The 56,973-nt window shown below is 57.2% G+C and carries 57 protein-coding genes, 1 tRNA gene and 1 pseudogene (1 of these 59 cut by a window edge); 20 read left to right on the top strand and 39 right to left on the bottom strand.

From position 1 onward, the window contains the following. Positions 1-157 precede the first annotated feature (157 nt). From ACM6IK_RS09325 to ACM6IK_RS09335, 3 genes are read left to right on the top strand one after another with little or no spacing between them, the layout of a single operon-like run. On the top strand, positions 158-1,648 hold the full coding sequence (locus ACM6IK_RS09325; RefSeq protein WP_414874310.1) for a leucyl aminopeptidase: 1,491 nt from the start codon (positions 158-160) through the stop codon (positions 1,646-1,648). A 60-nt stretch (positions 1,649-1,708) separates the two neighbouring features. After that, entirely contained in the window at positions 1,709-2,137 is a 429-nt protein-coding gene (locus ACM6IK_RS09330) for a DNA polymerase III subunit chi (protein WP_095945770.1), read from the top strand. Positions 2,138-2,145: 8 nt separating this feature from the next. After that, positions 2,146-2,553: a DNA polymerase III subunit chi gene (locus ACM6IK_RS09335; RefSeq protein WP_414874073.1), complete on the top strand. Its 408-nt coding sequence runs from the start codon at positions 2,146-2,148 to the stop codon at positions 2,551-2,553. Between the two features lie 131 nt (positions 2,554-2,684). Here ACM6IK_RS09335 and ACM6IK_RS09340 read toward each other — a convergent pair whose 3' ends face one another. Next, entirely contained in the window at positions 2,685-3,452 is a 768-nt protein-coding gene (locus tag ACM6IK_RS09340; RefSeq protein ID WP_414874074.1) for a sulfite exporter TauE/SafE family protein, read from the bottom strand. Positions 3,453-3,650: 198 nt separating this feature from the next. Between ACM6IK_RS09340 and xseA the strand changes: the two genes are divergently transcribed. From xseA to leuA, 3 genes are all read left to right on the top strand, one after another. Beyond that, on the top strand, positions 3,651-5,030 hold the full coding sequence (gene xseA, locus ACM6IK_RS09345) for an exodeoxyribonuclease VII large subunit (RefSeq protein ID WP_414874075.1): 1,380 nt from the start codon (positions 3,651-3,653) through the stop codon (positions 5,028-5,030). 3 nt (positions 5,031-5,033) lie between these two features. Further along, complete coding sequence (locus tag ACM6IK_RS09350; protein ID WP_414874076.1) at positions 5,034-5,855, top strand: peptidoglycan DD-metalloendopeptidase family protein; 822 nt, start codon at positions 5,034-5,036, stop codon at positions 5,853-5,855. Positions 5,856-6,305: 450 nt separating this feature from the next. After that, a complete protein-coding gene (gene leuA, locus ACM6IK_RS09355) occupies positions 6,306-7,985 on the top strand; it encodes a 2-isopropylmalate synthase (RefSeq protein WP_414874077.1) in 1,680 nt (559 codons plus the stop codon). 286 nt (positions 7,986-8,271) lie between these two features. Here the strand turns inward: leuA and ACM6IK_RS09360 are convergent, their stop codons facing one another. From ACM6IK_RS09360 to trmJ, 21 genes are all read right to left on the bottom strand, one after another. After that, positions 8,272-9,063, bottom strand: coding sequence for an amidohydrolase (locus ACM6IK_RS09360; RefSeq protein ID WP_414874078.1), 792 nt, complete (start codon positions 9,061-9,063; stop codon positions 8,272-8,274). Further along, on the bottom strand, positions 9,051-10,199 hold the full coding sequence (locus ACM6IK_RS09365) for a pyridoxal phosphate-dependent aminotransferase (protein WP_414874079.1): 1,149 nt from the start codon (positions 10,197-10,199) through the stop codon (positions 9,051-9,053). The genes ACM6IK_RS09360 and ACM6IK_RS09365 overlap by 13 nt, the downstream gene beginning before the upstream one ends. A gap of 293 nt (positions 10,200-10,492) precedes the next feature. After that, a complete protein-coding gene (gene der / locus ACM6IK_RS09370) occupies positions 10,493-11,962 on the bottom strand; it encodes a ribosome biogenesis GTPase Der (RefSeq protein WP_218429453.1) in 1,470 nt (489 codons plus the stop codon). Positions 11,963-12,212: 250 nt separating this feature from the next. Further along, entirely contained in the window at positions 12,213-13,364 is a 1,152-nt protein-coding gene (bamB, locus tag ACM6IK_RS09375) for an outer membrane protein assembly factor BamB (protein ID WP_108216524.1), read from the bottom strand. Then, positions 13,357-13,998 (bottom strand): tetratricopeptide repeat protein, encoded by a 642-nt coding sequence (locus ACM6IK_RS09380; RefSeq protein ID WP_414874080.1) that lies wholly within the window; start codon positions 13,996-13,998, stop codon positions 13,357-13,359. Before ACM6IK_RS09380 ends, bamB begins: the two co-directional genes overlap by 8 nt. Before the next feature lie 41 nt (positions 13,999-14,039). Beyond that, positions 14,040-15,329: a histidine--tRNA ligase gene (gene hisS, locus ACM6IK_RS09385; RefSeq protein ID WP_414874081.1), complete on the bottom strand. Its 1,290-nt coding sequence runs from the start codon at positions 15,327-15,329 to the stop codon at positions 14,040-14,042. 38 nt (positions 15,330-15,367) lie between these two features. Next, on the bottom strand, positions 15,368-16,477 hold the full coding sequence (ispG, locus tag ACM6IK_RS09390) for a flavodoxin-dependent (E)-4-hydroxy-3-methylbut-2-enyl-diphosphate synthase (protein WP_003185136.1): 1,110 nt from the start codon (positions 16,475-16,477) through the stop codon (positions 15,368-15,370). Between the two features lie 3 nt (positions 16,478-16,480). After that, positions 16,481-17,515 (bottom strand): RodZ domain-containing protein, encoded by a 1,035-nt coding sequence (locus ACM6IK_RS09395; RefSeq protein WP_414874082.1) that lies wholly within the window; start codon positions 17,513-17,515, stop codon positions 16,481-16,483. Further along, positions 17,515-18,273, bottom strand: a complete 759-nt coding sequence (gene pilW / locus ACM6IK_RS09400; RefSeq protein ID WP_414874083.1) for a type IV pilus biogenesis/stability protein PilW — start codon at positions 18,271-18,273, stop codon at positions 17,515-17,517. The genes ACM6IK_RS09395 and pilW overlap by 1 nt, the downstream gene beginning before the upstream one ends. 12 nt (positions 18,274-18,285) lie before the next feature. After that, positions 18,286-19,434: a 23S rRNA (adenine(2503)-C(2))-methyltransferase RlmN gene (rlmN, locus tag ACM6IK_RS09405; protein ID WP_414874084.1), complete on the bottom strand. Its 1,149-nt coding sequence runs from the start codon at positions 19,432-19,434 to the stop codon at positions 18,286-18,288. 28 nt (positions 19,435-19,462) lie between these two features. After that, complete coding sequence (ndk, locus tag ACM6IK_RS09410) at positions 19,463-19,888, bottom strand: nucleoside-diphosphate kinase (protein ID WP_007982755.1); 426 nt, start codon at positions 19,886-19,888, stop codon at positions 19,463-19,465. Between the two features lie 88 nt (positions 19,889-19,976). Further along, entirely contained in the window at positions 19,977-20,177 is a 201-nt protein-coding gene (gene iscX / locus ACM6IK_RS09415; protein ID WP_007973999.1) for a Fe-S cluster assembly protein IscX, read from the bottom strand. 14 nt (positions 20,178-20,191) lie between these two features. Beyond that, the gene (gene fdx, locus ACM6IK_RS09420; RefSeq protein WP_414874085.1) at positions 20,192-20,533 is read right to left on the bottom strand and encodes an ISC system 2Fe-2S type ferredoxin; all 342 of its coding nucleotides are present in this window, start codon (positions 20,531-20,533) and stop codon (positions 20,192-20,194) included. A gap of 2 nt (positions 20,534-20,535) precedes the next feature. Further along, positions 20,536-22,398 carry a Fe-S protein assembly chaperone HscA gene (gene hscA / locus ACM6IK_RS09425; RefSeq protein WP_414874086.1) on the bottom strand — a complete coding sequence of 621 codons (1,863 nt, stop codon included), beginning with the start codon at positions 22,396-22,398 and terminating at the stop codon, positions 20,536-20,538. A gap of 51 nt (positions 22,399-22,449) precedes the next feature. Continuing rightward, a complete protein-coding gene (hscB, locus tag ACM6IK_RS09430; protein WP_414874087.1) occupies positions 22,450-22,971 on the bottom strand; it encodes a co-chaperone HscB in 522 nt (173 codons plus the stop codon). 8 nt (positions 22,972-22,979) lie between these two features. Further along, positions 22,980-23,303, bottom strand: a complete 324-nt coding sequence (iscA, locus tag ACM6IK_RS09435) for an iron-sulfur cluster assembly protein IscA (RefSeq protein ID WP_003227904.1) — start codon at positions 23,301-23,303, stop codon at positions 22,980-22,982. A gap of 34 nt (positions 23,304-23,337) precedes the next feature. Next, the gene (iscU, locus tag ACM6IK_RS09440; protein WP_056721266.1) at positions 23,338-23,724 is read right to left on the bottom strand and encodes a Fe-S cluster assembly scaffold IscU; all 387 of its coding nucleotides are present in this window, start codon (positions 23,722-23,724) and stop codon (positions 23,338-23,340) included. An 83-nt stretch (positions 23,725-23,807) separates the two neighbouring features. Further along, positions 23,808-25,022 carry an IscS subfamily cysteine desulfurase gene (locus ACM6IK_RS09445; protein WP_414874088.1) on the bottom strand — a complete coding sequence of 405 codons (1,215 nt, stop codon included), beginning with the start codon at positions 25,020-25,022 and terminating at the stop codon, positions 23,808-23,810. 50 nt (positions 25,023-25,072) lie between these two features. Continuing rightward, positions 25,073-25,564 (bottom strand): Fe-S cluster assembly transcriptional regulator IscR, encoded by a 492-nt coding sequence (gene iscR, locus ACM6IK_RS09450; RefSeq protein ID WP_007982741.1) that lies wholly within the window; start codon positions 25,562-25,564, stop codon positions 25,073-25,075. Between the two features lie 286 nt (positions 25,565-25,850). Beyond that, entirely contained in the window at positions 25,851-26,627 is a 777-nt protein-coding gene (gene cysE / locus ACM6IK_RS09455) for a serine O-acetyltransferase (RefSeq protein ID WP_108216512.1), read from the bottom strand. Positions 26,628-26,629: 2 nt separating this feature from the next. Next, on the bottom strand, positions 26,630-27,400 hold the full coding sequence (trmJ, locus tag ACM6IK_RS09460) for a tRNA (cytosine(32)/uridine(32)-2'-O)-methyltransferase TrmJ (protein WP_414874089.1): 771 nt from the start codon (positions 27,398-27,400) through the stop codon (positions 26,630-26,632). Between the two features lie 146 nt (positions 27,401-27,546). On the opposite strand from trmJ, the gene suhB reads away from it, so the two are divergent. Next, entirely contained in the window at positions 27,547-28,365 is an 819-nt protein-coding gene (gene suhB / locus ACM6IK_RS09465; protein WP_008053258.1) for an inositol-phosphate phosphatase, read from the top strand. Positions 28,366-28,625: 260 nt separating this feature from the next. On the opposite strand, the gene ACM6IK_RS09470 is transcribed toward suhB, so the two are convergent. The 6 genes from ACM6IK_RS09470 to queA form a co-directional block, all read right to left on the bottom strand. Next, positions 28,626-29,174, bottom strand: a complete 549-nt coding sequence (locus tag ACM6IK_RS09470; protein ID WP_108216510.1) for a glycine zipper 2TM domain-containing protein — start codon at positions 29,172-29,174, stop codon at positions 28,626-28,628. A gap of 121 nt (positions 29,175-29,295) precedes the next feature. After that, the gene (secF, locus tag ACM6IK_RS09475; protein WP_108216509.1) at positions 29,296-30,210 is read right to left on the bottom strand and encodes a protein translocase subunit SecF; all 915 of its coding nucleotides are present in this window, start codon (positions 30,208-30,210) and stop codon (positions 29,296-29,298) included. A 9-nt stretch (positions 30,211-30,219) separates the two neighbouring features. Further along, positions 30,220-32,088 carry a protein translocase subunit SecD gene (secD, locus tag ACM6IK_RS09480; protein ID WP_414874090.1) on the bottom strand — a complete coding sequence of 623 codons (1,869 nt, stop codon included), beginning with the start codon at positions 32,086-32,088 and terminating at the stop codon, positions 30,220-30,222. 64 nt (positions 32,089-32,152) lie between these two features. After that, a complete protein-coding gene (gene yajC / locus ACM6IK_RS09485; RefSeq protein WP_007982729.1) occupies positions 32,153-32,488 on the bottom strand; it encodes a preprotein translocase subunit YajC in 336 nt (111 codons plus the stop codon). A 43-nt stretch (positions 32,489-32,531) separates the two neighbouring features. Then, positions 32,532-33,647 (bottom strand): tRNA guanosine(34) transglycosylase Tgt, encoded by a 1,116-nt coding sequence (gene tgt / locus ACM6IK_RS09490; RefSeq protein ID WP_414874311.1) that lies wholly within the window; start codon positions 33,645-33,647, stop codon positions 32,532-32,534. Between the two features lie 14 nt (positions 33,648-33,661). Then, on the bottom strand, positions 33,662-34,711 hold the full coding sequence (gene queA / locus ACM6IK_RS09495) for a tRNA preQ1(34) S-adenosylmethionine ribosyltransferase-isomerase QueA (protein ID WP_414874091.1): 1,050 nt from the start codon (positions 34,709-34,711) through the stop codon (positions 33,662-33,664). Between the two features lie 108 nt (positions 34,712-34,819). Here queA and ACM6IK_RS09500 point away from each other — a divergent pair. Further along, a tRNA-Leu gene (locus ACM6IK_RS09500) sits at positions 34,820-34,904 on the top strand. 173 nt (positions 34,905-35,077) lie between these two features. Then, a complete protein-coding gene (locus ACM6IK_RS09505; RefSeq protein WP_414874092.1) occupies positions 35,078-35,407 on the top strand; it encodes a hypothetical protein in 330 nt (109 codons plus the stop codon). A 299-nt stretch (positions 35,408-35,706) separates the two neighbouring features. Here the strand turns inward: ACM6IK_RS09505 and drt3b are convergent, their stop codons facing one another. Both drt3b and drt3a read right to left on the bottom strand, forming a co-directional pair. Beyond that, positions 35,707-37,695, bottom strand: a complete 1,989-nt coding sequence (drt3b, locus tag ACM6IK_RS09510) for an antiviral reverse transcriptase Drt3b (protein WP_414874093.1) — start codon at positions 37,693-37,695, stop codon at positions 35,707-35,709. 2 nt (positions 37,696-37,697) lie between these two features. Further along, the gene (gene drt3a, locus ACM6IK_RS09515) at positions 37,698-38,963 is read right to left on the bottom strand and encodes an antiviral reverse transcriptase Drt3a (RefSeq protein WP_414874094.1); all 1,266 of its coding nucleotides are present in this window, start codon (positions 38,961-38,963) and stop codon (positions 37,698-37,700) included. Positions 38,964-39,000: 37 nt separating this feature from the next. Between drt3a and ACM6IK_RS09520 the strand changes: the two genes are divergently transcribed. From ACM6IK_RS09520 to ACM6IK_RS09535, 4 genes are all read left to right on the top strand, one after another. Further along, the gene (locus ACM6IK_RS09520) at positions 39,001-39,576 is read left to right on the top strand and encodes an SLATT domain-containing protein (RefSeq protein ID WP_414874095.1); all 576 of its coding nucleotides are present in this window, start codon (positions 39,001-39,003) and stop codon (positions 39,574-39,576) included. Between the two features lie 500 nt (positions 39,577-40,076). Continuing rightward, entirely contained in the window at positions 40,077-40,388 is a 312-nt protein-coding gene (locus ACM6IK_RS09525; RefSeq protein WP_414874096.1) for a DUF3077 domain-containing protein, read from the top strand. Positions 40,389-40,690: 302 nt separating this feature from the next. Further along, positions 40,691-40,999, top strand: a complete 309-nt coding sequence (locus ACM6IK_RS09530) for a DUF3077 domain-containing protein (RefSeq protein ID WP_414874097.1) — start codon at positions 40,691-40,693, stop codon at positions 40,997-40,999. 625 nt (positions 41,000-41,624) lie between these two features. After that, entirely contained in the window at positions 41,625-42,362 is a 738-nt protein-coding gene (locus ACM6IK_RS09535) for a hypothetical protein (RefSeq protein WP_414874098.1), read from the top strand. On the opposite strand, the gene ACM6IK_RS09540 is transcribed toward ACM6IK_RS09535, so the two are convergent. Further along, positions 42,319-42,795, bottom strand: a complete 477-nt coding sequence (locus ACM6IK_RS09540) for a DUF488 family protein (protein WP_414874099.1) — start codon at positions 42,793-42,795, stop codon at positions 42,319-42,321. The two genes, ACM6IK_RS09535 and ACM6IK_RS09540, sit on opposite strands and share 44 nt — an antisense overlap. Before the next feature lie 263 nt (positions 42,796-43,058). On the opposite strand from ACM6IK_RS09540, the pseudogene ACM6IK_RS09545 reads away from it, so the two are divergent. From ACM6IK_RS09545 to ACM6IK_RS09570, 6 genes and pseudogenes are all read left to right on the top strand, one after another. Beyond that, positions 43,059-43,248, top strand: a pseudogene (locus ACM6IK_RS09545) (DUF3077 domain-containing protein); the annotation flags it as partial. A gap of 262 nt (positions 43,249-43,510) precedes the next feature. Then, entirely contained in the window at positions 43,511-43,951 is a 441-nt protein-coding gene (locus tag ACM6IK_RS09550) for a hypothetical protein (RefSeq protein WP_414874100.1), read from the top strand. 682 nt (positions 43,952-44,633) lie between these two features. Continuing rightward, on the top strand, positions 44,634-45,110 hold the full coding sequence (locus ACM6IK_RS09555) for a formate dehydrogenase subunit gamma (protein ID WP_414874101.1): 477 nt from the start codon (positions 44,634-44,636) through the stop codon (positions 45,108-45,110). Continuing rightward, positions 45,110-46,669 (top strand): formate dehydrogenase beta subunit, encoded by a 1,560-nt coding sequence (locus ACM6IK_RS09560; RefSeq protein ID WP_414874102.1) that lies wholly within the window; start codon positions 45,110-45,112, stop codon positions 46,667-46,669. The genes ACM6IK_RS09555 and ACM6IK_RS09560 overlap by 1 nt, the downstream gene beginning before the upstream one ends. Then, positions 46,666-49,548, top strand: a complete 2,883-nt coding sequence (gene fdhF, locus ACM6IK_RS09565) for a formate dehydrogenase subunit alpha (protein WP_414874103.1) — start codon at positions 46,666-46,668, stop codon at positions 49,546-49,548. The genes ACM6IK_RS09560 and fdhF overlap by 4 nt, the downstream gene beginning before the upstream one ends. Then, entirely contained in the window at positions 49,545-49,766 is a 222-nt protein-coding gene (locus ACM6IK_RS09570; protein WP_108218317.1) for a formate dehydrogenase subunit delta, read from the top strand. The genes fdhF and ACM6IK_RS09570 overlap by 4 nt, the downstream gene beginning before the upstream one ends. 155 nt (positions 49,767-49,921) lie before the next feature. Here the strand turns inward: ACM6IK_RS09570 and ACM6IK_RS09575 are convergent, their stop codons facing one another. Next, a complete protein-coding gene (locus tag ACM6IK_RS09575) occupies positions 49,922-50,266 on the bottom strand; it encodes a potassium channel family protein (RefSeq protein WP_414874312.1) in 345 nt (114 codons plus the stop codon). Between the two features lie 640 nt (positions 50,267-50,906). On the opposite strand from ACM6IK_RS09575, the gene ACM6IK_RS09580 reads away from it, so the two are divergent. Further along, positions 50,907-51,626, top strand: a complete 720-nt coding sequence (locus ACM6IK_RS09580) for a helix-turn-helix transcriptional regulator (RefSeq protein ID WP_414874104.1) — start codon at positions 50,907-50,909, stop codon at positions 51,624-51,626. Between the two features lie 72 nt (positions 51,627-51,698). Here the strand turns inward: ACM6IK_RS09580 and ACM6IK_RS09585 are convergent, their stop codons facing one another. The 7 genes from ACM6IK_RS09585 to ACM6IK_RS09615 all read right to left on the bottom strand — a co-directional run. Next, positions 51,699-52,616: a metal-dependent hydrolase gene (locus tag ACM6IK_RS09585; protein ID WP_414874105.1), complete on the bottom strand. Its 918-nt coding sequence runs from the start codon at positions 52,614-52,616 to the stop codon at positions 51,699-51,701. A 63-nt stretch (positions 52,617-52,679) separates the two neighbouring features. Next, entirely contained in the window at positions 52,680-53,594 is a 915-nt protein-coding gene (locus ACM6IK_RS09590) for a hypothetical protein (protein ID WP_414874106.1), read from the bottom strand. A 72-nt stretch (positions 53,595-53,666) separates the two neighbouring features. Next, on the bottom strand, positions 53,667-54,401 hold the full coding sequence (locus tag ACM6IK_RS09595) for an SDR family NAD(P)-dependent oxidoreductase (protein ID WP_414874107.1): 735 nt from the start codon (positions 54,399-54,401) through the stop codon (positions 53,667-53,669). Then, positions 54,398-55,192 carry a MaoC/PaaZ C-terminal domain-containing protein gene (locus ACM6IK_RS09600; protein WP_414874108.1) on the bottom strand — a complete coding sequence of 265 codons (795 nt, stop codon included), beginning with the start codon at positions 55,190-55,192 and terminating at the stop codon, positions 54,398-54,400. The genes ACM6IK_RS09595 and ACM6IK_RS09600 overlap by 4 nt, the downstream gene beginning before the upstream one ends. Before the next feature lies 1 nt (position 55,193). Beyond that, on the bottom strand, positions 55,194-56,450 hold the full coding sequence (locus ACM6IK_RS09605) for a beta-ketoacyl-[acyl-carrier-protein] synthase family protein (RefSeq protein ID WP_414874109.1): 1,257 nt from the start codon (positions 56,448-56,450) through the stop codon (positions 55,194-55,196). A 31-nt stretch (positions 56,451-56,481) separates the two neighbouring features. Next, the gene (locus ACM6IK_RS09610) at positions 56,482-56,736 is read right to left on the bottom strand and encodes a hypothetical protein (RefSeq protein WP_414874110.1); all 255 of its coding nucleotides are present in this window, start codon (positions 56,734-56,736) and stop codon (positions 56,482-56,484) included. Then, positions 56,736-56,973, bottom strand: partial view of a flavin reductase family protein gene (locus tag ACM6IK_RS09615; protein ID WP_414874111.1) — the 3' end only. 452 nt of this gene lie beyond the right edge of the window; 238 of the gene's 690 nt are visible here — the last part of the coding sequence; its start codon lies off the right edge, out of view; it ends in the stop codon at positions 56,736-56,738. Before ACM6IK_RS09615 ends, ACM6IK_RS09610 begins: the two co-directional genes overlap by 1 nt.

Genomic DNA, 56,973 nt, shown 5'->3' on the forward strand with positions numbered 1-56,973 from the left:
CCGAGGGTTGTCAGCCGCCGGTAGCGAGGTTCAAACTGCGGCCTTTGTGGCCGGTCGATACTGGCGCCTTTCTTTTGCTTTCTATTTAAATGCAGGCAATCGACGCACATAAGGTGTCGGGCGCATGCGTGATAACCATCAATTCAGGGACCCGGACATGGAACTGGTTGTAAAAAGCGTCAACCCCGAAACGTTGAAGACCGCCACTCTCGTGGTCTCCGTCGGCGAAGGCCGCAAGCTGGGCGCGGTTGCCAAACAACTCGACGAACTGAGCGGCGGCGCGATCAGCGCAGTGCTCAAGCGCGGCGATCTGGCCGGCAAGGTTGGCCAGAGCCTGTTGCTGCACAGCCTGCCGAACCTCAAGGCCGAGCGCGTGCTGCTGGTGGGCGTTGGCAAGGACGACGAACTGGGCGACCGCCCGTTCCGCAAAATCATCGCCGGCATTCTCAACACCCTCAAGGGCCTGGGCGGCAGTGATGCGGTGCTGGCCCTGGACGAGGTCGTGGTCAAGGGTCGCGACAGCTACGGCAAGACCCGTCTGCTGGCGGAAACCCTGATCGATGGCGAATACCAGTTCGACCAGTTCAAGAGCCAGAAAGCCGAACCCCGCGCCCTGAAGAAAATCACCTTGCTGACCATCAAGGCGGCTCAAGCTGAAGTGCAGCGCGCCGTGGCCCACGCCACTGCCATCGCCAACGGCATGGCCTTCACCCGCAATCTGGGCAACTTGCCGCCAAACATCTGCCACCCGACCTTCCTCGGTGAACAGGCCAAAGACCTGGGCAAAGAGTTCAAGGACCTGAAAGTCGAAGTCCTCGACGAGAAGAAGATCAAGGCCCTGGGCATGGGCTCGTTCTACGCCGTGGGCCAGGGCAGCGCCCAGCCACCGCGCCTGATCGTCATGCAATACAACGGCGGCAAGAAATCCGAGAAGCCGTACGCGCTGGTCGGCAAAGGCATCACCTTCGACACAGGCGGCATCAGCCTCAAGCCGGGTGCCGGCATGGATGAAATGAAGTACGACATGGGTGGCGCCGCCAGCGTGTTCGGCACCCTGCGTGCCGTGCTCGAACTGAAGCTGCCGATCAACCTGGTGTGCATCCTGGCCTGCGCCGAGAACATGCCGAGCGGCAACGCTTCGCGCCCGGGCGACATCGTCACCACCATGAGCGGCCAGACCGTGGAAATCCTCAACACCGACGCCGAAGGCCGCCTGGTGCTGTGCGACGCCCTGACCTACTCCGAGCGCTTCAAGCCGCAAGCGGTGATCGACATCGCCACCCTGACCGGTGCCTGCGTAGTCGCCCTGGGCTCCCACACGTCGGGCCTGCTGGGCAACAACGACGAACTGATCGGCCAACTGCTGAGCGCCGGCAAGGCTGCCGATGACCGCGCCTGGCAACTGCCGCTGTTCGATGAGTACCAGGAACAGCTGGACAGCCCGTTCGCCGACATCGCCAACATCGGTGGTCCGAAAGCCGGCACCATCACTGCCGCCTGCTTCCTGTCGCGCTTCACCAAGAACCTGAACTGGGCGCACCTGGACATCGCCGGCACGGCCTGGACCAGCGGCGGCAAGGACAAGGGCGCCACTGGCCGTCCGGTTCCCCTGCTGACCCAGTACCTGCTGGACCGCGCCAAAGCCTGAAACCGCTGAAAGGCGGCGGCGTCACTTCCCGGTGACGCCGCTTGCCGCTCTGGAACCGCAATGACCAAAGTCGACTTCTATATCCTGCCCAGCGCCGATCCTTCGGCACGCCTGGACTTTGCCTGCAAGCTCACCGAGAAAGCCTGGCGCATGGGCCACCGCATCTACCTGCATTGCAGCGACGCGGCCCAGCGTGACGATCTCGATGCGCGGCTGTGGGCGTTCAAGGGCGAAAGCTTCGTGCCCCACGGCCCTGCCGACAGCGAGCCTGAGGGTTTGATTGTCCTGGGGTTGGGCGATGACTGCGGTCAGCATCAGGATTTGCTGGTCAATCTCGACCTGAAAGTCCCGGCCTTCGCCAACAGGTTCGCCCGGGTGGCGGAAGTGGTGGTGGAGGATCCGACGATCAGAGCGGCCGCGCGGGAGAGTTTCCGTTTCTACCGCGAACAGGGCTATCCTCTGCAAGATCACCGATTACAGCGACTCTGAGCCTTTCAATGGACACTCCAAAACCGCTGCAACAGTCCGCGCACCTGCTGGACGACCTCGAGTCGATCCGCCAACTGCTCGGCGATGACAACCTGCAACCGCCCCTGCTGACCGACACGGTCGAGGACGGTGACCAGGAACAGATTCCGATGTTGTTCGACGCCGTGGGCGAGCCTTCGCCACCCGTTGTTTCGACAGCCCCGCCCCCCATCGTTGAACCTGTCACCGCGACGACATCGGCGCCTGCCGCCAGCAAGAACCCGGATGACTTGCTGCACCTGGACAACGAATTGCGCGCCGCTGCGCAACTGATCATGCAAGACGTGATCGACGATTTCGCCCCGCACATCGAGACCGAAATCAAACGCCGCCTCAGTGCACGACTGGAGCGTTTGTTGAGCCAGTACAACGACTGAACAACCTGCATGGGGCTTTTCTGTGGGAGCGAGCCTGCTCGCGATGGAGTGTCAGTCGACACCAATGTAGCTGACACATCATCGCGAGCAGGTTCGCTCCCACAAAAAGCTCCCCGCCACAGGTTGAATCTTCAGGCGCTGAGATAACGCCCGATCAACGCAATCCCACTGGCCAGCACCAACCACGTCACCAGGCGCACGAATGCCTCGCGGGACAACCGCATGGTCAGCCGTCGTCCGAACCACAGCCCCAGCGCCATGGCTGGCAACAGACAAACCGCCAGCGCCAGCAAGGGCAGGTCGGCATACACACCGGCGATGGCAAACAGGCTCAAACGCACCACCGTACTGCAACTGATCAGCGCACTCTGGGTGGCCCGGGCCGCCTCCTTGGGCAACCGGCTGTTCAGATAAATCGCATAGAGAAAGCCGCCGCTGCCAAACAACGCGCCAAACATTCCACCCACCGTCCCCATCGGCACCGCCCAAGCGGCGGACAACTGTGCCGGACGAGCTTTTATCCACAGGCTGTAAATCGCATAGGCGCTGATAAACAACCCCATCAACAGCAACAACAGATCGGACTTGAGGTTCAGCAGGAAAATCACCCCCAGCGTGCAACCCACCGCCATGCACGGCAGTAACCGCAACAGCTCCGGCCTCGCCACATCACGCCGCGAAGGCAACAGGTTGCCGAACGCCGCAACAAAATCCAGCAGCACAAGCAACGGCACGATCTTCGACAGCGGCATGAACAGAATCAGGATCGGCCCCGCCACCAGCGCGGTACCGAAACCGGCAACGCCGAACACGATGTAGGCCAGGGCGATGCCCAAGCCGATTACCAGCCAGTCCAGCGGGCCGAAGGGCCATTGGCTCAACAGTTCGAACACACTCACTCTCCCATCTTCCTTGAATACCGCTGACGACTTTACCTCCTGCGGGAGCGAGCCTGCTCGCGAAAGCGGTGTATCACTTACATTAATGTCGCCTGACACGCCCCTTCGCGAGCAGGCTCGCTCCCACAAAAAACATTGCGCCATGGATTTTCACCGGATCATGGAGATTGACCACCGAATGCCTTTAAACTGCGCCCCATGATTAAAGATCCCTTTTCAAGACTCGGCCTGGACCGTGAGGTCCTGACCGTCAGCCAGCTCAATGGCCGCGCGCGGGTGTTGCTCGAAGACGTGTTCAGCAACATCTGGGTCGAAGGCGAAATCTCCAACCTCGCCCGTCCGGCGTCGGGCCATGTGTACTTCACCCTCAAGGACAGCGGCGCCCAGGTCCGTTGCGCACTGTTCCGGCAGAACGCGGCACGGGTTCGCCAGGCACTGAAGGACGGGCTCGCGGTCAAGGTGCGCGGAAAAGTCTCGCTGTTCGAAGGGCGCGGTGATTATCAGCTGATCCTCGACACCGTGGAGCCGGCCGGCGATGGCGCCTTGCGCCTGGCCTTCGATGCACTCAAGGAAAAGCTCAGCGCCGAAGGCCTGTTCAGTGCCGAGCGCAAGGTCCCGCTGCCGGCGCACCCGCAACGCATCGGCATCATCAGTTCGCCCACCGGGGCGGTGATCCGCGACATCATCAGCGTGTTCCGCCGTCGCGCACCACAGGTGCAGTTGACCCTGATCCCCACCGCCGTACAGGGTCGCGAAGCCACCGCACAGATTGTCCGCGCCCTGAAACTGGCAGATGCCCGGGGTTTTGACGCCCTGATCCTGGCCCGTGGCGGTGGTTCGCTGGAGGACCTCTGGTGCTTCAACGAAGAAGCCGTGGCCCGCGCCGTAGACGCTTGCGTGACGCCAATTGTCAGCGCCGTCGGCCATGAAACCGACGTATCGATCAGCGACTTCGTGGCCGACGTTCGCGCGCCCACCCCTTCCGCTGCCGCTGAATTGCTGGCTCCGGACTCCGGCGATCTGGTGCGCCGGGTTGAAAGCCTGTACCGACGGCTGGTGATGCGCATGCGTGACCGCTTGATGCGCGACCGCCTTCGCCTGGAAGGCATTTCCCGGCGCCTGCGTCATCCCGGCGAGCGCCTGCGCCAGCAAGCGCAACGCCTGGATGACCTGGACATGCGCATGCGCCGCGCGTTCGAGCGCAGCCTCAACACCCGTCGCGAACGCTTGAACCGCCTGGAAACCCGTCTGGCCGCACAACATCCGGGCCGGCAACTGGCGATGCTTCGCCAGCGCCTCGACAGCCTCGCCGAACGTCTGCCCCGGGCTATGCGTGAGGGGCTTAAGTCCCGTCGCCTGCAACTGCAAAGTCAGATGCAGACGCTGCACGTGGTCAGCCCCCTGGCGACCCTCGCGCGTGGTTACAGCATTCTGCTGGACGAGCGCGGTAACGCGATTCGCAGCGCCGCGCAAACCCATACCGGCCAGCGTCTGAAGGCCAAGTTGGGCGAAGGCGAACTGCAAGTGCGGGTCGAAGACAATCACCTGACGCCTGTCACCCTTTCTTTATTGGATTAATCTATGCCGCGTTTTCTCAGCGTCCTGCTTCTGCTATGCCTGACGTTCAATGCCCACGCCGACAGTTACATCACCCGCCTGCTGAACAAACCAGTGCCCGGTGGAGTTGCGGTGGTCAATCTGGGCCCGTCAGCACAAGCACCAAAAGCCAGTTACCAGGGCAAAGCCGTGCTGGTGGTCAAGGAGCAGAACGACTGGCTGGCGATTGTCGGCGTCCCCCTGACCGTCAAACCCGGCAGTCAGCAGATCAGCAGCGGCGATCGCAACCTGACATTCAACGTCGGTAGCAAGAAGTACCCCGAACAGCACATTACGTTGAAGAACAAGCGCCAGGTCAATCCAAACCCGGACGACCAGAAACGCATCGATGAAGAAATCCCCTTGCAACTGGGTGCCTACCGAAGTTTCAGTCCCAATACCCCCAGCAACCTGTTGTTGGACAAACCCGTTAACGGACCACTATCGAGCAAGTTCGGCGTACGCCGGTTCTTCAACGGCGAAGAACGCAATCCCCATGCAGGACTGGATTTCGCCGTGCCAACCGGTACCCCGATCAAGACCCCCGCCGGCGGCAAAGTGATCCTGACAGGCGACTACTTCTTCAACGGCAACACCGTATTCGTTGACCACGGCCAGGGTTTTATCAGCATGTTCTGCCACATGTCGAAGATTGACGTAAAAGTTGGCCAGCAACTGGCCCGAGGGGAAGTGGTGGGGAAAGTCGGTTCGACCGGCCGCGCGACCGGGCCGCACTTGCACTGGAATATCAGCCTCAATGAGACCCGGGTGGACCCGGCTATTTTCATCGGCGCGTTTCAACCCTGATCCCTGAATAATGCCTCTGGCCTCATCGCGAGCAGGCTCGCTCCCACAGGATTGCGCTGTACCTGTGGGAGCGAGCTTGCTCGCGATGGCAATTTCATGGGCACCGAAAGTCGTCCAGTCGCGCCCCTCATCAATTGCGCACCACTCAAACCTCGCGCAAACAACAAAACAATCCCCGCCAATCACAGCAATAAAATCTCGATAAACACTCGTACACGAGTATTCCTCTCAATTTTTTTCGACTGCTTGCCAACCTTCCCCCCCGCGGTTAGGGTTGAAGGCATGAAAACCTCTCACACCCTCATTCAGCTCCGCCAGCACCGCAGCCTGTGCCTTGTCAGCGCACGACTGCCGGGCTGAATCGTGGTGCCTCGTCCCAAGCGTTACTCCAAGAACTTTTGATCCACCGGCAGGCCGCCTTTTTTCGGCCAACACAATAAGGATTTCCCGATGAGCATGCTCAAAGACCCGTCTTCGAAATACCGCGCGTTCCCGACCATCGACATCCCGGACCGCACCTGGCCATCGAAGACCATCACCGCCGCGCCGATCTGGTGCAGTTCCGACCTGCGCGACGGCAACCAGTCGCTGATCGAACCGATGGACGCGGTCAAGAAGCTGCGCTTCTGGAAAACCCTGGTGCAAGTCGGTGTAAAAGAAATCGAAGCCTCGTTCCCGGCCGCGTCGCAAACCGACTTCGACTTCGTGCGCACCCTGATCGAAGGCAACCACATCCCGGACGACACCACCATCCAGGTGCTGACCCAGGGTCGTGAAGACCTGATCGAACGCACCTTCGAATCCCTGCGCGGCGCGAAGAAAGCCATCGTTCACCTGTACAACGCGACCTCCCCTTCCTTCCGCCGCATTGTCTTCAACCAGGACAAGGACGGGGTCAAGGCCATTGCCGTGAACGCCGCCAAGCTGTTCGTCAAATACGCAGCCATGCAGCCGGACACCGAGTGGACCTTCGAGTACTCGCCAGAAACCTTCAGCGCCACCGAACTGGAGTTCGCCAAGGAAGTCTGCGACGCGGTGATCGAAGTCTGGAACCCGACACCCGAGCACAAGATGATCCTCAACCTGCCGGCCACGGTGGAATGCGCGACCCCGAACATCTATGCCGACCAGATCGAATGGTTCGGCCGTCACATCAACCGTCGTGACAGCGTGATCATCAGCCTGCACACCCACAACGACCGTGGCACTGGCGTGGCTGCCACCGAACTGGGCCTGATGGCTGGCGCCGACCGCGTCGAAGGCTGCCTGTTCGGCAACGGCGAGCGTACCGGTAACGTCGACCTGGTGACCGTGGCCCTGAACCTCTACACCCAGGGCATCAACCCTGAGCTGGACTTCTCCGACATCGACGGCGTGCGCAAAGTCGTCGAAGAGTGCAACCAGATCCAGGTGCACCCGCGCCACCCGTACGTCGGCGACCTGGTTCACACCGCATTCTCCGGCTCGCACCAGGATGCGATTCGCAAGGGCTTTGCCCAACAGAAACCGGACGAATTGTGGGAAGTACCGTACTTGCCGATCGACCCGGCCGACATCGGCCGCAGCTACGAGGCGGTCATCCGCGTCAACAGCCAGTCGGGCAAGGGTGGCATCGCCTACCTCCTGGAACAGGAATACGGCATCAGCCTGCCGCGTCGCATGCAGATCGAGTTCAGCCAGGTGGTGCAGCGTGAAACCGACCGCCTCGGCCTGGAAATGACCGCCCAGCAAATCCACGCGCTGCTGCACAGCGAGTACTTGCAGGCCAACACTCCGTATGCGCTGGTCAGCCATCGCCTGCAGGAGGAAAACGGTCACAGCGCCGTTGAAGTGGAAGTGGCCAGCAAAGGCCAGGGCGAGACCAACCTGCACTGGCGCGGCAAGGGCAACGGCGCCCTGGAAGCGCTGGTGGCCGGCCTGCCGGTACCGGTGGAAATCATGGACTATAACGAGCACGCCATCGGCGCGGGCACCAATGCCAGGGCCGCGGCCTACATTGAACTGCGAGTGAACGGCGAACGCGCGGTGCATGGCGTCGGCATCGACGAAAACATCACTACTGCCAGCTTCAAGGCGCTGTTCAGTGCACTGAACCGTTCGCTGAGCCAGCCGGAAGCGAAAGCGGCGTAAGCCATCGCCGAAATGCAAAAGGCCCCGGGGTGAGAACCCTGGGGCCTTTTTGTTTGCCTGTCCGTTTTGTGTTGCCTGTCGCGGCCCCATCGCGAGCAAGCTCGCTCCCACAGTGTCCGCGTTCACACCGAACCACTGTGGGAGCGAGCTTGCTCGCGATGAGGCCCGGTCAGACAGTAAAGATTTCAGGTGAACTCGAAGGTGTCTCCCACAGCGTCCGCGTTCACACCGAACCACTGTGGGAGCGAGCTTGCTCGCGATGAGGCCCGGTCAGACAGTAAAGATTTCAGGTGAACTCGAAGGTATCGGCATCCAGATTCGCCGGAAACCGCTGCCGATATGCCGCCAGCTCTGCCGCATCCAGCACCACCTTGAACACCCCGTCAGCCTCCCCGGCACTGAGCAACGTCTCACCCTGGAAATCCAGCACCTGGCTGTCACCGGTGTACGCGAAGCCCTTGCCATCAGTCCCAATGCGGTTCACTGCTGCCACATAGCACAGGTTCTCGATCGCCCGCGCCGGCAACAGGCGGTTCCAGTGCTGGCGCCGTGCACCCGGCCAGTTGGCGGTATACAGCAGCAGGTCGGTGTCCTGGGCGTCGCGGCTCCACACCGGAAAGCGCAGGTCGTAGCAAATCAGCGGTCGCACGCGCCAGCCCTTGAGCTCGAACTGCACTTGGCGCTCGCCGGGGGTGTAGTGATTGTGCTCGCCGGCCATGCGAAACAGATGACGCTTGTCGTAATGCAGCACCTCACCGTCCGGGCGTGCCCACAGCAGGCGATTGCGATGGCTGCCATCGGCCGCCTGAACGATCACGCTGCCGGTAATCACTGCATCAAGTTGCGCCGCCTGAGCACGCAGCCATTTGCTGGTCGGACCATTTTCCGCTTCAGCGAGGGTCTCGGACTCCATGGAAAAACCGGTAGTGAACATCTCCGGCAGGATGATCAGGTCAGCGCCACGAGCCTGCTCCAGCAATGGCTCGAAATGCTCCAGATTGGCCTGACGGTCGTGCCAGGCCAGGGACGTCTGGATCAGCGCCACGTTCAGATTGGGCAAAGCACTCAGATCACGCATAGTTTTTCCGCGGCTTCCCGCAGGGTCTCCTCACGCTTGGCAAAGCACAGTCGCACCAGGCGCTGGCCTTCTGGTGGCGTCTGGTAGAACACGGAAATCGGGATACTCGCCACGCCATGCTCACGCGTCATCCACAGGGCCATTTCGACGTCATTGAGGTCCGGGCGGATCTGCGAGTAATCGACCAACTGGAAATAGGTACCGGTCACCCGGGTGAAACTGAAACGCGACGGCGCCAGCAGATCGCAGAACAAATCACGCTTGGCCTGATAGAAGTCCGGCAGCTCTTCAACGTGTTCAGGATGCTCGGCCATGAAATCGGCCAAGGCATACTGCAGCGGTGTCACGCCGCAGAAACTGACGTACTGGTGCACCTTGCGCAATTCCGCCGTCAGGGCCGGCGGCGCGACAACGTAGCCGGTTTTCCAGCCGGTGACGTGGTAGGTCTTGCCGAAGGAGCTGACCACGAATGCACGCTGATACAGCTCTTCATGGGCCAGCACGCTAACGTGGGGTACGCCGTCATACACCAGGTGCTCGTAGACTTCGTCGCTGATCACATAGATATCGCGATCGCGGATCAACGCTGCCAACTGGTCGAGTTCGGCACGGCTGATCAACGCACCACTAGGGTTATGCGGGGTGTTGAGAATGATCATCCGCGTGCGCGGGCTCAAGGCATCGGCGAGCTTCTGGAAATCGATGCTGAAATCGTCGAGGCCCAGTTGCACGTGCACGCAACGACCGCCGGCCAGTTCTACCGAGGGCTCGTAGCTGTCGTAGGCCGGGTCAAACACGATGACTTCGTCACCGCTGTGGATAACTGCCTGGATGGCGCAAAAGATCGCCTGGGTCGCACCGGGGGTGACCGTCACTTCGATATCGGCATCGACCTTGACACCATAGCTGCGGGCGATCTTCGCCGCGATCTGCTGACGCAACACCGGTAGCCCGGTCATTGGCGAATATTGGTTATGGCCGCTGGCGATATGCCGGCCGACCGCATCGCACAGGGCCTGCGGGGCCGCGAAATCGGGAAAGCCCTGAGACAGATTGAGCGCGCCGGTCTGTGCCGCGAGCTGAGACATCTGAGTGAAGATAGTGATGCCGACATTCGGCAGCTTGCTGGTGATCATCGGTGGTTCCCTGCTCTACACCCGGCTCTACGGCGGCGCGGGGGAGTCCGAGGATAGCCCAAACGGCGCCCATAAAAAAAGGGCGCCAACCGGCGCCCTTCTTCTAATACATTCACCGCAATACCTGTGGCGAGCGGGCTTGCCCGCGTTGGGTCGCGAAGCGGCCCCCAAACCTGTAATCGAGGTGCTTCTGATGAAACACATTGATCGATTTGCGACTGCTTCGCAGCCGAACGGGGGCAAGCCCCCTCGCCACAAATGCGCCCACACCAGCAGCGTGGGCGAGCCGTGAATCAGCGCTTGTCGCGGCGCTTCTTGTCGGCTTTCTTGTGGTGCGACATCAAGCGACGCTTCTTGTTGACCTGACGGTCGGTGAGCGTGTTCTTGTTGCCTTCGTACGGGTTCTCGCCGCCCTTGAACTCGATGCGGATCGGCGTACCGACCAACTTCAGAACACGACGGTAAGTGTTTTCCAGGTAACGAACGTAAGACTTCGGCACCTTCTCGATCTGGTTACCGTGAATCACGATGATCGGCGGGTTCGCACCACCCAAGTGGGCGTAACGCAGCTTGATCCGGCGGTTGTTGACCATCGGAGGGGCGTGCTCACCGACCGCATCTTCCAGGATCTGGGTCAGGCGGTTGGTCGGCCAGCGGGTTACTGCGGATTTGAACGAGTTCTGTACCGAGGCGTAGAGGTTGCCCACGCCGGTGCCGTGCAGTGCCGAGATAAAGTGAATATCGGCAAACTCGACGAAGAACAGGCGACGCTGCAACTCGATCTTGACGAAGTCGCGCTCGCTCGGCGTCATGCCGTCCCACTTGTTGATCGCGATGACCAATGCACGACCGGCCTCGAGGGCAAAGCCCAGCAGGTTGAGGTCGTGGTCCACCACGCCTTCGCGGGCGTCCATCACGAAGATCACCACGTTGGCGTCTTTGATCGCTTGCAGGGTTTTGACCACGGAGAACTTTTCGACTTCTTCGTGGATCTTGCCGCGCTTGCGCACACCGGCGGTGTCGATCAGCGTGTACTTCTCGTCGTTACGCTCGAACGGGATGTAGATACTGTCGCGGGTGGTGCCGGGCTGGTCGTAGACGATGACCCGGTCTTCGCCGAGCATGCGGTTGACCAGGGTCGACTTGCCGACGTTCGGACGGCCGATGATCGCGATCTTGATCCCGTCTTTTTCGCTTGGGCCAGGAATGCGCTTGGCTTCCTCGCCTTCGGCGACGTCTTCTTCCTCGCCTTCTTCCGGCTCTTCTTCGTCTTTCGGGAATTCGCTCAGGGCGATTTCCAGCATCTGAGTAATGCCACGACCATGAGCGCCAGCGATCGGGATCGCGTGTCCCATGCCCAACGGAGCGAATTCGGCGCGGGCCATTTCAGGGTCGATGTTGTCGACCTTGTTGGCAACCACATAGGAACGCTTGTTACGTTTGCGCAAATGCTCGGCGATCATCTGGTCGGCGGCGGTAAAACCGGCCTTGGCATCTACCAGGAACAGCACTACATCCGCTTCTTCAATGGCCAGCAGCGATTGCTCGGCCATTTTTTCGTCCATACCGTGCTCGTCACCGGAGATACCACCGGTGTCGACCAGAATGTAGGAACGCCCTTGCCACTTGGCCTCACCGTACTGGCGATCACGGGTCAGACCGGACAAGTCGCCGACGATGGCATCACGAGTCCTGGTCAGGCGGTTGAACAAGGTGGACTTGCCGACGTTTGGTCGGCCCACCAGGGCGATTACGGGAACCATGCGGCTCTCCACTTCGTTATTTCAGAAAATACAAAAGCCGCTGCGTGGCAGCGGCTGGTGCTCGGGGCAACACTGCGCGCTTGTCTGTGGGAGCGAGCCGGCTCCGGGCGGCGTTCCGACGAAAAACGCCAGGACACCGCGTTTATTCAGGACGCAAACGTAATCGTTGACGTCCATCGCGAGCAAGCTCGCTCCCACATTCATAGCCACAAGTGAAGCAGCCTGGAGTGGTTAACCCCAAGCATAGTTGTTACTTGATGGTCAGGGCTTCCAGTTTGCCGCTGTTGCCATATACATAAATCGTGTCACCCATCACCAGCGGACGGGCACGCAGGCCGTCGCTGTCGATGCGCTCGCGGCCGACGAAACGACCGTCCACCTGACTCAGCAGGTGCAGGTAACCTTCCAGGTCACCGACTGCAACGTAGCTGGAGAACACTTCCGGGGCCGACAGTTGACGACGGGCCAGCGAATCGTTGCTCCACAAGGCTGTGGTGGAACGCTCGTCGACGCCTTCAACGGTGCCCGAAGACAGGCTCACATAAACGGTGCCCAAACCCTGGGCGACACCGGCGTAGCTGGAAGCATCACGCTGCCAGAGCTGACGGCCGCTTTGCAGGTCCAGAGCGGCAACGCGCCCCTGATAGCTGGCGACATACAGCGTCTCGCCCGACAGCAGCAAGCCACCGTCGATATCGACCACACGCTCCAGCTCCGAACGACCTTGCGGGATCGCTACGCGCTGTTCCCACACCGGTACGCCGTTGGAGATATCCACGGCAACCACTTTACCGGTCGACAGGCCAGCCACCGCGAGGCGGTTGGTCACGATCGGCGCACTGGTACCACGCAGGGTCAGTACCGCAGGCGTGCTGTCATAGATCCAGCGACGGTTACCGGTGGAGGCATCCAGGCCGATCAGGCGATCGTCCTGGGTCTGAACCACCACAACGTCACCGTTGTTGGCTGGCGGAGCCAGCACTTCGCTGGACACGCGAGCGCGCCACTTCTCTTCACCGTTGATAGCGTCCAGGGCAACGATTTCACCCTTGAGCGTACCGATGGTGACCAGACCGTAACCTACGCCAACAGCGCCGGAGACAGGCAGCTCGAGATCTTTCTTCCATTTGACGTCGCCCGTGTTGCGGTCCATCGCCATCAACACACCAGTGACGTCGGCGGCATAGATGGTATCGCCATCGATGGCCGGAACCAGCATGTTGTAGGTTTCGCCCTGACCGTCACCGATCGAACGACTCCACTGCTTGTGCAGAACCACTTCTTCCTTGAAGTCGACCAGTTCGGCCGGAGGCAATTCTTTTTTGCTGTTGCTGCTGCAACCCGCGGCCAACAAGGCCAGGGCCAGCAATGCTGCATGTTTCCAACGAATCACGTCACGCATCCCCTTTGGCCAGGTCGTCCAGCTTGATTTGCAGGCCGCCGACCGCCGCTTCATCCGACAGTGCCGCCTTGGCTTTTTGATACGCCGCGCTCGCCTCATCGGTACGACCCAACTGCACCAGCAGGTCGCCCTTGAGCTCTTCGCGAGTGGCCAGGAATGCCTTGTCGGTATCGCCTTCGAGCAGCTTCAGTGCTTCGTCGGCCTTGTTCTGTGCGCCGAGTACCTGGGCCAGACGCTGACGGGCGATTTCACCCAGCGCCGGGTTGGCCGGTTTGTCGACAATGGCTTTGAGCTCGCTGGCCGCGTCGTCCAGCTTGCCGCTGTCGACCGCCACCTTGGCCACGAACAGGTTGCCGTACTGCGCGTAGGCGCTGCCGCCGAACTCGCTGTTGAGCTTGCGGGCCAGGTCCGAAACACGGGCCGCATCGGGTTTGCCGTCAGGCGTCAGCGTGGTTTCGAGCAATTGCTGATAGAGCATCGAGGCGCCTTGCGACTGATTGCTCTGATACTTGTGGAACGCCTGCCAGCCGAACACGATGACCAGCGCCAACAGGCCGCCAGTGACCAGGGGCTTACCGTTGCGTGACCACCATTCCTTCAATTCCGCCACATGTTCGTCTTCGGTACTCGACACCCCAATACTCCTTAATCGCTAATTCGGCTGTTTAGACAGCTTCAACCCTGCACGACGCAGGTGGCCAGGTGCGCGGCAAGCGCATCCCAGGCAATGCTTTGTTGTTCGCCCTGGCCTCGCAGGGGTTTGAAACCTACCACTTGCCGGTCCATTTCGTCGTCACCGAGGATCAGCGCATACAGCGCGCCGCTCTTGTCGGCTTTCTTGAACTGGCTTTTGAAACTGCCGGCACCGGCATTCACTTGCAGGCGCAGGTTGGGCAACTGATCACGTACGCGCTCCGCCAGGGTCAGGCCAGCCAGCTCGGCGGCTTCACCGAAGGCACAGAGGTAGACATCGACCTGACGGGAGATCTCTTGCGGGATCTGCTCCAGGGTTTCCAGCAGCAGCACCAGGCGTTCGATACCCATGGCAAAACCAACGCCAGCGGTCGGCTTGCCGCCCATCTGCTCCACCAGACCGTCGTAACGGCCACCGGCACATACGGTGCCCTGGGCGCCGAGCTTGTCGGTGACCCACTCGAAAACGGTCTTGCTGTAGTAATCCAGCCCGCGAACCAGCTTCGGGTTGATCACGTAAGGAATGCCGGCGGCGTCCAGGCGAGCCTTGAGGCCCTCGAAGTGAACGCGGGACTCTTCGTCGAGGTAGTCGGCCATTTTCGGCGCATCGACCAGTACCGCCTGGGTGTCGGCATTCTTGGTATCAAGAACCCGCAGCGGGTTGGTTTTCAGGCGACGCTGGCTGTCTTCGTCGAGCTTGTCCATGTGCGCCGAGAGGTACTCGACCAGCGCTTCACGATAACGACCACGGGATTCGCTGGTGCCCAGGCTGTTGAGCTCGAGTTTTACCGCATCGCGGATGCCCAGTTCGCCCCACAGACGCCAGGTCAGCACGATCAGCTCGGCGTCGATGTCCGGACCGTCGAGGTTGAACACTTCGACACCGATCTGGTGGAACTGGCGATAACGGCCTTTCTGCGGACGTTCGTGGCGGAACATCGGGCCGATGTACCAGAGTTTCTGAACCTGGCCACCGCCGGTGATGCCGTGTTCCAGCACTGCGCGCACGCAGGCCGCCGTGCCTTCAGGGCGCAGGGTCAGGGAGTCGCCGTTGCGGTCGTCGAAGGTGTACATCTCTTTTTCGACGATGTCGGTCACTTCACCGATGGAACGCTTGAACAGTTCGGTGAACTCGACGATCGGCATGCGGATCTGCTTGTAACCGTAGTTATCCAGCAGACGCGAAACGGTGCCTTCGAAATGACGCCACAGGGGAGTCTGTTCGGGCAGGATGTCGTTCATGCCACGAATGGCTTGCAGAGACTTGCTCACTTAAATTCCTTAATTCGTTCGGCTCTTTTTAGCCAGGCTTAGCCGCGCGCAATAACGGCAGCGTCAGCTTCGACCTTTTCAGCCGCTTTCTGGCGGATCAAGCGTTCCAGCTCATCCACCAGATTGTCATTCGTCAGTTTCTGCGACGGCTTGCCGTCGATGTAAATCAGGTTCGGCGTACCGCCGGTCAAGCCGATATGGGCTTCCTTGGCTTCGCCCGGGCCGTTGACCACGCAACCGATGACCGCGACATCCAGCGGTACCAGCAAGTCTTCGAGGCGCCCTTCCAGCTCGTTCATGGTCTTGACCACATCGAAATTCTGCCGCGAGCAGCTCGGGCAGGCGATGAAGTTGATGCCACGGGACCGCAGGTGCAGCGATTTGAGAATGTCGTAGCCGACTTTCACTTCCTCGACCGGGTCGGCCGCCAACGAGATGCGGATAGTATCGCCGATCCCTTCGGCGAGCAGCATACCGAGGCCCACGGCGGATTTCACCGTGCCTGAACGCAAACCACCGGCTTCAGTGATGCCCAGGTGCAGCGGCTGGACGATTTCCTTGGCCAGCAGGCGGTAGGCTTCGACGGCCATGAACACGTCGGATGCTTTCACGCTGACCTTGAAGTCCTGGAAGTTCAGGCGTTCAAGGTGCTCGACGTGACGCAAGGCAGACTCGACCAGTGCAGCCGGGGTCGGCTCGCCGTATTTCTTTTGCAGGTCCTTTTCCAGGGAACCGGCGTTCACGCCGATACGGATCGGGATCCCGCGGTCACGGGCGGCATCGACCACTGCGCGCACACGGTCTTCGCGGCCGATGTTGCCCGGGTTGATCCGCAGGCAGTCGACACCCAGTTCAGCTACGCGCAAAGCGATCCGGTAATCGAAGTGAATGTCGGCAACCAAGGGCACCTTGACCAGTTGCTTGATCTTGCCGAAGGCTTCGGCGGCGTCCATGTCCGGAACGGAGACCCGCACGATATCGACGCCGGCCGCTTCCAGACGATTGATTTGCGCGACGGTGGCCGCGACATCGTTGGTGTCGCTGTTGGTCATGCTCTGCACAGCGATAGGTGCATCGCCGCCAACAGGCACGTTACCGACCCAGATCTTGCGGGATTCGCGACGTTTGATTGGAGATTCGCCGTGCATGACTTATTGACCCAACTTCAGGCGAGCAGTCTCGCCACTGGTGAACGGAGCGACATCAACCGGCTGGCCGTTGTAGCTGACCTGAGCGCCGCGGGCAAAGCCCAGGCGCACGGTAAATGGTGGTTTACCATTGAATGCCAGGCTGGTGCCTTTGCGCTTGAGACCACTGAACAGTACCTTGCCGCTACCGTCGGTCACTTGTGTCCAGCAATCGGCGGTGAACTGCACTTGAACCTGGCCTTGACCGGCCACTGGTGCGGTTACCGCTGGAGCCTGCGCGCTCGGGGCTGCCGGAGCAGTCACGACCGGGGCCGGGACAGCAGGCACCGCCGGCGCTGGCGTTGCCGGCGTCACTGGCGTCGCGACAACTGGCGCCGGATTGTGAGCGGGTGCGGCGGGTGTTGCCGGCGCTGCAGGGACGGCCGGCGCAGTCGCCTGAGCATCAGCCGGCACTTGAGCCGCAGTGTCGGCCTGTGGCAGCACGAGGACGGTTCCGCCTTCGGTCTGACCTTCCACGACAGCCTGGTCTTCCGGCTCGTCCAGCGGATGAATCTGCGTAGTACCGTCGGCGCCTTCGACTTCAACGTGTTCCGGAACCAGCCCGATCAGGTCCTTGGTACGCATCGAGGTCTGATCCTGCCACCAGACGAAACCGCCACCGATCACCGCGATCAGCAACAGCAGGCTGACGATTCGCAGGATGGTGTGGGAGACCCGGACCGGCTCTTCGATACGCCCCAGACTGTGAACATTGCTGCCCTGGGAATCGGTGCCGGTGGATTGGTCGAATTGCTGGACCAGTACGGCCTGGTCCATGCCGAGCAATTTGGCATAGGTACGAATATAACCACGGGCAAAAGTATGCCCGGGCAGCTTGTCGAAAGCGCCGGCTTCCAGATTGCTCAGGGAAGTGGTGGTGAGGTTGAGCTTGAGGGCCACTTCGGCCAGCGACCAGCCATTGCTTTCGCGGGCCTGGCGCAAAATCTCACCGGGGTTAACGCGATTCGCTGCTACAACTTCAGGATGCGCCGCTTTCATCATTGCTCCGACAGGTATTGCTGATATTCCGGCGTACCGGGATAGAGTCTTTTTAGTTGCAGGCCCTTACTTGCGGCCTTGTCGCGGTCTTCAAACACTTTTGCCAGCCGAATGCCGAGCAATAGACTACGTGCATTTTGTTCGGAGAGCTGGCTAAAACGGTCGTAATAGTCATGCGCGGGCACATAATGCCTGTCTTCGTAAGACAACTCAGCCATTTCCAGCAATGCACGAGGTTGCTGACGGTTCAGGCGCAGGGCTTTTTCCAGTTGCTGCCGGGCCAGATCGCGCTGACCAAGCATCGCAGCGGTCATGCCGAGGTTCTCGAACACCCGCGAACGCTCAGGATACAGGGTATCGGCGGCGGCTTGCTCAAAGCGCTCGTAGGCTTCCTTGTAACGTTTCTGCTCGAACAAAAAACTGCCGTAGTTATTGAGGATTCGTGCATCGGCGGGACGGGAAGACAGCGCCTTGCGAAAATGCTCGTCGGCCAGCTCCGGTTCCATCTCGGCCTGGAACACCAGCCCCAGCGCCGCGTTGGCATCAGGGTCGGCACTATCCAGCTCCAAGGCTTTTTTCAGTGGGACCTTGGCGCGCTCGGTCATCCCCTGCTGCAAATACCCGATACCCAACTGAACGTACGCCTCCCGCGCTTCATCACGGCCCTTGCTGGTCTTCATCGGGTTGTAGTCGCCCGAAAGCACGCAGCCAGCACACAGGCTGGCCAACAGCAAAAGCAGCGCAAAGCGCAGGGACATAGAGATCCTCTCTTAGTTGTTGTTCGCAGCGTTCGTCGCCAGATCGCTGTCGGCGTTCAACTCGCGCACGGCGATGTAACGTTCGCTGCGACGGGTGCGATCCAGCACCTGCCCTACCAATTGACCACAGGCGGCGTCGATGTCTTCACCGCGGGTAGTGCGGACGGTGACGTTGAAACCGGCATGATGAAGCTGATCCTGGAAACGACGAATCGCGTTATTGCTCGGACGCTCATACCCGGAATGCGGGAACGGATTGAACGGGATCAGGTTGATCTTGCACGGGATGTTCTTCAGCAGCTCGATCATTTCCACGGCGTGCTCAACCTTGTCATTGATGTCTTTGAGCAAGGTGTACTCGATGGTCAGTACGCGCTTTTCGCCGAGGCTCGACATGTAGCGCTGGCACGACTCGAGCAGCATCTTAAGCGGATACTTCTTGTTGATCGGCACCAATTGGTTACGCAATGCGTCATTCGGTGCGTGCAGGGACAATGCCAGGGAGACGTCGATGTGCTTGGAGAGTTCATCGATCATCGGCACCACGCCGGAGGTCGACAGGGTCACACGGCGTTTGGAAATGCCATAGCCCAGGTCGTCCATCATCAAATGCATGGCTGCAACGACGTTGTCGAAGTTCAGCAGCGGCTCACCCATGCCCATCATCACCACGTTGGTGATGGCACGGTCGACGGTTGCCGGGACGCTGCCAAAGGATTTGTTGGCAATCCACACCTGGCCGATGACTTCGGCGGCGGTGAGGTTGCTATTGAAGCCTTGCTTGCCGGTGGAGCAGAAACTGCAATCCAGGGCACAGCCTGCCTGGGACGAAACGCACAAGGTGCCGCGTTTGCCCTGGGGAATGTACACGGTCTCGACGCAGCTGCCGGACGCCACGCGCACCACCCATTTACGGGTGCCGTCGCTGGAAATGTCCTCACTGACCACTTCGGGACCACGGACCTCGGCAACAGCCTTGAGCTTTTCGCGCAAAACCTTGCTGACGTTCGTCATGGCATCGAAATCATCGACACCAAAGTGGTGAATCCATTTCATTACCTGACCGGCACGGAAACGCTTCTCCCCGATTGAGTCGAAGAATTTTTCCATTTCCAGCTGAGTCAGACCCAGCAGGTTAGTTTTTACAGTCGATGTCGTCATGGATTCACCTTCACTCTTAAGCCAATGCTTAGCGAGTGGTTACTTCAGTAGCTGCGAAGAAGTATGCGATTTCGCGAGCGGCAGCGGCTTCGGAGTCCGAACCGTGTACAGCGTTGGCGTCGATGGAGTCAGCGAAGTCAGCGCGGATGGTACCGGCAGCAGCTTCTTTAGGGTTGGTAGCGCCCATCAGCTCACGGTTCAGAGCGATAGCGTTTTCGCCTTCCAGAACCTGAACGACAACCGGACCGGAGATCATGAAAGCAACCAGGTCGTTGAAGAAACCACGAGCGCTGTGCTCAGCGTAGAAGCCTTCGGCTTCGGCTTTGGACAGTTGCTTGAGTTTCGAAGCTACAACGCGCAGGCCAGCTTTTTCGAAACGAGTGGTGATCTCGCCGATCACGTTTTTTGCAACGGCGTCAGGCTTGATGATGGAGAAAGTACGTTGAACAGCCATGGTGTAACTCCAGAAACGGTAATTTACGAAAAATTAAACCCGCGAATTATACGCGGGTTCTCGGGTATTGCCTAACCTGCGGCGTGGCTCAGTCGCGTTCTTCGATCCAGTGGGCCTGAATGGCCTCCAGGATCTTCTCGCCACAATGCTCAGGCATGTCGTCGAAATCGGGCAGTTCCATCACCCATTTACGCAGATCGACGAAGTTGACCGACATAGGGTCCACGTCGGGCTTGCTTTCAGCCAGCTGGATCGCGATCTCCAGCACATCAGTCCACTTGAGTTTCATGACAATTCCTTGAATCAGTGCGGTGCTTCGGCTGCGTGGTTGAGCGAGTACTTCGGAATCTCGACGGTCAGGTCTTCGGTGCCGACCTTGGCCTGGCAACCCAGGCGCGATTGAGCTTCGAGCCCCCAAGCCTTGTCAAGATAGTCCTCTTCCAGCTCGTCAGCCTCTTCCAGCGAGTCGAAACCCTCGCGGATGATGCAGTGGCAGGTGGTGCAGGCGCAGACGCCGCCACAGGCACTTTCCATCTCGATATGGTGCTCATGGGCCAGCTCGAGAATGGAAATACCCGTCTCAGCCTCCACGACCATGCCTTCCGGGCAAAACTTTTCGTGTGGCAGAAAAATGACCTGCGGCATCGTTATTCCTCAATCTCATTCAGGTTGCGCCCCGCCAGTGCGGCTTTCACCGTCGAGTCCAGGCGGCGGGCGGCAAAGGCATCGGTCACTTGCGACAGACGCTTGGTCTGCTGCTCGATGGCGTAACCATCGGTACCTTTCATCAGTTCGCTCAGTTCCTGCATCTGCAGCTCGATGACCATGCGCTCGTCGGCGTCGAGCAAACGCTCGCCATCCGCCTCCAGAGCCGCCTGTACCGCTTCGATCAGGCGCTGGGCGTCGACCTGCTGCTCACGCAATACGCGGGCAACCTTGTCGTCGTTGGCGTGCTGGAACGAATCCTTGAGCATCTTGGCGATTTCACCGTCGGTCAGGCCATAGGACGGCTTGACCTGGATGCTGGCCTCGACGCCCGAACCCAGTTCGCGGGCGGAAACGCTGAGCAGACCGTCGGCGTCGACCTGGAAGGTCACGCGAATCTTCGCCGCACCGGCCACCATCGCCGGAATCCCGCGCAGCTCGAAGCGTGCCAGGGAGCGACAGTCGCTGATCAGCTCGCGCTCACCCTGCAACACATGGATCGCCATGGCCGACTGGCCGTCTTTGTAAGTAGTGAAGTCCTGGGCGCGGGCGACGGGGATGGTGGTGTTGCGCGGAATCACCTTCTCCATCAGGCCGCCCATGGTTTCCAACCCCAGGGACAATGGAATCACATCCAGCAGCAGCAATTCGCTGCCATCGCGCTTGTTACCGGCCAGGGTATCGGCCTGGATCGCAGCACCGATGGCCACCACTTGATCCGGATCGATTTCAGTCAGCGGCTGGCGACCGAAAGCTTCGGCGACGGCGTCGCGAACGCGAGGAACGCGAGTCGAACCACCCACCATGACCACGGCATGCACGTCGTCCAGCTCGATACCGGAATCACGCACCGCACGACGGCAGGCTTTCAGGCTGCGAGCGACCATCGGCTCGATCAGCGCATTGAAGGCTTCGCGGGTCAGCCCGGCTTTCCAGTCGCCATAGGCAACGTCAACGACCGCCGCATTGGTCAGGGCTTCCTTGGCCGCACAGGCGGTTTGCAGCAAGTTGCGCTGCGTACCCGGATCGAGGTCGGCGGACAGACCAGCGCTCTCGATGATCCAGCCAGCGATCGCGTGGTCGAAGTCATCGCCACCCAGGGCGCTGTCGCCGCCGGTAGCCAGGACTTCGAAGACACCGCCGGTGAGGCGCAGAATCGAAATGTCGAAGGTGCCGCCGCCCAGGTCATAAATGGCGACCAGACCTTCAGCGTGCTGATCCAGACCATAAGCCACTGCCGCAGCGGTCGGCTCATTGAGCAAACGCAGCACGTTCAGACCGGCCAGTTTGGCTGCATCCTTGGTGGCTTGACGTTGAGCGTCATCGAAATAGGCCGGAACGGTGATCACCGCGCCCACCAGCTCGCCACCCAGCGTCGCCTCAGCGCGCTGACGCAGGACCTTGAGGATATCGGCGGAGACTTCGACCGGGCTTTTCGGGCCCTGGATCGTCTCGATGAACGGCATGTGCGACTCGCCGTCGACAAAACGGTACGGCAGCTGATCGCCCAATTGCTTGACGTCGGACAGACCACGCCCCATCAAGCGCTTGACCGACAGCACAGTATTCAGAGGGTCGGTAGCGGCGGCCAGCTTGGCGGATTCGCCAACCTCGACGCGATCGGCGTGGTAGCGCACGGCAGACGGCAGGATGACCCGCCCTTCTGCGTCGGCAAGCGGCTCGGAAAGACCACTGCGCAATGCAGCGACCAGCGAATTGGTAGTGCCCAAGTCGATCCCCACAGCCAGACGACGCTGGTGCGGTTGAGGACTTTGGCCGGGTTCGGCGATCTGCAGTAGGGCCATCGTTATCAGGACTTATCTGTATATCAGGCGTGCGACCGGAGCGGCACTGGGTTAATCGTCGAGGCGCTCTTCTAACTGGCGCACTTCGTAGGTGAGCTTGTCGAGAAACTGCATGCGCCGCATCAGGCGTTCGGCCCGTTCACGTTGCGCGGCATCGTTCCAACAAGCTGCGAAGCTTTGGTTCAGTTCATCCTGGGCAGCCTTCAGGCGACGCTTGAAGACGGCAACGCCATCGAGGTCGGCGCTGTCCTGCAAGTCCTCGAGCTCTTCACGCAGCTCCATCTGCTGCAAAAGAAACTCCGGATCATGCACCGTGACCTCCAGCGGCAGCTCGCCACCATTCAAGGCGAGCAGGTAACGCGCGCGCTTGGGTGGACTCTTGAGCGTCTGGTAGGCCTCGTTGAGGCTCGCGGATTGCTCCAGCGCCAACCGTTGCTCTCGCTCGGAAGCGTCGGCAAAGCGGTCCGGATGAACACTGCGCGCCAACTCACGGTAGCGCGTAGCCAGCTGATCGAGGTCCAGATCGAAACTCGGTTGCAGCTCGAATAAAGCGAAATGACAAGGAGTACCCACGACAAGCCTCAGATGTTGAAGCTCTCGCCGCAGCCACATTCACCGCGTACGTTGGGGTTGTTGAACTTGAAGCCTTCGTTCAACCCTTCCTTGACGAAATCGAGCTCGGTGCCGTCCAGGTAGGCCAGGCTTTTCGGGTCGATAATCACTTTTTCGCCGTGACTTTCGAACACCTGATCCTCTGCAACCACCTCGTCGACAAACTCCAGCACATAGGCAAGACCGGAACAGCCTGTGGTGCGAACACCCAGACGGATCCCTTCACCTTTGCCGCGCCCGTCGAGGGAGCGCCGCACGTGTCGAGCAGCCGCTTCTGTCATGCTGATAGCCATCGGTGACTCCTTACTCGTCGCCAAAACTCGAAAATCAGATCAAGCCTTTCTTCTGCTTGTAATCGCGAACAGCCGCCTTGATGGCGTCTTCAGCGAGTACCGAGCAGTGGATTTTCACTGGCGGCAGGGCCAGTTCTTCAGCCAGCTGGGTGTTCTTGATGGTTTCCGCTTCGTCCAGGGTCTTGCCCTTCATCCACTCGGTGGCGAGGGAGCTGGAAGCGATAGCCGAACCGCAGCCGTAAGTCTTGAACTTGGCATCTTCGATGATGCCGGCGTCGTTGACCTTGATCTGCAGGCGCATCACGTCGCCGCACGCCGGAGCGCCGACCATGCCGGTGCCGACATCAGGATCCTGCGCGTCCATCTTGCCGACGTTGCGCGGGTTTTCGTAGTGGTCGATGACCTTTTCGCTGTAAGCCATGATTCTCAATCCTCACTCATCAGAGAGTCGCTCTTTGAGCCCTGTCACCATCGTGCGCAGGGCTGGTTCGCGGCGACTTGAAATCAGTGTGCCGCCCACTCGATTTTCGAAATGTCGACACCGTCTTTGTACATGTCCCACAGCGGCGACATAGCGCGCAGCTTGGTAACGGCCTCGCAGACTTCCCGCGCGGCGTAGTCGATTTCTTCTTCGGTGGTGAAACGGCCGAAGGTGAAACGAATCGAGCTGTGTGCCAGTTCGTCGTTGCGGCCCAGGGCGCGCAGTACGTACGAAGGCTCAAGGGACGCCGAGGTGCAGGCCGAACCGGACGATACCGCCAGGTCCTTGAGCGCCATGATCAGCGACTCGCCCTCAACGTAGTTGAAGCTCAGGTTCAGGTTGTGCGGAACGCGGGCGGTCATGCTGCCGTTGACGTACAGCTCTTCCAGGTGCTCGACCTGTTTGTAGAAACGGTCGCTCAACGCCTTGATGCGCGCGTTCTCGGCAGCCATGTCTTCCTTGGCTACGCGGAAAGCTTCGCCCATGCCGACGATCTGGTGGGTCGCCAGGGTGCCGGAACGCATGCCGCGCTCGTGACCGCCACCGTGCATGGTCGCCTCGATGCGTACGCGCGGCTTGCGGCTTACGTACAGGGCGCCGATGCCTTTAGGACCATAGGTCTTGTGGGCGGAGAAGGACATCAGGTCGACTTTCAGCTTCGAAAGGTCGATCTCGACCTTGCCGGTGGACTGAGCGGCGTCGACGTGGAACAGGATGCCCTTGGAACGCAGCAGTTCGCCGATCGCTGCGATGTCGTTGATGGTGCCGATTTCGTTGTTCACGTGCATGACCGACACCAGGATCGTGTCGTCGCGCAGTTCAGCTTCGACCATCTCAGGGGTCACCAGGCCATCGGTACGAGGCTCGATGTAGGTCACTTCGAAACCTTCACGCTCCAGTTGGCGCATGGTGTCCAGGACAGCCTTGTGCTCGATCTTGGTGGTGATCAGGTGTTTGCCCTTGGTGGCATAGAAATGCGCCGCACCCTTGATTGCCAGGTTGTCGGATTCGGTGGCACCGGAGGTCCAGACGATTTCGCGCGGGTCGGCGTTGACCAGATCGGCCACCTGACGACGGGCGTTTTCGACGGACTCTTCGGCTTTCCAGCCGAACACGTGGGAACGGGACGCCGGGTTACCGAAGTTTCCGTCGACCAGCAGGCATTCACTCATTTTTTGCGCGACACGCGGATCAACCGGGGTGGTCGCAGAGTAATCAAGGTAAATCGGCAATTTCATGGACTATCTCCTAAATCAGGCTGGCTGGCGTGCCGCTAGCTCTTCGGCTGTCATTCGACGGCGGACGCTTCAATCTTGTCCAGGCGTGGCACCTTGCTGTTGCAACGGCGCTGGTCCTGACGCTGGGCTACTTCTTGCACCTCACGGCGAGTCACAAGATCAGCCAAGCTGATACCGCTCAAAAATTCGTGAATCTGCAGGCTCAGATCGCACCACAAGTGGTGAGTCAGGCAAGTGTCGCCGGAATGGCAATCACCCTGCCCCTGGCATTTGGTTGCATCGACCGATTCGTTCACTGCATCGATCACCTGGGCGACCTGAATGCCCTGCATGTCGCGGGACAATTGGTAGCCACCGCCCGGACCACGCACGCTGGACACCAGATTGCTGCGGCGCAGCTTGGCGAAAAGCTGTTCGAGGTAGGACAGGGAGATGCCTTGGCGCTCGGAGATATCGGCCAGGGACACGGGCCCGTGCTGCGCGTGCAACGCCAGGTCAAGCATGGCGGTCACGGCGTATCGGCCTTTTGTAGTCAGTCGCATGGACAATTACCACGGAGTTCGGAATGAGGCGAGTATGCAATTCCCGAGTATTTAAGTCAACTATAAGACCTAGTGCTTTAGTCGGGTTTACCCGCAAAAGAGCGGCGGAATCATAGCAGGGTCTGCGGCTTAATGGCACACCGGTCAGCGCTCTGCCATTACCTGATTACGACCTGTAGGAGCTCCAGATGAAATTGTAGGAGCTGCCGCAGGCTGCGATCTTTTGATCTTTGCCGTTATAAAGCAAGATCAAAAGATCGCAGCCTTCGGCAGCTCCTACGGGACATCAGCCGGCTTTACTTTCGTCTTTGTCCTTCACACAAGCGAAGTCTTCTTCGCGCAGCTCAGGCAGATCTTTCGCACAGTAATTACTGCCCAGATCCTTCAAGGCCCCGCACATCCCCTCCAGGCGCCCATCGACCGCCTGCAGGTGATCGAGCAACTGGTTAATGGCACGCGCCACCGGGTCAGGCATGTCTTCAGTCACGCCATAGGCATCAAAACCGATCTTCTCGGCCATGGCCTTGCGCTTGGCGTCCTGCTCTTCGTCGGGTTTGACGATGATCCGCCCCGGAATCCCCACCACAGTGGCGCCCGGCGGCACCTCTTTGGTCACCACGGCATTGGAACCGACCTTCGCACCCGCACCAACAGTGAACGGGCCAAGCACCTTGGCGCCCGCCCCGACCACTACACCATCACCCAGCGTCGGGTGGCGCTTGCCTTTGTTCCAGCTGGTACCACCGAGGGTCACGCCCTGATAAATGGTCACGTCATCGCCGATTTCCGCCGTTTCACCGATGACAATGCCCATGCCATGGTCAATGAAGAAACGACGGCCGACCTTGGCGCCCGGATGAATCTCGATCCCGGTCAACCAGCGCCCGAAGTTCGACACCAGGCGCGCCAGCCATTTCAGGTCCGCGCGCCACAGCATCGCCGACAAACGGTGAATCCAGATGGCGTGCATGCCGGGATAGCAAGTCAGGACTTCAAAAGCGTTACGCGCCGCCGGGTCTCGGTGGAATACGCTCTGGATATCTTCACGCAAACGCTCGAACATCATTAATCCTTCCGGTTTAGTAGCTCACCACGGGCCGCTTTCTGGGTTTCCGTGAGAATGCCACGCAAAATATTCATTTCCGCCCGGCTGACCGAGCTGCGTCCGTACAACCGGCGCAGGCGCGCCATCAAGTGCCGCGGCTTTTCCGGATCGAGGAATTCGATGGCCACCAGGGTCTGCTCGAGGTGCTCATAGAATCGCTCCAGCTCATCCATGGTCGCAAGCTCAGCGCTTTTCACCGAAGCCACTTCTTCCTTCTCGACCTTGCTCGGCTGACCTTGGGCCGCCAGCCAGGACATGCGCACTTCATAGCCCAACACCTGCACCGCCGCCCCAAGGTTCAGCGAGCTGAACTCAGGGTCTGATGGGATGTGCACGTGATAATGACATCGCTGCAGTTCTTCATTGGTCAGGCCGGAATCTTCACGACCGAACACCAGAGCGATTTGGGCACCCTGCCCGGCTTCCTCGACCACTTTCGCGCCGCATTCGCGGGGGTCGAGCAGCGGCCAGGGAATCCGTCGGTCGCGAGCACTGGTACCGAGCACCAGATTGCAGCCGACCAAGGCATCTTCCAAGGTGGCAACGACTTGTGCGTTTTCAAGGATGTCGCCGGCACCGGAAGCACGGGCATCGGCCTCGTGGTGCGGGAACAGGCGCGGTTCGACCAGCACCAGCCGCGACAGCCCCATGTTCTTCATGGCACGCGCAGCCCCGCCGATATTGCCCGGATGGCTGGTATTGACCAGGACGACACGAATGTTTTGCAGCAAGGGAGGCGCTCTCGAACACAATAATCGGGAGCCGAATCTTACAGCTGTAGCAACCGTTAAGCCATGAAAGCGAACGTCGTCCTTCTCCTGTAGAAACTTTCTGATAGAATGCTCGGCTTTCTTTAACAACCTTAGGTGACACATCCATGCAGCCCATGCTGAATATCGCGCTGCGCGCCGCCCGCAGCGCCAGTGAATTGATCTTCCGCTCCATCGAGCGCCTGGATACCATCAAGGTCGACGAAAAAGACGCCAAGGATTACGTATCCGAGGTGGATCGTGCCGCCGAACAGAAAATCATCGACGCCCTGCGCAAGGCCTACCCGAATCACTCGATCCTGGGTGAAGAGACCGGCATGCACGCCGGCACCGGCATCGAAGGCGAAGAGTACCTGTGGATCATCGATCCGCTGGACGGCACCACCAACTTCCTGCGCGGCATTCCTCATTTCGCTGTCAGCATCGCCTGCAAATACCGCGGTCGTCTTGAGCACGCTGTTGTCCTGGACCCGGTTCGCCAGGAAGAATTCACCGCCAGCCGTGGTCGCGGCGCTCAACTGAACGGTCGTCGCCTGCGCGTCAGCGGCCGCACCAGCCTGGACGGCGCCCTGCTGGGTACCGGCTTCCCGTTCCGTGACGACCAGATGGACAACCTCGACAACTACCTGGGCATGTTCCGCGCCCTGGTTGGCCAGACCGCCGGCATCCGCCGCGCAGGTTCGGCGAGCCTGGACCTGGCCTACGTGGCCGCCGGCCGTTTCGACGCCTTCTGGGAGTCGGGCCTGTCCGAGTGGGACATGGCTGCAGGCGCCCTGCTGATCCAGGAAGCAGGCGGTTTGGTGAGCGACTTCACCGGCGGTCACGACTTCCTTGAAAAAGGCCACGTCGTTGCCGGCAACACCAAATGCTTCAAGGCAGTTTTGACGGCGATCCAGCCGCACCTGCCAGCCTCGCTGAAGCGCTAAGCTTCCAGCGACAGAAAAGCACCCTTCGGGGTGCTTTTTTTATGCCCGGAATTCATCCTCGAAAACACCGCCCACCCCTGTAGGAGCGAGCCTGCTCGCGATGGTCGCCAACGATTACGCGCGCATTCAGGATTCACGCGGCGTTTTTGAGTTCTTCGCGAGCAGGCTCGCTCCTACAGGGGGACTGGTGGCGATGCACGAATCGCGCGCACAAAAAAGCACCCCGCAGGGTGCTTCTTTTTTAATCCGGCATCAGCAGATCACTGAGCCGCCTGATTCTCCGACAAGATCAACTTGCCTTCCTTATCCACCGGAATCTGGTTGCCTGGATCACGATCCATGCGCACCTTGCCTTCCTTGCCATCCAGCGAATACTGCACGTCGTAACCTACAACCTTGTCACTGATGTCGTTAACCGTGTTACAGCGGGTCTGGGTGGTGGTGTAGGTATCACGCTCTTGCATGCCTTCCTGCACCTTGTTGCCGGCATAACCACCACCGACAGCGCCCGCGACCGTGGCGATCTTCTTGCCGGTACCACCACCAACCTGGTTACCCAGCAGACCACCTGCCAATGCACCGACCACCGTACCGGCGATCTGATGTTGATCTTTCACCGGCGCCTGCCGGGTGACCGTTACATCCTTGCATACTTCACGTGGAGTCTTGATTTGTGTCTTGACCGGCTCAACGGCGAGTACTTGCGCGTACTCCGGGCCGCTTTTAACCAGGCTGTAGGTGGCCACAGCACCCCCGGCAGTTACACCGACAGCACCCAGTACAGCACCAACCAGCATCGACTTGTTCACATGAACCTCCTGGACCATCACATGCGGAACGTGTCCGCGCTTCTCCCTGCCTTGGAGCACAAAAAAAGGCGCGAGTTCAACTCGCGCCTTTTTTGGATGACACCGCTTAAGGACTACTCCCTCAAGGACGGTCGTCGACTTCCTTCTCGGTATTGGCCGGAGGAATCAGGTCTTCAGTGCTCAGGTTCAGCCAGATCAGCACCACGTTCGCGATGTAGATCGACGAGTAAGTACCCGCCAGAACACCGATGAACAGGGCAATGGAGAAACCGAACAGGTTGTCGCCACCGAAGAACAGCAGGGCCGCGATCGCCAGCAAGGTGGAGATCGAAGTCGCCATGGTCCGCAGCAGGGTTTGCGTGGTCGAGATGTTGATGTTCTCGATCAGGCTGGCCTTGCGCAGTACACGGAAGTTCTCGCGAACCCGGTCGAATACCACGATGGTGTCGTTGAGCGAGTAACCGATGATCGCCAGTACCGCCGCCAGCACCGTCAGGTCGAAGGTGATCTGGAAGAACGACAGGATACCGACAGTCACGATCACGTCGTGGATCAAGGATACGATCGCACCAACCGCAAACTTCCACTGAAAGCGGAACGCCAGGTAGATCAGGATACCGCCCAGCGCCATCAGCATGCCGAGGCCGCCCTGGTCGCGCAGCTCTTCACCCACCTGCGGGCCGACGAACTCGACACGCTTGACCGTCGCCGGGTTTTCGCCACCCACCTTCTGCAAGGCTTCGGCGACCTGGTGACCCAGTTGCGGGTCTTCGCCAGGCATGCGCACCAGCAAATCGGTGGTCGCACCGAAGTTCTGCACGATGGCTTCGTGATAACCCGCGGTCACCAGCTGCTCACGCACCTTGGTGACATCGGCCGGACGCTCGTAGGTCAGCTCGATGAGCGTACCGCCGGTGAAGTCCAGGCCCCAGTTCATGCCCTTATGGAAGACACTGAAGATCGCCAGTGCCGTAAGGAACAATGTGACGCCGAACGCAAAGTTGCGAACGCCCATGAAGTTGATTGTACGTAACATGGCAGCCCCTTAAATCCACAACTTCTTGAAGTCACGACCGCCGAAGATCAGGTTGACCATCGCGCGGGTCACCATGATGGCCGTGAACATCGAGGTAAAGATCCCGAGGGACATGGTCACTGCGAAGCCCTTGACCGGGCCGGTGCCCATGGCAAAGAGGATGCCGCCGACCAGCAAGGTGGTCAGGTTGGCGTCGAGAATCGCGGTGAATGCCCGGCCGAAGCCTTCGTTGATTGCGCGCTGCACGGTCATGCCGGCGGCGATCTCTTCACGGATCCGCGAGAAGATCAGCACGTTGGCGTCGACCGCCATACCCATGGTCAACACGATACCGGCGATACCCGGCAGGGTCAGCGTTGCACCCAGCAGCGACATCAGGGCCAGCAGCATCACCATGTTCACCGCCAGAGCGACGGTGGCGATCAGGCCGAAGAAGCGGTAGATGGCCATGATGAACAGCGAGACGAACAGCATGCCCCACAGCGATGCATCGATACCCTTGGTGATGTTGTCGGCACCCAGGCTCGGGCCAATGGTGCGTTCTTCAGCGAAGTACATCGGTGCAGCCAGACCACCGGCACGCAGCAGCAGCGCCAGTTCGGACGACTCGCCCTGGCCGTTCAGGCCGGTAATACGGAACTGCGCACCCAGCGGCGACTGGATGGTCGCCAGGCTGATGATCTTCTTCTCTTCCTTGAAGGTCTGAACCGGCACGTCTTTCTCGACGCCGTTGACCATCTGCTTGGTGTAAGTGGTGATCGGACGTTGCTCGATGAAGATCACCGCCATGCTGCGACCGACGTTCGAACGGGTCGCACGGTTCATCAGCTCGCCGCCGTGACCGTCCAGACGGATGTTCACTTCCGGCGTGCCATGCTCGCCGAAGCCAGCTTTGGCGTCGGTCACCTGGTCACCGGTGATGATCAGGCCACGCTCGATCAGCGCAGGAGGACGCTTGCCCTCACGGAACTCGAATTCCTCGGAAGTGGCTTTCGAAGCACCCGGCTCAGCAGCCAGACGGAACTCCAGGTTGGCCGTCTTGCCGAGGATACGCTTGGCTTCGGCGGTGTCCTGCACGCCCGGCAGCTCAACCACGATGCGGTTGGCGCCCTGACGCTGAACGATCGGTTCGGCAACACCCAGCTCGTTGACGCGGTTACGTACCGTGGTCAAGTTCTGCTTGATGGAGTATTCACGGATTTCCGCCAGCTTGGCCGGGGTCATCGCCAGACGCAGCACCGCCTGACCATTGAGGTCGGCCGGAACAATGTCGAAATCGTTGAAGTTCTTGCGGATGATCGAACGCGCCTGTTCGCGGCTGTCTTCATCAGCGAAGCCCAGCTGGATGGCACCGCCCAGTTGCGGCAGGCTGCGATAGCGCAGCTTCTCTTTACGCAGCAGGCTCTTGACGTCGCCTTCGTAGACTTTCAGGCGTGCATCGAGGGCTTTTTCCATGTCCACTTCCAGCAGGAAGTGCACACCACCGGACAAGTCCAGACCCAGCTTCATCGGGTGCGCAGCGAGGTTGCGCAGCCATTGCGGGGTGGTTTGTGCCAGGTTCAGCGCGACGACGTAGTCATCACCCAATGCCTTGCGCACAACGTCCTTGGCCGGCAACTGGTCTTCAGCCTTGGTCAGGCGAATCAGCCCGCCCTTGCCGCCGGCAGCCAGGGTGGCAGCCTTGACGTTGATCCCGGACTCCTTGAGCGCAGTGCTCACACGGTCCAGATCAGCCTGATTGACCTGCAGCGCCGTGCTGGCACCGCTGACCTGAATGGCCGGGTCATCAGGATAAAGATTGGGAGCGGAATAAATCAGACCGACCGCCAGCACCGCCAGGATCAGAATGTATTTCCACAGAGGATATTTGTTCAGCATCACGCCGCCCGTTTATGACGCGGGGCGCCTTGCGCGCCCCGTCGATTGAAAATGAAGTTGAAACTTAGATCGCTTTGAGCGTGCCTTTTGGCAGCGTGGCGGCGATGGCGCCTTTCTGGAATTTCATTTCGACGGTGTCGGAAACTTCCAGAACGACGAAATCGTCGGCCACTTTAGTGATCTTGCCGGCGATGCCGCCGGTGGTCACAACTTCGTCGCCTTTCTGCAGGCTGCTCAGCAGGTTTTTCTGCTCTTTGGCGCGTTTGGCCTGTGGACGCCAGATCATCAGGTAGAAGATGACCAGGAAACCGACCAGGAAAATCCACTCGAAACCGCCACCCATTGGGCCCGCAGCAGGTGCAGCGGCGTCAGCCATGGCATTAGAGATAAAAAAGCTCATTTAGCACTCCAGTTGCAAATGTTGAATCTTGGGGTCAGAAAACTCAGTCCAAAGGCGGCACGGGAAGCCCGCGTTTGGCGTAGAAGGCATCGACAAAGGCGGCCAATGTACCCTGTTGAATAGCCTCGCGCAAACCAGCCATAAGCACTTGATAATGGCGCAAGTTATGGATGGTATTGAGCATGCTTCCCAGCATTTCGCCGCACTTGTCCAGGTGATGCAGATAAGCGCGGGAGAAGTTCTGGCAGGTATAGCAATCGCAGGTCGGATCGAGCGGCGAATCATCATGGCGATGGAACGCGTTACGGATCTTCAGCACGCCGGTATCGATGAACAGGTGCCCGTTGCGGGCATTACGGGTTGGCATCACGCAATCGAACATGTCCACACCGCGGCGCACACCCTCAACCAAGTCTTCCGGTTTGCCAACGCCCATAAGGTAACGAGGTTTGTCAGCCGGCATCATGCCCGGCAGGTAATCCAGCACCTTGATCATTTCATGCTTGGGCTCGCCCACCGACAGACCGCCGATGGCCAGGCCGTCGAAGCCGATCTTGACGAGGCCTTCCAGGGAGCGCATGCGCAGGTCCTGGTGCATGCCGCCCTGAACGATGCCGAACAGCGCCGCCGTGTTGTCGCCATGGGCTTCTTTCGAACGCTTGGCCCAACGCAGGGACAATTCCATCGATACGCGGGCAACGTCTTCGTCGGCCGGGTACGGCGTGCATTCGTCGAAAATCATCACGATGTCGGAGCCTAGGTCACGCTGGACCTGCATCGACTCTTCCGGGCCCATGAACACCTTGGCGCCATCGACCGGGGAAGCGAAGGTCACGCCCTCCTCCTTGATCTTGCGCATGGCGCCGAGGCTGAATACCTGGAAACCGCCGGAGTCGGTCAGAATCGGGCCTTTCCACTGCATGAAATCGTGCAGGTCGCCGTGCTTCTTGATCACTTCCGTGCCCGGGCGCAGCCAAAGGTGGAAAGTGTTGCCCAGAATGATTTCAGCGCCAGTCGCCTCGATATCCCGTGGCAGCATGCCCTTGACCGTGCCGTAGGTGCCCACCGGCATGAAGGCCGGGGTCTCGACGGTACCGCGCGGGAAGGTCAAACGACCGCGACGAGCCTTGCCGTCAGTAGCAAGTAACTCAAACGACATACGACTGGTGCGACTCATTCTGTTTCCTCAGGGCCACGTGGTGCGGGGTTACGGGTGATAAACATCGCATCACCGTAGCTGAAAAAGCGGTATCCGTTATCGACGGCGGCCTTGTAGGCAGCCATGGTCTCGGGGTAACCGGCGAACGCCGAAACCAGCATCAACAGCGTGGATTCGGGCAAATGGAAGTTGGTGACCAGGGCATCGACCACATGAAACGGCCGGCCCGGGTAGATGAAAATGTCGGTGTCGCCGCTGAACGGCTTGAGCACGCCATCGCGGGCGGCGCTTTCCAGGGAGCGCACGCTGGTGGTCCCCACGGCCACCACCCGGCCACCGCGAGCGCGGCAGGCGGCAACGGCATCGACCACGTCCTGGCCGACTTCCAGCCATTCGCTGTGCATGTGGTGGTCTTCGATCTTCTCCACGCGCACCGGCTGGAACGTGCCAGCGCCGACGTGCAGGGTCACGAACGCAGTCTCGACGCCCTTGGCGGCAATCGCCTCCATCAACACCTGATCGAAATGCAGCCCCGCCGTCGGCGCCGCCACCGCGCCCAAACGTTCGGCGTAGACGGTCTGGTAACGCTCGCGGTCGGCGCCTTCATCCGGGCGGTCTATATAAGGAGGCAACGGCATGTGCCCGACGCGGTCGAGCAGCGGCAACACCTCCTCAGTGAACTCAAGCTCGAACAACGCATCGTGCCGCGCCAGCATCTCCGCCTCGCCACCGCCGTCGATCAGGATCTTCGACCCAGGCTTGGGCGACTTGCTGGAACGCACATGGGCCAGCACGCGATGACTGTCGAGCACCCGCTCCACCAGGATTTCCAGCTTGCCGCCGGAAGCCTTCTGGCCAAACAGCCGCGCCGGAATCACCCGGGTATTGTTGAACACCATCAAGTCGCCGGGGCGCAAATGCTCCAGCAAATCAGTGAATTGACGGTGTGCCAGGGCGCCGCTGACCCCATCCAGGGTCAACAGGCGACTATTGCGCCGCTCGGCCAGCGGATGGCGGGCGATCAGCGAATCAGGGAGCTCGAAGGTAAAGTCAGCAACGCGCATGATGGGGTGTCGTCTAGCAGGGCCGGGAAGTCTAGCGGAAATATCAAAAATTCTCCATGTACCTGATTGACCAGCGGTTATCTCATCTCTATACTTCGCCGCCATTGAGCCCTGATGGCGGAATTGGTAGACGCGGCGGATTCAAAATCCGTTTTCGAAAGGAGTGGGAGTTCGAGTCTCCCTCGGGGCACCAAAATTAAGAAAGGTCTTGCTTTGCAAGGCCTTTTTTTTCGCCCGCAGAAAAGCCACCGCTAACACTCTGCTGACAACGCGCCGACCTGTAGGAGCTGCCGAAGGCTGCGATCTTTTGATCCTGCCTCTCTTCTGCCCTTCTCGCCGGAAGAACATTTCACAAGGATTCCCCCCATGGAATTGCACCTGGAAACCGTCGCCCTCTTCTCCCTCAAGCTGGCTTACGAATCGGAAGATTCAAGCCCGATTTTGCGTGACGATCTGGTGATGGGTGACTACCAGCGGGATGTGTTTGAGTTGCTGGTGCGCCGGGGGGATGTCGAGACGATTCAGTTGAAGGTGGATGAGTGTGTGGGATTGGCGCTGGAGGCCATTGGGGGTGTGGATAAGCCGTTGGGGCGGGAATTGCGGAGATTGGCGGGTGAATTTGCCGGGATTCAGATGATGGAGCAGCTTGATGCCCCGCTCGTTGCGCTCAAGGAATATCTGAAAGACATTCAATGAATGAAGGCGGGCGACTTAAAAACGCGAACGTCCGATAACCGTAACGCCGCTGAATGCCACGCCTTATCCAAGAAAGCAGGGGCGAGTCGCAGTACTGCGAGATTAGCACTAAGAACTTCGCTAGGTATTAAAACAGTACCTTAGCTCTAGCTGGTTGCACTACGCTGGCTGTAGTGTGTAAACACCTTTCGGTGGACTGAATATGCTAACTCCATATCAGTATTCTTTTCATTGCATTAAATCTCATTGATTAATACTCAGAAAATGTAGCCAGCGAGTGCGGGGGATATTATGGAGGGCTAGTACACTGCCTGCAACTCTTTTTTCTCCAGCAAACTCATCATTGCCGCTCGATCCCAGGAAGAGCAGAACTTTATCCTCTCCAAATCTTGCGTGACCTGTAGCACGTCATAACCCACCGTTAGGTGGCTAGCCAAGCCCGTGCTCTCGAGAGCCTTCTTCACTAGGGCCATTCTATCTTGCTCTTCCAAATATGGGCATGTCGTAGCCTCGAAAAACAGGTAAGCCTTGTTTGTTGAGGTTTTAATATCACTCAAATCCTGCAAGACAGTATTTATCGACGAAATAACTCGCAAACGAATAAGTGAGTATGTCGGATTATCCTTAATATAATAGAGCAGGACTATTATCTCAAAGTAACTCAATGTCCTTGGCGAGTTTATTTCAAAGATCGAATTTAAATCCTTTGTCGATAACATATAGTCATCCCCGAGACAGCTCGATACTATTAGCATATTTAGCGTTTCGAGTAGCGTGTCATCTGAATACTGGCGTGAAATTTTTGAAAACTCACTACTCTTGAAAAAATCCAAGCACCTGCTGAATATCTGGCTTTTAATCAGCGGAGCTTCCGCCGGTATAATACTATCGCAAAACTCTCCAACCACAGTCGTCATTTTACAAAGCTGAACTGCCCCTGAGTGGCTTGGATTGACAGTAAAAAAATGGAACAAAAGATCAATTATTACGATAAAAAAATCAGAGAACAGAGCCAGAGACCCATCCTCTAAATCTCTTTTGGAGTTCTTTTTACAGAATTTTATTGAGATGTTTGTTAATGCCTTTATTAGAAAGTTACACGCCATCGTATATGAAGACGCATCATCAAGACAGAGCGATTTTATTTCGTTAGCGAAAGAAATTATAATGTGTTTCTTCTTCATGAGCCGCCTAGGAAAAAGCTTGATTTCACCTTCACTCTTTTCCACAAGCTTTTCTTCGAGCTGCTTTAATCTGGACTTGATCTCGAGCATGGTCTGTGTTTTTTTTGTTACAAACGGACGTCTAACTTTTACTGTTTTTGATTTATTAAGACTCAATTTGTATTTTTTTATGTTTTTATCGACCGCCTCGTGAACCTGTAGAGCCTCATGATCGCTTCTTGAAAATACATAGATATCATCTACATACCTTCTAATCTCGTAATGCTCTCCTAATTCAAGCCCATCAGCTTGTAGTGTTTTTTTGATATCGCTATCGATTTTTTGAAAAATGACTTCAGCAAAAATTCTACTTACTTCTGGACCAATCAGAATTCCGGAGGAATCATTGTGATTAGATGTTTTCATTAATCTATTGAAAACTGAGCCAAATGTATTTTTCACATCCGAGTTGTTTTTGGAAAAGTCTTTTTCTTGGTTTGACCAGTTTATAGATTCAGTGTAAATACTGTCAAAGCATCTACTAACATCAAGAGACCAAAAAACTGAAAACTTTCTTTCAAGCCTCATAAACTCGTACGAGTCAAAAAAGTTATACAGCCTACGGTAACCATGATATGAGAAATATGAAGTAAGGTGCTTGTATGTCATCTCGTTCGCAGCGTCAATCATCTTGTCACTTTTGTATTCATTGACCCATTGCAGATTATTTTTCTTATAGTACTTACTAGCAATTTTTTTTGGAGACCTAATACTGAAGTCGCTTAAGCCACACAGGTTTATTATTTTATATTGAAACTCCTTGTAAAAACTTACTATTTCATTCTGAGAAGCTGGATGGAGCAGCGAAAGCTCTCGAAAAGATTCACTATCTTTTCTAATTTTATAAGGCAAAGGGACAGTATAAGCCGCTTGATCTTTTATTATTATTTTATCAATCAATGACTTGGTTATAGGATACTCAACCTTTGTATGACCGGAGGATATTTTTAATAACCTGTATATCCCCACATTCTCGAAGATAATAGGAACTTCGTAAGGGCATGTCTCTGTTAATACTACACGATCATAATCTGTTTTACGTACGCGCATCACTTGGCTATTCATGATTACTTGTTCCAGTGCATACGTATTTTTACCAACTCTTTGTAGGAAAAAGAGTAGTACGTAACATTGTTATAGCCTTTTACAAAACTAAATCCAGATAACTTTCGTTTCTCATAAGGCATAAGTGAGGCCGAGAGCTTTTCAAACAACGGGTGCGCCCGAGAAAAAAGAGCCCGATGGAATGTTCTGTCTAACTCTGTCAATCGGCAGTTGTTTTTTGGCGTTCTATGGTGATAATTAAAATATATCCCTGTTTTGATTATTACGTTAGTTCCGGCCGAGTTAATTTCATAGTTACCGGTTAGCGTTTTCAACCTCTTCTCTAACAACTCGGAGTCACTTAAACTTTTCTCGGACGAGCAGTATGACAAAAGCGAACTAAACAATCGGGACTTGATTTTTTTGATTTTATTGGTTGAGATCTCAACCTCTACTTTGCGCTTAACTCTAAAATCACTATTTGAAAGATACGTATTGAATATCTTAAACTCATAACCAAGATAGTTTAGCAGTTCAAATTTTTCTCTTAAGCTTTTATCTTGCTCGAGAACTTCCGATTTACTTATTTGAATATCAGATCTCTTGCCATCATCATGCAAAGTAAAATCATCGCTCAAATACCCCTTGACATAAGTCGTGGTTTCTTCTGCCTTATCATTTGAAGTTAGTACGATAATGTCATCTACGAAGCGCGCGTAAAAATTTACGTGTTCCAATCGCCTGAGCTTAGTATCAAAGTGCCTGAGGTAAATTTCAGAAAGATATGCACTTATGTCCAGCCCCCGAGGCAGCCCCTTGATATTTTCGACGTCTAGAGCGCGGAACAAAATTTTTATTAGTTTTAATGTTTTTAGGGAGCAAAGAGACTCGTCTTCAAGCATTGTGAGAACAGCCGCACGATTTATGCTTTCGTAAAAACTTTTGATATCATATCTATGAGCCCTATAAGGCGTACCATCCTGAAGAGATGATATTAGTGCGGAGATTATTTCGCTTCTATTTGGTTGTTTTATTCGTGCATTGAGCTCTAGATTTCTTATGATCAACCTAGATGCTACCTTGGCATCCTCAGTCGTATAAGTGAGCACAGTCTTATTATTAAGTGAAAAACTTTTAATTGCGTCTTGAAACACCGTCCCGGCGTCAATTTTTTTTAATATTTCACTTGCAGCTGATTCATAATCTGCTTTAGTATTTGAAGAGTCATCGTTCCGATTTCTTGCAATAAATTTAGCAAGGTTTCTTATAGTAAACGGTGACTCAATCAATTTTAACCACTCCTGTTAGTCACGCATTGAGAAAATCATGTCAGCGGAAGATACCAATTGCGACGCTTTGAGGCAAATGATTTCTAAAACAATGGCGGCTCGATTCCAGGCGAGCCGGCGCTTAGATTTTCATAATAAATTATCTTTGTTTAGTATTTCGCTATTTTCAATCATACTGATCTTAGTTTCACTTCTGCAGTTGGTTGATTTCAAATTCACCTTTGATAGCGTTGTTGTAAACATTGGACAGGTATTCCTATCAATAGTAATCCTGTGCTTTTCCATAGCTATTAGCATGAGCGACTTCAGTTTAAAATCATCTAAACATCATGAATGCGGGATCCAGCTGAACGAACTTACTTATAAGCTTATGAATAAGTGGGGAGTGGTTCTCTCAGACCAAGAGTACGAACAAAACCTGGGTGAATACTTCAATATATTGAGCAAATACGAAAATCACTCCGAAGCTGACAATAGCAGAGTTAATAAAAAAACCAAATATGTAGAAGGTAGTGGTGCTGGGTACTACTCTCGGTTTTCGCTATATTTTTTATTGATTGTTATCTCTCTCGGATGGTTCTTTGTACTCATCGCGAAGGCGGCATTTTTCTAGAATTCTAAAGATGTTATTCGATAGCCTCCTGCGTCCCGCACGGGTATTAGAGTAATTGCAAAGGATAAGTCAGCCTGGACATTCCACATTTTTCGTCTCGGTTGGTTTGTGATCGAAGACCTGGGAAGGTTGCAGAAACAGGATCTGAACGATAGCATCCCACCGTCGCTGCCAATTCAGCGACCGGGTGTGGTAACCCGAGTTATTCAAGGCGCAACAGCGCCCCAATCACGTCATCAGGCGCTTTTTTTATGCCTGCGGCGTGAGTTATGGCGGCTGTGCGTGGGACGCCCTCGGGCGTGCCGGTTTCCTTGATTCCCGGTTTACCACCCTGCGCACAGCTGTCACCCATTCGTGTGGTAACGAACGTGGCAGCTCCTCATATCAAGGAGTTGGATAATGCGCAGTATCAATCCGTTTGAAATTTGGCTTTTCCCTCTACGCGATTCCCAATCACGTAACCCCCTCTCCCATTGCCTCTCCATCCTCGGAGGTGGCCAATGACTGAACAACCTGATCTCAAAACCATTGGCCTGACGCCCGCCATCTACTGCGCGGATCAAGCACTGTTCCATGTCACGCGTGACGTTCCCCTCGGGGATGCGTTGGCGATGGCTTCTGATTTTCTGTTTCTGGCCAAGGCGCTGAGCAAGGATGCGGCTTATGCCAGGGACACGGACTATCACGCCTGGGCTGCGCATTATTTGACGGCGATGGGGAAGGCGGTGGTGGATGATGTGGTGAAGGTGCTTACGCGGGATCGTACTTCCGCAATGACACCTAAGCAGCCGACAGCGAAATCCGAAGGATAGCGCCTGAGAAGCGATGAGCCTCGAGTAATTCGGGGCTTACAATTACGCAGCGCTCAACCAAATCAGGTATGCACGCAACGGCGTATGAGAAGCTGGGGCAATCAATTTCCATGCTCCAGAAACAAGAAGGCCCGAACGTAATGCCGGACTGAGCCAGCACCAGAGGATCGGGCGCGATTGACGTCAATGCTGCCGCAGCCAAATGACCAAGTCAATGTGTACGAAATTTGGCTTTTCCTTTCACACAACTTCCAATCGCGTAACCCCCTCCCCCATTGCCTCTCCATCCTCGGAGGTGGCCAATGACTGAACAACCTGAACTCAAAACCATCGGCCTGACACCTGCGATCTACTGCGCGGATCAAGCGCTGTTCCATGTCACTCGCGACGTTCCTCTCGGCGATGCGTTGTCCATGGCCTCCGATTGTCTGTTCCTGGCCAAGACGCTCACTGAAGATTCTGCTTATGCCACAGACACTGACCGTCACGCCTGGGCTGCGCATTATCTGACTTCGATGAGTAAGGCGTTGGTGGATGATGCGGTGAAGGTGCTGACGCGGGATCGGACGGTTGCGCCGATGTCCAGGCGGGCGGCTGAGGCTGAAGGGTAGGTTCTGGTTTTTAGGCGACAGGCATGTCGTTTGTAGGGACGGGTTTGGTTGCGGGAGGCTTGGGCATTCAGTGAGTTGGTGGTTGCCTTGGGTTTTTCGCGAGCAAGCTCGCTCCTACAGGGGATTGGCTTGGGCAACTTTCATGTTTCATGAACAAGAAGGCCCGAACGTAATGCCGGACCGAGCCAGCAAAAAAGGATCGGGCGCGATTGGGATTGATGCTGTCGGAGCCTGGTGAACATGTCGACGTCAACTTCACATGGAACGCGGGTATGTGGCGACATCCAAGCGGACGGCGCCGCCGGCTGGAGGAAGCGGCCAGCTTCCAGCAGTTATCTGATTTCAGCCGGGCGCAAACAATGTAGCAGCTTGGTACACCGGTTATCGTGCTGAGGATTCTTAAAAAATCCAATGAGTAAATCGAGACATATGGAGTAACAGTAAGACCAGTCTGCTCATGCTGCCAAATACAACTGACAACTGTTCATCTCCCCAATGCCTAGGTAGAGTTCAAAAAAGCCAAAAGGATCTGGTCAGAATGCGACGGAAAGCTCGAATACTTGTACTCTGCAAGACATATCCATCACCCAGCGCTAGATATTCCGAAACGTCCTGCGTCGCAGGCATGGACGAACACGGCACCCTAATACGCCTTTACCCTGTTCCATTTCGCCTGGTCACTGAAGATCAACAGTTCGCGAAATGGCAATGGATTGAGGCCTTCATTGATAGAAGCCCGGCAGACAGAAGACCCGAAAGCCACAAGATCGGGGTAGACACTATTTCTGTAGGTACAAGGCTACCAGCGGGCGACTGGAAAGAACGACGCACGTTTTTGGATAAGCTGACCATCTACGATAGCTTTGATGAGTTAGAGAACGCGCGACTGAGTAACAATGTCACCCTGGGCCTAGTCAGACCTGCACGCATAGCCGCACTACATATTCGTAAGGCAGCATCAGAAGAATGGACACCTCAGGAAATCGAAAAACTGGAGCATCTACAGCGACAGCCGAACCTTTTCGATGAGCAGCAGGAACGAGCAAGCATAAAACGACTGGAGAAAGTCCCATTCGACTTCCACTACACATACGAATGCTTAGTCGATGGAGAGCTCAAATCCTATATCCACAAGATCGTGGACTGGGAAATCAGCCAACTTTACAGGAACGTTCGTCGTCGACATGGCGCAGAAGGCTGGGAAACTCCGTTTCGACAAAAGCTGGAAATCGAGCTCCCAAGTAAAGACCTTATGCTGTTGATGGGAACTATCCACCGATTCCCGGGGCAGTGGCTGATTGTTAGCCTCGTCTACCCGCCTAAGCTACAGCATGAAACAGATCCGCAAATTTCTCTATTTTGATTGGAAGATGTTTGGCTTGCAGCGAGCTTTCCAACTCTTGGGCGGCTTCCGCAATCAGGCTTCGATGGCAAAAGCTTGCATCAGCCTCATAGCAGACCATGCAAATGCGCTGTTCTGCGACGCTGGAGACGAGGCTACTTAGCACTGAGGCCTGGGTTCGGATGTAGGCTCGGAAGTCGCGAGAGTACACAGACCAATCACCATCTTCTTTGTACCGATTCCGTATTGGTTTTGGGCATCCGAGTGGTGGGCTGTGCTCATACGAAATGCCTGCAGCAACCAGGCACTCAGCAAAGGCCTTCTTGGAAAAACCCTTTTTACGAGAGAGCGGATACTCCCGAACATCAAGCACCTTGTCGATCTGGGCCTGTTTGAGTCGCGCGATGAAAGCGTCGATCGTGAGCCCTTCGTAGCCCGCGGTGTAGATGGTCATAAGTATTCTCCTTGTGCTTCCGTGCGCAATCGAAGCTAAAAAACGCGGCGGACTATAGCATCCGCCGCAGGTTGTCGCCCGATGCTGTGATGAGCGGAGCCCTTCTACGATGCCAGAACATAGCAGTAAGAAAGCCACTGCTTCCTATCTAAAAACTAAATCTACATGTAACGGCCCACCCTCGAATCTCCTTCACTGCTTCTCCCTCCTCGGAGCCGGGCAATGACCGAACAATCCGGATACAACCATCGGCCTGACATACGTTGGCTATGGCTTCTGATTTTCAGTTTCTCACCGAAGCGCTACGCCAGACACAACGACCGCCACGCCCGAACTGCGCATTATTTGACCGCGATGAGCAAGGCGTTGGTGGATGATGCGGTGAAGGTGCTGACGCGCAATCGGACTTGCACGCCGGCCACCAGGCAAGCGGGGGTAAAGGCTGAGAGGTAGTGATTGAAACGCTGAAATAGCTTCAGATTTCAGAAGTCAGGCATGACGCTTGTGGGAACGGGCTGGGTTGCGGTGGCCGGGGTATTCAGCGGGATATGTGGATGTCTTGCGTTTTTCGCGAGCGAGCTCGCTCCTACAGTGGGTTTGCTACAACCCAATGGCTATTGGACCGACCATCCGAATAACCTCAGGATTTGTACAGCTGACTAAAATTCAGTGGGGGATCTCTTCAACGAGCCCTTACAAGGCGGGAGGTTTTACGATGAAAGTCGTAACTTCGCTGGCGTTGCTGGTAGCGGCAGGATGGATCTGCGTGGTTGGTGCAGCCCCGAAGCAAATCGTTGCCGTTCCCTTGAATGCAACTACTCACAATGCCGGGCATATCGCTCAGGCCGTTCTGACCCCCTTGAGCAGCAGTGAGACGGCGCTCTCGTTGTTCGTGGGTGGTGTACCCAATGGCACTGCCATTCCGGCGCACTTGTATACCTATATCTACTCGGGAAGCTGCGCCAGGCATGAGCCCAAACCGGCCTATTCACTCAATCGCATCGTGGCCGACAACTTCAACGAGCAGGCGGGCATCCAACTCTGGAAGAGCGTGCCTATGGCTTATGACTCGCTGCGGTCCGGCGGGTATGCGCTGGTGATGCGGACAAGCCCGGCCGATGGGAATCCCGATATTTTCTGTGGTGAGCTTGGTTAAGGGGTTTCCCCCGCTTCCATGCATAGCGTGGGGGCGGGGGATTATCCCTCTCAGGTTGTTTGCAGTATGACAGTGGTCATTCAACAGCAGATGTTGATTGCCTTGCGTTTTTCGCGAGCGGGTTCGCTCCTGCAGGGGGTTGGGTTTCAGTTCTGATTTTTGTGGTGGTTGGGCTGGCGCCATCGCGAGCAAGCTCGCTCCCACAGGGGGGCTTTGTGTGTTTAGTGGGATTGGGGATTAGCCTCGGGGTTTCTGGGCTTTTGATTGCTCGGGTTCGACGTGAATGCTGGGGATTCGGTTTTTGGATTTCCGGTATCCGGGCGCTTCCGGAGGGCTTGATCGTCACCTTCTCCACAGGCAATCCCCTGTGCATAACTTCTGCAACCGCCCCCTCTGGCACGGCGTCTCCACCCTCATTCTTCTAGACTCAATACAAGGTCGTAGACAGAACCGAACACGTCGCTCTGGTGCAGCCGATTCAAGGGCCGCGTGGCAATCTGGCTTTTATGCCCCTAGTGAGGTGCGGCGAAGACCGTGCCGGGCGCGACAAGATGCCCGCTCAGGGTGCCCTGGCCGACGGTTTGTAGATGCCACGATACCGTGACGTGGTGTAAATGCCGCAGCCGACACTTTCGGACAACCGACAACCGCCTGGTTTGTCCGTGATCGTGAGGATTGCTGAATGCCTGATGAGTTGTTGCACCTGCCTGTGGTCAACAGTCTGCTGGAGCGCCATAAGGGCACCCCGGGCGCGCTGTTGCCCATTCTTCATGATATTCAGGAGCACATCGGTTACATCCCCGATGTCGCCGTCCCCGAGATTGCCCATGCCCTCAACCTGAGCCAGGCCGAGGTTCGCGGGGTGATCAGTTTTTACCATGACTTCCGTACTGTGCCGCCCGCGCGGCATATTCTGCGTCTGTGCCGGGCCGAGTCGTGCCAGAGCCGTGGCGCCGAGCAGCTTGCCGCGCAGTTGCGCGAGCGCCTGCAACTGGATGATCACGGCAGCAGCGCCGATGGCAGTATCAGTTTGCGTCCAGTGTATTGCCTGGGCGCCTGTGCCTGTTCGCCCGCCCTGGAGCTGGATGGCCGGGTGCATGCGCGGCTCAGTGCCGAGCGTCTGGATGCCTTGCTCGATGCTTGCCGGGAGGACGCGTGATGCCGGCTTTCTATCTGTCCCGTGATTCGGTGGCCCGTGCCGTGGGTGCCGAAGAGGTTGTGGTAGCCCTTATCACCCATGCCCGGGGACGCATTGTGCCCCTGGAGATACAACGTACCAGTTCGCGTGGCCTGTACTGGCTGGAACCACTGCTGGAAGTGGACACGCCGCAAGGCCGTTTCGGCTTCGGTCCGCTGACGGCTGCGGATGTGCCGTCGGTGCTCGATGCACTGCAAAGCGAGCCATCCGCGCATCCGCTGGCCTTGGGCCTGGTGGAGGAGTTGCCTTATCTGAAGTCTCAACAACGCCTGTTGTTCGCCCGCGCCGGCATTACCCAGCCGCTGTCGTTGGAGGATTACCGGGCCCACGGCGGTTTCGAGGGTTTGACCCAGGCCATCGCCATTGGCGGCGAGCAGACCGCGACGGCGGTGTTCGATTCGGGCCTGCGTGGCCGTGGCGGCGCGGCTTTCCCGGCCGGGATCAAGTGGCGCACGGTGCGCGGCACTCAGGCGGCGCAAAAATACATCGTATGCAACGCCGACGAAGGCGACTCCGGCACTTTTGCCGACCGCATGCTGATGGAAGGCGACCCTTTCCTGCTGATCGAAGGCATGGCGATTGCCGGCATTACCGTCGGCGCCACCTTCGGCTACATCTATGTGCGCTCGGAATATCCGGATGCAGTGGCCACGCTGCGTGCAGCGTTGAACATCGCCCGAGAAGCCGGTTACCTCGGCGCCGATGTCGGCGGCAGCGGCCTGGCATTCGATATGGAAGTGCGGGTCGGGGCCGGTGCTTATATCTGCGGTGAAGAAACCGCGCTGCTGGACTCCCTCGAAGGCAAGCGCGGGATCGTTCGCGCCAAGCCGCCGATTCCGGCGTTGCAGGGCTTGTTCGGCCTGCCGACGCTGGTGCACAACGTGCTGACGTTGGCCTCGGTGCCGCTGATTCTGGCCAAGGGCGCGCAGTTCTACCGCGACTACGGCATGGGCCGCTCCCTGGGCACCATGCCTTTCCAGTTGGCGGGCAATGTTCGTCACGGCGGCCTGGTGGAACGGGCCTTTGGCCTGACCTTGCGCGAACTGGTGGAAGACTACGGCGGCGGGACCGCCAGTGGCCGGCCGTTGAAGGCGGCACAGGTGGGCGGCCCGCTTGGCGCCTGGGTGCCACCTTCGCAATTCGACACGCCGCTGGATTACGAAGCCTTTATGGCCATCGGCGCGATGCTCGGTCACGGTGGTGTGGTGGTGGCTGACGACACCCTGGACATGGCCCGCATGGCGCGCTTCGCCATGCAGTTCTGCGCCGAGGAATCCTGTGGCAAATGCACGCCTTGCCGTATCGGTTCGACCCGTGGCGTCGAGGTGATCGACCGTCTGTTGGCCGCGCCTGACCAGAACAGTCGCGATGAGCAGGTGATCATCCTCAAGGACCTGTGCGACACCCTGCAATACGGTTCGCTGTGCGCGTTGGGCGGCATGACGTCTTATCCCGTGGCCAGCGCCCTCAAGCACTTCCCCGCTGACTTCGGTCTGCAAGCCTCGGAGGCCGAACAATGATCACTCTCTTCGACCCGAAAACCGATATCGACCTCGGTACGCCAGCCCGCAACAGCCAGGTGCAAGTCACCCTGAACATCGACGGCCGCAGCATCAGCGTGCCCGAAGGCACCTCGGTGATGCACGCCGCCGCGCTGCTGGGCACGACTATTCCCAAACTCTGTGCCACCGACAGCCTGGAACCTTTTGGCTCCTGCCGCATGTGCCTGGTGGAGATCGACGGCATGCGCGGTTATCCGGCGTCCTGCACCACGCCGGTCACCGAAGGCATGAGCGTGCACACGCAGACGCCAAAGCTCGCGACCCTGCGCCGTAACGTCATGGAGCTGTACATCTCCGATCACCCGCTGGACTGCCTGACCTGCTCGGCGAACGGCAACTGCGAGCTGCAAACCGTGGCCGGTCAGGTCGGCCTGCGGGAAGTGCGTTATGGCTATGAAGGCGAGAACCATCTGGAGGACGTGAAAGACACGTCCAACCCCTATTTCGACTACGACCCGAGCAAGTGCATCGTCTGCAACCGCTGCGTGCGCGCCTGCGAAGAAACACAGGGCACCTTTGCCCTGACCATTACCGGGCGTGGTTTTGAATCCCGCGTGGCCGCTGCCGGTGGCGAGAACTTCCTCGACTCCGAATGCGTGTCCTGCGGCGCCTGTGTGCAAGCCTGCCCCACCGCGACCCTGATGGAAAAAAGCGTGGTCGAACTGGGCCAGCCCGAACGTAGCGTGATCACCACCTGTGCCTATTGCGGCGTGGGCTGCTCGTTCCGTGCCGAGATGAAAGGCGACCAACTGGTGCGCATGGTTCCGGACAAGAACGGCCAGGCCAACCACGGCCACTCCTGCGTCAAGGGGCGCTTCGCCTGGGGCTACGCCACCCACCCGGATCGCATCACCAAGCCGATGATCCGCAAGCACATCAGCGACCCGTGGCAGGAAGTCAGCTGGGATGAAGCGGTGACCTACGCCGCCAGCGAATTCCGCCGCCTGCAGCAAAAATATGGTCGCGACTCCATCGGTGGCATCACCTCCAGCCGCTGCACCAACGAAGAAACCTACCTGGTGCAAAAACTGGTGCGCGCCGCCTTCGGCAACAACAACGTCGACACCTGTGCGCGAGTCTGCCACTCGCCGACCGGCTATGGCCTGAAACAGACCCTGGGCGAGTCCGCCGGCACCCAGAGTTTCGACTCGGTGATGCAGGCCGATGTGATCCTGGTGATAGGCGCCAACCCCAGCGACGCCCACCCGGTGTTCGCCTCCCAGCTCAAACGCCGCCTGCGTGAAGGCGCGCGGCTGATCGTCATCGACCCACGACGCATCGATCTGGTGGATACGGTGCATGCCCGCGCCGAGTATCACCTGGCCCTGCGCCCCGGCACTAACGTTGCCATGCTCAACGCCCTGGCCCACGTGATTGTCACCGAAGGCTTGCTCAACCAGGCCTTTATCGACGCCCGTTGCGAGGGCAGCGATTTCGCGATCTGGAGTGAATTCGTCAGCCGTGCGGAAAACTCGCCGGAAGCCCTTGGCCCTGTCTGCGGTGTACCCGCTGCCGACATTCGTGCCGCTGCGCGCCTGTATGCCACCGGTGGCAATGCGGCGATCTACTACGGTTTGGGCGTCACCGAACACAGTCAGGGCAGTACTTCTGTGATGGGTATCGCCAACCTGGCCATGGCCACCGGCAACATCGGCCGCGAAGGCGTGGGCGTGAACCCGCTGCGCGGGCAGAACAACGTGCAAGGCTCCTGCGACATGGGCTCCTTCCCCCATGAGCTGCCCGGCTACCGACACGTCTCCAACGAGGCGGTACGAGCGCAGTTCGAACAGGCCTGGAACGTCACCCTGCAACCCGATCCGGGCCTGCGCATCCCCAACATGTTCGAGTCGGCCCTGACCGGCAGCTTCAAGGGCCTGTATTGCCAGGGCGAAGACATCGCCCAGAGCGACCCCAATACCCAGCACGTCACCGCGGCTCTGTCGGCCATGGAGTGCATCGTGGTGCAGGACATTTTCCTCAACGAAACCGCCAAGTTCGCCCACGTGTTCCTGCCGGGCTGCTCGTTCCTGGAAAAAGACGGCACCTTCACCAACGCCGAACGACGCATCTCCCGGGTGCGCAAGGTCATGGAGCCGCTGGGCGGCAAGGCCGACTGGGAAGGCACCGTAGCCCTGGCCAACGCCCTGGGTTACCCGATGAATTACCAGCACCCGTCGCAAATCATGGATGAAATCGCCAGCCTGACGCCGACGTTCACCAACGTCAGCTACGCCGAACTTGAGCGCCATGGCAGCCTGCAATGGCCGTGCAACGCCGAGGCTCCGGACGGTACGCCAACCATGCACATCGAAGAATTCGTGCGTGGCAAGGGGCGGTTCATGCTCACCGGCTACGTGCCGACCGAGGAGAAGGTCAACAGTCGCTATCCGCTGCTGCTGACCACCGGGCGCATCCTCAGCCAGTACAACGTCGGCGCCCAGACCCGGCGTACCGACAACGTCGCCTGGCATGACGAAGACCGCCTGGAAATCCACCCGAGTGACGCCGAGAGCCGTGGCATCAACGAAGGTGACTGGGTCGGCATCGGCAGCCGCGCCGGCCAGACCGTGCTACGTGCGCGGATTACCGAACGGGTCGCCCCGGGCGTGGTGTACACCACCTTCCACTTCCCGGAATCGGGGGCCAACGTCATCACCACCGACAACTCCGACTGGGCGACCAACTGTCCGGAGTACAAGGTCACCGCCGTGGAAGTCAGCCGCGTCTACCACCCTTCGGAGTGGCAAAAACGCTTCCAGGAGTTCAGCGATGAACAACAGCGCCTGCTCGACGCACGTCGCCAGGCACGCGGGACCAAAGCCGAGGTACGCCGATGAGTACTGACAACCTGATCAAGATGGCCAACCAGATTGCCCAGTACTTTGCCAGCCAGCCGGACCAGCAACAGGCAGTGCTCGGCGTGCGCAATCATATGCAGTTGTACTGGGCGCCGAGCATGCGCAGGGAATTGCAGGCCTGGCAGACGGAGCATCAGGGGGCGGACCTGCACCCTTTGGTGCAGGCCGCGGTGACTGGGGCGGGTTGGGAGGCTTAGCCTGCTGGCTGCAAAAAAACTGTGGGAGCGAGCTTGCTCGCGATGAGGGCTTAACATTCAGCATTTTTGCTGGCTGATACACCGCCATCGCGAGCAAGCTCGCTCCCACAGGGTTCGCGTTGTTCGAAAGTGAAGCGGTCAGTTCAGACTACACCCTACTCATCCCCCTTCCGCGCCGCCGTCACAGTCACTTCAATCGCCCGGACACTGATTGCCGCGAACGTCGCGGTCATCAGCACGCCATTGAAACCCAGCAACACTGCCAGCACTCGCGAGGCGCCGAGTTTAGGCACCAGTTCTCCATAGCCGATGGTCAGGCCCGTCACGAAGGCGAAGTAGACACCGTCATCAGGGCTCCAGCCTTCCAGTTGGGCGATGATAAGGCCGAAGGCGATGATCACTAAAAGCAGTACCGAGAAGATCGGCCACACCACTTTGAAGTAGAACCAGACGGCTTTGTAGAACTCGTGGCGGACGTTTGATGCACGGGTGAAGTTCATGTCGCGGGCTTCCTGGGTTTGCCTGGCCGGCATGGGTATGCACAGCCTTTCAACAACCCATCAGTTTGGCATAAACGCTGGGGACTGTAGGCCAACGTCGGGTTGCGACCAACAGGGCACTGTCCGTGAAGGGCAGCGACTACCCAGGATCGTGAACTTCATCAAACCACCCGTCACAATTGAAAATGTTAAAAATGACCCGACCGATTCAAAATATCAGTTATAAACAACAACCCCCACTAGCAACATTCGTCGACAGCAATATTTTGCAGTAGTGAGACTAAAAATTTATAGAACCGTCTCGCAAAACTGGAACTACCGTCTCAACTTGCAAGTACTACCAACATCAGGCCGTAGCTTTCATATCACGATGCCTGACCCAGTGAAATAATTTTCATTTGTCGGCGCATCGAGTCCGCTCCACACTGTAGAATTCCGGCGCATCGAGGCGCCCGCTGATCTCGGGATCAACACGCAACGACCACCCTGGTGACTATGCGAGGAAAGGAAAGCCGCTGGCGATGACATTGCCAGACTCACGTCATTGAACATTAAATGGCTCGCGACCGGATTCCGACTACCAGGATTTCGAATACCGAGACTGTTGTTCAGAACGACTAGATCAGCAAAGGAATGGATCATGATTTCACTGGATGAACTTCTCATCATGTCGGGTTTGTCGCGCAAGAGCGATTGGTTCGAAGCCCTCAAGTCAAATACTACGGCACTGGGTTGTGACGGTGTTCTGTTTGCTGTCAAACCGAACGGCAGTACCGATAATAATCAAGCCATCATTCTCAGTGACTATCCCGCTGCGTGGCGTACGAAGTACGACACTGAAAATTATGCCGGGATAGATCCCGTCGTTGCCCACTGCCTTACCTCTACGGTGCCCATCGTGTGGTTCGACAATATTTACACCTCTGTACAACAACTGAATTTCAGGGAGGAAGCAAAAAATCACGGCCTGATGCGAGGCGTGAGCTTGCCAGTACACGGCGCCGGCGGCCAAGTGGGAATACTGAGCGCCCGACTCGAGGCGATCCCGGAGCGTCACCTCAAATACCATTTGGCGCGGACGCTTCCCAGCCTGACCCTTCTTCGCGATTACGCGCTTGATACGCTCCTGAAGTTGATCGGCAATGAGGAAGCCGAAGAGCCCGTTGCGCTCACACATCGAGAGCTGGAAGTACTCAAATGGAGCGCCTTCGGCAAGACCACTTGGGAGATCGCGCGTATTCTCAGTTGTTCAGAAGCCAACATCAATTATCACTTTTCAAAAGTCAGAACGAAATTCAATGTCGGGTCCAGGAGAATGGCGATTGTCAAAGCCTTGCAAACCGGTGTGTTGGAGTTTTAAACCACAGGCTGCAATCCGCAGGCAACGACTGAACAGGTGTATTGAATAAAACTTAGAACACAGCAGTACTGGTCACACGCAGGACGTTCGGTTTTCAATCTCTACAAGCAGTCGTTCCCTGAGCGCGGGTTCCCACACTTCGTCCCATTTCCGCACATAATATTGGCGCTGATCAAGGATCTGCTGACTATTCAAATCAAAATCAGCGCCAATAAGTTCAATCTGCCGCGCCTTGGTATATGACATGAACGGAGAACTGGATAAACGCCGGGCATCTGTATCAATGCCAAGGCGCTTTGCACAGTATTGTGCTGCGGCGAGGGCTTCGTGCTCAGAGTGGTTGGCGTCCATGACTTCAGACTGGACTCGCTCAGCATTCCAGACCGGCTCCTGAAAGATATGTCGATAAACATCAACGGCGACATCGCAATGTTCTATTTCTTCGGTGAAGTGATAGCCCAACAAATAGAGCACACCCAAATTCGCTGAAATGTTGCAGGTCCGGGCAAAATTCTTTCCGGAGAACAGTTGCTCAAAAAAAATGAAACTGGAAATACAATTCTTGCTTTCAAACACGGCAATTTTCAGTAAAGCGTCCCTGATACCTTCCCTCTCGCCCCTGGAAACGCTTTGCAGTATGGGCTCGTAGTTCTTCACATGAAACTCATGAAGATAGGGATACACCCTGGGGTGTAATTGATCTTTGTACACACTGCCCGGACAGAGAAACGAATTCAGGTGCTTATGCGCCTTGGCATGGTGCATCTCCTGGACCAGGAACGTATGTTCAAGGTCCAACAACCCCTCATCGGCAATCAACCCCCGCGAATGCTTGCTGACGAAATTACAAAAATATTCAATGTATTCCAGGTAAAAGGAATACCCCAGCCCCACGAGTGAAGTCTGATCGTCGTAAGCCCAGCGAAAATCGAAATCCGCACCGATTTTCATGGCTTGCTTGATATCAAATGGAATTCTTCTAATTTTCATGCGGCGTCCTGGCTGCCTATCGCGAAACGGCGCTCACCCTAGGTAGAGCGCCCCCCGACACTGTCAGTTCTGAAGAAACAGAATCCCGTCTTCGCTTTCCGGCGAATGAACCGCTCGGGTCTGCCCCAACCCTTTGACCAGGAAAGAAACATGCTGGGCACGCATCTGTTCCTGGGTATAAGGGTTTCTGTCACCGAATATCTGCTCCATCAATTGTGTTTTCTTGCGCACAATACGATCGACAGCACCCTCTCCGCGCTTGGCCGGCAGGAACAACTGCATCAGTTTGTTTTGCCCTTCAAAGTAGGTTTCATGGACCATTGCATTGTGGTATGTCAAACCGATATCAATCACGGCTAGCGAACGCTCAAGATGAGCGGGATCGGACTTGACCATTTCCTCGATCACCGCAGCCCACGCCTGAGTGTGCCGTGCCTCGTCTTTCATGATATTGGTGATTAGGGCCTGGAGAGCCGGGTGGTGCACTTGACTGCGTACATCCCGGTACAACTCAGTGTTGACCACCTCACCGAACAAATGGGCGAAGGTGTAGCTGTAAAGATCCCAATACTTTCTATCTTCGTAGCACCAGATGTATTTCTCTGAATATTCACGGACTGACAGTTTGTCCACATACCCTAACTCACCTGTTGAAACATAGTGATAGGCAGTCGCCAGTGCGATGCCATGACGCATTTCCTCGTAGGCAATGATGTTGACATACGCAAGAATCTGCCCCCAGTCATTGGCAAGATCCTTTGGGTAGCCTTCACGGACTTCCGTGAGCAGCAGGTCATGAAACTGCACCGCTGATGCTTGGCCGGAAAACTCTCCATCAGACAAACAATCGAGTAAGTTCACAATATCCCGATCGTGCTCATCCAGTTCCGTCAGCCAGTTCCAGTCATAGCGCTGTGCATCCCACCTTTGCTCATCGGAAAGGCAGCCAAAGTTAACGATAGTGCTGATTCCGGACATGCAATGTTCTCCTTGAAATGAGTCACTCGGTACAGAGCGACTCAATTATTGCCTGGATGGTAATAACGACGTTCAGCAACTCAGGCCGCCGTCGATCACGAGCGTCTGACCGGTTATATAGGCCGCGCCCTCGCTCATCAGGTAATCCACCAGTGACGCCACCTCGGCAGTGCTTCCGAGACGACGTAGCGGGATGCTTTTTTTCAATCCTGATCCATGGTCTTTCAAGTGCCTGGTCATGTCGGTCTCGATATAACCTGGTGCGATACTGTTGACGCGCATGTTAAATCGAGCCATTTCAAGCGCCAGCGAGCGGGTCATTCCAATCAACGCAGCCTTACTGGCTGAATACGCTGTTTGGCCGATATTGCCCTTAACCCCTGAAACCGAACTGACGTTGATAATGCATGTCCCTGACTCCCCCATCATCGACCCAATAAAAGCCCGGGAAACCGAAAATGCAGAAAAGACATTTTGACTGAAGATCGCATTAAGGACCTGTTCATCCAGATTGGAAAAAAGCCGATCTTCGGCAACACCCGCATTGTTGATGACCGCATAAGGTGGGCCAAAACGATGAATGAGCGACTGTGCAATATCATTGACCTGACTGACGTCTGACACGTCGCAGTGAACAGCCTCCACCTGCCTGCCAGGCTCACTATTCAACTGCTCAGCCAGCAACCGGGCTTCGTCCACGCTGGATTTATAGGTGAACACAACATCGAAGTTACGGCTGGCCGAGCGCACGATTTGCGCGCCAATACCCCGAGAGCCACCCGTCACGAAAATCCATTTGCGTTTCATGCCGGCTCCTCCAGCAGATTGGCTATCAACCCCATTTCTACCGCCAATACAGGCCGATCGAGGGTGTACAAGGTAAAGACGACAGAGGCAAAAATAGAATCGTTGACCCTGACCAGATCCTTACCCTTTACGCTGTAATAAGTTGAGTCATAGCCCGCGCCCGGGAGCTGGGGGCCATCACCGTCCATCAGCGTCAGCGCGTGGGATATCTGATAAACGACGTAAGGCCGCGCTTGGGAAATGCCTTCCCTGGCGAGAAATCGCTGAACGTCACTGGCCAAGGCTGTCTTGCGGTTATCTTCGATGTAAATGGAAAACAGGATCGCGTCCCAGTACACACTCGGATGCACCGGTGTCCCAACAAGCGTCGACAACAGCTCGTACTTCTCATCCAGCTCTTCGACGCTGAATCGCTCCAGTATCGGGCGGCGCTCGTCCGCTGCTGCCAGGGCTGCAACTTGCGGGGCAACCCGCGCCTTCACACTGCCCATATACAGAGACTTTCCGTCAGAACTCACTTTAATGTTCTGAACCGGACTGAGTGTGTAGTCGACAAACTGGTCGATCGGCACCGCGTGTTTGAGATGCAGTTTTATCTCGCAGGCCTGGGCACAAATGGGGGCTTCCAACACCAGTTGATTTTTTAGCGGCAACATGGCCAGCATTCCATGGACAATGCGCCCGGAATGGCCATTTTTTATGGCGAAGTCCGCATCAAAATGCACCGGGTTACGATCGCCGGAAAACTGTGCCCATCTCTCCAGGTCTTCATGATTAAAGTTTCGACGCATTTCACGAATACCTTCTGATTACCAGGCAACTATTTGCCCCGCCGAATCCGTAGTTGATGTTCAGTACGTTGTCGACAACCCCCAGATATCGATGCTCGTTAGGGATGTAGTCAAGGTCGCAAAGTGGATCGGAACGCTCCAGATTGATCGTTGCCGGCGCCATTCCGGTCAGGATGGTCTTGATACAAAAAACTGTTTCAATGGCACCCGCCGCGGCGATGAGATGGCCGGTATAGGACTTCGTACTGGAAATCGGCACCGTATGGGCACGCTCACCAAAAACTTTCTTGATGGTATTGGTCTCGTTCAGATCATTGAGCTGAGTCGAGGTCCCGTGCGCATTGATGTAGTCGATATCCCATGTATTGAGACCTGCGTCTTCGATCGCCTTTTCCATCGACATCGCTCGCCCCAACAAGTCCTCGGCCGGGGCAGTAATGTCGTAGGCATCCGAATAGTTGGCGTAGCCGCCGATCTCGGCATAGATCGTAGCGCCTCGCTTGAGTGCCTCATCCAGGTCTTCCAGAACCAGTACGGCGCTGCCTTCTGACAACACAAAGCCACTACGGTCCCGACTGAATGGACAGCAAGCCTTCGCTGGATTCTCCTGTTCCTTGCTCAGGGCACCGAGGATATCCACCGACCATACGTTGTAGGCTCCGGTGATGCTCTCACTGCCGCCTGCAAGCATGCATTTGGCCCGACCACTACGGATAACTTCGCAGGCATCACCGATAGCAATGTTTCCTGTGGCGCAGGCCGCGACCAACGTGTTCTGGTAACCCCTGAGGTTCCAGGCCATTGAAGCCGACCCGGTCCATACGCTATGCATGGAAAAAATGGTGCTAAGCGGTGAAGCGAGACCCGACTCGACATACATATCGTTGTTGTCGATGGTCGAGTCGACGCCCCCCCACCCTGTCCCCAGCACGACGCCACGGTCGAAGGGTGAATAGTGCTTGTCCATCTCGGCGACCGGGTCATCGCCGAAGGCCATGCGCAATGCCTGCTCCGATGCGGACATACCAATGCGCGCAAAGCGCGGAAGATTCTTGGCGATGCGCTTGGGCACCGCTTTGAGCTCTATCGGAAAATCGATTTTTCCGAAAAACCTGGCTGTAACCGACTCATCTTGCATCGGATGCAGGGCGTAGCCCATTTGATAGTCTTTTATCGCCCCCCAGATCTCTTCCGTGCTCCGACCCAAAGCACAGACGGAACCGAACCCCGTGACAACTACCCGTTTCTTGGTTTGCACTGCACGCCTCTCCCTAGCTGTGTTTGCATGGTTATGCCGGCGTACTGGACCGGGCCTGCTCGCTTCGGCAGAAGGCATAAAAATCGCCCATCGTGCTGAGCTTCGCCTCAGGCAACTTATTGACATCGATGGCGATGCCCAACTCTTTCTTCAGGGCAACCTGAATACTTACGTAATCAAGGCTGACCAAATAGATATCGCTGATCAGGGTTTCGTCGGTGATGGTCGAAACATCAAAATCAGTCAGTTCGCCAATCACATTATTAATCACGGTACTTACGCTCATTATTCCACTCCTACTGCTTGAGGTTTATTGGCACTGCCGGCCATGATTTCACTCATGATCGCGCGGATTTCATCAGTCATCGGCACTTCCATGGAGAATGTATTATCGATCACTGAATAATCGAGATAGCCCATTCGACCAATGGGCCGAACTTTCTGAATATCGACACAGCCATCAGGCTTTATGTAGTCATCATTAATATGTACACGAATCACCTCACCGATGATCAGGTCCACT

This window comes from Pseudomonas sp. IT-196MI5, from assembly GCF_949767415.1.
Classification (GTDB): domain Bacteria; phylum Pseudomonadota; class Gammaproteobacteria; order Pseudomonadales; family Pseudomonadaceae; genus Aquipseudomonas.

Excerpts from the sequence above, each read along its gene's own strand:
- ACM6IK_RS09325 (WP_414874310.1), top strand. The coding sequence starts at position 158 with ATGGAACTGGTTGTAAAAAGCGTCAACCCCGAAACGTTGAAGACCGCC.
- ACM6IK_RS09330 (WP_095945770.1), top strand. The coding sequence starts at position 1,709 with ATGACCAAAGTCGACTTCTATATCCTGCCCAGCGCCGATCCTTCGGCA.
- ACM6IK_RS09335 (WP_414874073.1), top strand. The coding sequence starts at position 2,146 with ATGGACACTCCAAAACCGCTGCAACAGTCCGCGCACCTGCTGGACGAC.
- xseA (WP_414874075.1), top strand. The coding sequence starts at position 3,651 with ATGATTAAAGATCCCTTTTCAAGACTCGGCCTGGACCGTGAGGTCCTG.
- ACM6IK_RS09350 (WP_414874076.1), top strand. The coding sequence starts at position 5,034 with ATGCCGCGTTTTCTCAGCGTCCTGCTTCTGCTATGCCTGACGTTCAAT.
- leuA (WP_414874077.1), top strand. The coding sequence starts at position 6,306 with ATGAGCATGCTCAAAGACCCGTCTTCGAAATACCGCGCGTTCCCGACC.
- ACM6IK_RS09360 (WP_414874078.1), bottom strand. The coding sequence starts at position 9,063 with ATGCGTGATCTGAGTGCTTTGCCCAATCTGAACGTGGCGCTGATCCAG.
- ACM6IK_RS09365 (WP_414874079.1), bottom strand. The coding sequence starts at position 10,199 with ATGATCACCAGCAAGCTGCCGAATGTCGGCATCACTATCTTCACTCAG.
- der (WP_218429453.1), bottom strand. The coding sequence starts at position 11,962 with ATGGTTCCCGTAATCGCCCTGGTGGGCCGACCAAACGTCGGCAAGTCC.
- bamB (WP_108216524.1), bottom strand. The coding sequence starts at position 13,364 with ATGCGTGACGTGATTCGTTGGAAACATGCAGCATTGCTGGCCCTGGCC.
- ispG (WP_003185136.1), bottom strand. The coding sequence starts at position 16,477 with ATGCACGGCGAATCTCCAATCAAACGTCGCGAATCCCGCAAGATCTGG.
- ACM6IK_RS09395 (WP_414874082.1), bottom strand. The coding sequence starts at position 17,515 with ATGAAAGCGGCGCATCCTGAAGTTGTAGCAGCGAATCGCGTTAACCCC.
- pilW (WP_414874083.1), bottom strand. The coding sequence starts at position 18,273 with ATGTCCCTGCGCTTTGCGCTGCTTTTGCTGTTGGCCAGCCTGTGTGCT.
- rlmN (WP_414874084.1), bottom strand. The coding sequence starts at position 19,434 with ATGACGACATCGACTGTAAAAACTAACCTGCTGGGTCTGACTCAGCTG.
- ndk (WP_007982755.1), bottom strand. The coding sequence starts at position 19,888 with ATGGCTGTTCAACGTACTTTCTCCATCATCAAGCCTGACGCCGTTGCA.
- iscX (WP_007973999.1), bottom strand. The coding sequence starts at position 20,177 with ATGAAACTCAAGTGGACTGATGTGCTGGAGATCGCGATCCAGCTGGCT.
- fdx (WP_414874085.1), bottom strand. The coding sequence starts at position 20,533 with ATGCCGCAGGTCATTTTTCTGCCACACGAAAAGTTTTGCCCGGAAGGC.
- hscA (WP_414874086.1), bottom strand. The coding sequence starts at position 22,398 with ATGGCCCTACTGCAGATCGCCGAACCCGGCCAAAGTCCTCAACCGCAC.
- iscA (WP_003227904.1), bottom strand. The coding sequence starts at position 23,303 with ATGGCTATCAGCATGACAGAAGCGGCTGCTCGACACGTGCGGCGCTCC.
- iscU (WP_056721266.1), bottom strand. The coding sequence starts at position 23,724 with ATGGCTTACAGCGAAAAGGTCATCGACCACTACGAAAACCCGCGCAAC.
- ACM6IK_RS09445 (WP_414874088.1), bottom strand. The coding sequence starts at position 25,022 with ATGAAATTGCCGATTTACCTTGATTACTCTGCGACCACCCCGGTTGAT.
- iscR (WP_007982741.1), bottom strand. The coding sequence starts at position 25,564 with ATGCGACTGACTACAAAAGGCCGATACGCCGTGACCGCCATGCTTGAC.
- cysE (WP_108216512.1), bottom strand. The coding sequence starts at position 26,627 with ATGTTCGAGCGTTTGCGTGAAGATATCCAGAGCGTATTCCACCGAGAC.
- suhB (WP_008053258.1), top strand. The coding sequence starts at position 27,547 with ATGCAGCCCATGCTGAATATCGCGCTGCGCGCCGCCCGCAGCGCCAGT.
- secF (WP_108216509.1), bottom strand. The coding sequence starts at position 30,210 with ATGTTACGTACAATCAACTTCATGGGCGTTCGCAACTTTGCGTTCGGC.
- secD (WP_414874090.1), bottom strand. The coding sequence starts at position 32,088 with ATGCTGAACAAATATCCTCTGTGGAAATACATTCTGATCCTGGCGGTG.
- yajC (WP_007982729.1), bottom strand. The coding sequence starts at position 32,488 with ATGAGCTTTTTTATCTCTAATGCCATGGCTGACGCCGCTGCACCTGCT.
- tgt (WP_414874311.1), bottom strand. The coding sequence starts at position 33,647 with ATGTCGTTTGAGTTACTTGCTACTGACGGCAAGGCTCGTCGCGGTCGT.
- queA (WP_414874091.1), bottom strand. The coding sequence starts at position 34,711 with ATGCGCGTTGCTGACTTTACCTTCGAGCTCCCTGATTCGCTGATCGCC.
- ACM6IK_RS09505 (WP_414874092.1), top strand. The coding sequence starts at position 35,078 with ATGGAATTGCACCTGGAAACCGTCGCCCTCTTCTCCCTCAAGCTGGCT.
- drt3b (WP_414874093.1), bottom strand. The coding sequence starts at position 37,695 with ATGAATAGCCAAGTGATGCGCGTACGTAAAACAGATTATGATCGTGTA.
- ACM6IK_RS09520 (WP_414874095.1), top strand. The coding sequence starts at position 39,001 with ATGTCAGCGGAAGATACCAATTGCGACGCTTTGAGGCAAATGATTTCT.
- ACM6IK_RS09525 (WP_414874096.1), top strand. The coding sequence starts at position 40,077 with ATGACTGAACAACCTGATCTCAAAACCATTGGCCTGACGCCCGCCATC.
- ACM6IK_RS09530 (WP_414874097.1), top strand. The coding sequence starts at position 40,691 with ATGACTGAACAACCTGAACTCAAAACCATCGGCCTGACACCTGCGATC.
- ACM6IK_RS09535 (WP_414874098.1), top strand. The coding sequence starts at position 41,625 with ATGGACGAACACGGCACCCTAATACGCCTTTACCCTGTTCCATTTCGC.
- ACM6IK_RS09540 (WP_414874099.1), bottom strand. The coding sequence starts at position 42,795 with ATGACCATCTACACCGCGGGCTACGAAGGGCTCACGATCGACGCTTTC.
- ACM6IK_RS09550 (WP_414874100.1), top strand. The coding sequence starts at position 43,511 with ATGAAAGTCGTAACTTCGCTGGCGTTGCTGGTAGCGGCAGGATGGATC.
- ACM6IK_RS09555 (WP_414874101.1), top strand. The coding sequence starts at position 44,634 with ATGCCTGATGAGTTGTTGCACCTGCCTGTGGTCAACAGTCTGCTGGAG.
- ACM6IK_RS09560 (WP_414874102.1), top strand. The coding sequence starts at position 45,110 with ATGCCGGCTTTCTATCTGTCCCGTGATTCGGTGGCCCGTGCCGTGGGT.
- fdhF (WP_414874103.1), top strand. The coding sequence starts at position 46,666 with ATGATCACTCTCTTCGACCCGAAAACCGATATCGACCTCGGTACGCCA.
- ACM6IK_RS09570 (WP_108218317.1), top strand. The coding sequence starts at position 49,545 with ATGAGTACTGACAACCTGATCAAGATGGCCAACCAGATTGCCCAGTAC.
- ACM6IK_RS09575 (WP_414874312.1), bottom strand. The coding sequence starts at position 50,266 with ATGAACTTCACCCGTGCATCAAACGTCCGCCACGAGTTCTACAAAGCC.
- ACM6IK_RS09580 (WP_414874104.1), top strand. The coding sequence starts at position 50,907 with ATGATTTCACTGGATGAACTTCTCATCATGTCGGGTTTGTCGCGCAAG.
- ACM6IK_RS09585 (WP_414874105.1), bottom strand. The coding sequence starts at position 52,616 with ATGAAAATTAGAAGAATTCCATTTGATATCAAGCAAGCCATGAAAATC.
- ACM6IK_RS09590 (WP_414874106.1), bottom strand. The coding sequence starts at position 53,594 with ATGTCCGGAATCAGCACTATCGTTAACTTTGGCTGCCTTTCCGATGAG.
- ACM6IK_RS09595 (WP_414874107.1), bottom strand. The coding sequence starts at position 54,401 with ATGAAACGCAAATGGATTTTCGTGACGGGTGGCTCTCGGGGTATTGGC.
- ACM6IK_RS09600 (WP_414874108.1), bottom strand. The coding sequence starts at position 55,192 with ATGCGTCGAAACTTTAATCATGAAGACCTGGAGAGATGGGCACAGTTT.
- ACM6IK_RS09610 (WP_414874110.1), bottom strand. The coding sequence starts at position 56,736 with ATGAGCGTAAGTACCGTGATTAATAATGTGATTGGCGAACTGACTGAT.